Consider the following 56,987-nt stretch of genomic DNA (forward strand, 5'->3'; position numbering starts at 1 on the left):
AGGCCGGTCATGGCCTGGGGCAGGTGATCGAGTACCGGACCACCTACGAGCTGGGCCATCGTTGATGGCCCAGCGGCGACGTCAGTCGTCCAGGCGGACCCAGCGCGACACCAGCTTGCCATGCAGGGCGAGTCCGGTGGCCTCGGCCTCGAGGCGACGCAGGTCCAGCCTCTCCTGCTCCTCCACCAGGTAGTACCCCGGCCCCAGATAGCGGCTCACCGGCTGAATGGCGGCCAGGGCGTTTGCCGGCAGGGCCTCGAAGGGCTCGTCGGCGGCCGGCGTCACCAGATAGGCGGGAGCCTTCTGCCCCTCCAGCATCAGCGTCGGCGCGCCCTGGCCCTGCCAGGGCAGGGGCAGGTGGTGGGAAAGGCGCAGCGGCTGCTGTCCGCCTCCCGCCCCGTCATCCAGCAGGTGACTGAGCGGGCAACCCAGCGCCTCGGCGAGGGCCACCAGGCGCTCATGGCCGATCTGCTTGATGGCCCCCGATTCCCAATAGGAGATGGTGACATCGGAGACGCCGACCAGGCGAGCCAGGGCGGCCTTGTTGAGCTGGGCTTGAATACGGAGCTGCTTGATTCGGGGACCGAGCGATTCCATCGAAGTCTCTCGTCAGCGTGAAAGGGAATTGCCGCGGAATATCGGCCTCGTGGCATCGACCACGGAAGATCAACGATAGTTCGGCGGCGCTGATGTGACAACGACGGATCGGTTAAGTTGCGTTTGCTCTTGGTGTCCGCACGGAACGCGGCAAAAGAAAAGCGGGCCGGTTGTCGAAGAACATCCGGCCGCGCGCAAAGCAGATATGCACTGAAGGCGTCATCCAGGCCGGCCGTGACCGGCCCGATGGCGTAGACCCGTCGAGTGAGCGAAGGCTCGTCTCGGCAGGCAGGGCCAGTATAGTCAGTCGGCATTTGCGGAATAAGTGGGTACAATCGAAAACTAGTGTTTCCATAATGGAAACATTGTCCGAGGCATGGCCCGGCGCATGGCCTGCTCGAATTCCCCGGTAGAGGAGGTCCGCGGTGGCGACCCTGGATGCGCTCAAGGTGTTCGTGGAAGTCGTGCGCAGCGGCAGCTTTACCGCGGCGGCGCGGCGGCTGGGCATCTCCAAGTCGCTGGCCTCCAAGCGGGTGGCGGCCCTGGAGGAGGAGCTCGGGGTCAGCCTGCTCAACCGCTCGACCCGCTCCCTGCACCTCACCGAGGCGGGCCAGATCTACTACGAGCATGGCCTGCGCATTCGCGAGGAGCTGGCCTCGGCGGAGGCTCAGGTGCAGTCGGTCACCGCGCGCCCCCGGGGGCAGCTCAAGGTCAGCGCCCAGGTCAGCTTCGGCTTCATGTACCTGGCCGAGCCCACCACCGCCTTTATGCGTCGTTATCCGGACGTGGCGGTGGAGATCCTCCTCGAGGATCAGCGTTTCGAGCCCATCGACGATGCCGTGGACCTGGCCATCCGCATGGGGCCCCTGCCGCCCTCCAGCCTGGTCTCGCGGCCGCTGTGCAAGGTGGTCTATGGCCTCTACGCGGCGCCGGACTACCTGGCGCGGATCCATCAGCCGCTGCACCACCCCCAGGATATCGCCCAGCACGACACCATCTTCTATGGCAACTACGACCTGGGGGCCCACTGGCGCTTCTCGCTGAATGATCAGCCCCTGGACGTGGAGCCCCATTCACGGCTGGTGATCAATAACCTGCTGGGGGTGGTGGAGGCCGCCAAGGCGGGCTTCGGCCTGGCCTATCTGCCCACCTTCGCGGCCCGGGCGGCGGTGGAGGAGGGGCGCCTGGTGCCCCTGCTGCAGCCCTACTGGAACGAGCACGGCAGCATGCTGGTGCTGTTCCGCTCCCGTAAGTACCTGCCCGACAAGACCCGGGCCTACCTCGACTTCATCACCGACTGGTTCCACGAACACCTGGTGCTGTAGGAAGCCCCGGTCCTACCAGGGGATGGGGTCGCCGGCCCAGTCCCAGAAGCTGCCGCTCTCCTCGGCGCGGCGCTGGCCGATCACCTCGAGCAACCGCTCGGCGACGAAGGCGGGGGTAAACAGCTTGCCTTTCGGCACTCGGGCCTGGAAGGGGCGGGAGAGGGCGCTGTCGGTGGTGCCGGGATGCAGGCAGAGCACGCAACTCTGTGGGTTCAGTCGCCGGAGCTCCACGGCGGCGGTACGCATCAACATGTTATGGGCAGCCTTGCTGGCCCGGTAGCCGTACCAGCCGCCCAGGCGGTTGTCCTCGATCGAACCGACCCGCGCCGAGAGGCTGGCGATCAGGGCCGGATGCTGTCCCTTGAGGGCCAGCAGCAGCGCCTGGAGCAGCAAGGCCGGGGTGATGGCATTGACCCGATAGAGATGCTGCAAGGCGGCCTCATCGAGCTCCTCCAGGCGCTTTTCCGGAAAGGTCGCGCCCTCGTGCAGGATACCGATGGCATTGAACCAGAGGTGCAGCGGGGTGTCGGCCAGGGTCTCGGCGATGGCCCGGCGCCCCGCCTCGCGCTCCACATCGGCCTCGAGCCAGGTCAGCCGGGCGTCGGCGAGATCGCCGGGGCGCGGGCGGCGACTCACGGCGATGACCCGGGCGGGGCGGGAATCGGCCAGCAGGGCGCGAACCACCGCATCGCCGATGGCGCCGGAGGCGCCGGTCACCAGGGCGGTAAAGGCATCGGGCAGGTTGGGTAGCATGGGGCACTCCTTGCGTCGTTTCGCTATGCAGGTGACCGTCTGACGCATCTCGGGTTCCGGTGGCTGCTGGGGAGGGGGGGAGTGCGTATAATCGCCCACCAGGACATCACCTCTCTAGCCAATGGATTCCGAGATGACCGTACGTACCCGTATCGCGCCGTCCCCCACCGGCGACCCCCATGTGGGCACCGCCTACATCGCCCTGTTCAACCTCTGCTTCGCCCGCCAGCAGGGCGGTCAGTTCATCCTGCGCATCGAGGATACCGATCGCGAGCGCTCCACCCCGGAGTCGGAGCAGATGATCCTCGACTCCCTGCGCTGGCTGGGCCTGGAGTGGGACGAGGGGCCCGACGTGGGTGGCCCCCATGGCCCCTACCGCCAGAGCGAGCGGGGCGATATCTATGCCGAGTATGCCCGGCAGCTGCTGGACGCCGGCCACGCCTTCAAGTGCTACCGCACCAGCGAGGAGCTCGACGAGCTGCGCGAGTCGCGCAAGGCCGCCGGCCTGCAGATGGCCCTCAAGCCCGCTGACCTGGCCCTGCCCGAGGAGGAGGTGGCGCGCCGTGAGCGGGAGGGCTGGCCCTATGTGGTGCGCATGCGAGTCCCCACCGAGGGCACCTGCCGGGTCAAAGACCGCCTGCGTGGGGTGATCGAGGTGGACTGGGCCCAGGTGGATGCCCAGATCCTGCTCAAGTCCGACGGCATGCCCACCTACCACCTGGCCAACGTGGTGGACGACCACCTGATGGGCATCACCCATGTGCTGCGCGGCGAGGAGTGGATCAACTCGGCGCCCAAGCACCAGCTGCTCTACGAGTACTTCGGCTGGGAGATGCCGGAGCTGTGCCATATGCCGCTGCTGCGCAACCCGGACAAGTCGAAGCTCTCCAAGCGCAAGAACCCGACCTCCATCAACTACTACCGGCGCATGGGCTTCCTGCCCCAGGCGGTCACCAACTACCTGGGCCGCATGGGCTGGTCGATGCCCGACGAGCGGGAGAAGTTCTCCCTCGACGAGATGATGGCCCACTTCGACGTGGAGCGGGTCTCCCTGGGTGGCCCGGTCTTCGACCTGGAGAAGCTGACCTGGCTCAACGGCCTCTATATCCGCGAGGACCTGGACGATGCCGCCTTCCTCCAGGCGCTGCGCGACTGGGCCTTCAACGAGGCCTATGTGCGGGAGATCCTCCCCCAGGTGCGCCCGCGGGTGGAGACCCTCTCCGAGGTGATGCCGCTGGCGGGCCACTTCTTCTCCGGCCTGCCGGCCATCGACGAGTCCAGCTTCGCGAGCGTCAAGCTGGAGCGCGACGAGCTGGTGCGCCTGCTGCAGTTCCTGGTGTGGCGCCTGGAAGGCGTCTCGCGCTGGGACAAGGAGAGCCTGCTGGTAGAGGTCAAGGCCCTGGCCGAGGTCTTCGAGCTGAAGATGAAGGCCTTCCTGGCCCCGGTGTTTATCGCCGTGACCGGCTCCGCCACCTCCACCTCGGTGCTGGATGCCATGGCGATTCTCGGCTCGGACATGACCCGCGCCCGGTTGCGCCACGCCATCGCCGTGCTGGGCGGCGTCTCCAAGAAGCAGGCCAAGCGCCTCGAAAAAGAGTACAACGAGCTGTAAGCCACCGGTTTCGCACGGAGCTTGAAGCCTTCAGCTTGAAGCTGGAAGAACAACCGCCTCCGAGGTCTTGCCTCGGAGGCGGTGCCATTTAGGCTGCTATCCAGCTTCCAGCTTCCAGCTTCCAGCTTCCAGCTTCCAGCTTCCAGCTTCCAGCTTCCAGCTTCCAGCTTCCAGCTTTAAAAAGGTGTTGACGAAGATGAGGGGAATCAGTATTATACGCCTCGTCTTAACGAGATGCGGGGCCTTAGCTCAGCTGGGAGAGCGCAACACTGGCAGTGTTGAGGTCAGCGGTTCGATCCCGCTAGGCTCCACCAACATCTCGAGAGTCTGGAAGATGCGTCCCATTCGTCTAGTGGTCTAGGACACCGCCCTTTCACGGCGGTAACAGGGGTTCGAACCCCCTATGGGACGCCACTTTCCACACCACCCCAAGCAAGACCGGCGCCGAAAGGCGTTTTTTTTGTCTCTCGATTCCGGGTCGGCCCCGATCCACGCGGGAGCTTTCCGGCCAGCTTTCTCCTCGAATTCTCCCTTCTCGGGCTTGACAACCTTCTCGAGTTGTCCACCTCGGCTGTCATTCTTCTGTCATCCTGTGCACAACCCGGCGGCGACCCGCATGGTTGCGGCAATTCTTATTTTATTTGTTTAAAATCAATAGCTTATAAATGGCTAAAAATTGAGCAATCTAAGCGTAACCCCCTTGTCATGGCGTCTGCTGAGCCTTGTCTCAAGGTTGTGAACAGTGTTATCCACAGATTATGTGGACAAGCGCCGGGGTGGGGGTAAGTCGTGCCGGCGTGGAAGTTTCGTGGGAATCCAGGCGCCGGGCGGGCGGGGGTTGTGCGGGGGCTATGCGGGGGCTATGGCGAGGGGGAATCGGCGTGATCGGGAGGGGGGATCCCCTCCCTCGGGACGTCAGTCGCGTTGCAGTCGCTTGAGCAGCGACGAGGTATCCCAGCGGCCGCCCCCCATCGCCTGGACGTCGCCATAGAACTGATCCACCAGGGCGGTCACTGGCAGGCGAGCCCCCAGCTCCCGGGCCTGGTCGAGGCAGATGGCCAGGTCCTTGCGCATCCAGTCCACCGCGAAGCCGTGGTCATAGTCGCCCTCGATCATGGTGCGGTGGCGATTGTCCATCTGCCAGGAGCCGGCGGCGCCCTGGGAGATCACCTCGATCACCCGCTGCGGGTCCAGGCCCGCCTTGTCGGCCAGGTGCAGCCCTTCCGCCAGGCCCTGGACCACGCCGGCCACGCAGATCTGGTTGACCATCTTGGTGAGCTGGCCACTGCCGGCGGGGCCCATCAGGGTCACCGCCTTGGCGTAGTGGGTCAGGGTCGCCTCGACCCGGGCGAAGGCCGTGGCCTCGCCGCCGCACATGACGGTCAGGGCGCCGTTCTCGGCGCCCTGCTGGCCGCCGGAGACCGGGGCATCGAGGAAGTCGATGCCGGCCTCGCGACAGGCGGCGTCGAGCTCCTGGGCCAGGCTCGCCGAGGCGGTGGTGTGATCGACCAGCAGGCTGCCCGGGGCCAGGCCTTGCAGGGCGCCATCCTCGCCGGTGGTCACCTGGCGTACATCATCGTCATTGCCGACGCAGACCAGCACCAGGTCGGCGCCGCTGGCGGCTTCCCGGGGCGTGGGGTGGTGGCTGCCGCCATGCTCGGCGACGAAGGCCTCGGCCTTGTTGGCGCTGCGGTTGTAGACGCGGACCGAGAGGCCCGCCCTGGCCAGGTGGCCGGCCATGGGGTAGCCCATGACGCCCAGGCCGATAAAGGCGACGGTGGCGATGGTGGATGACATGGTAAGGCTCCTCTGTGTGACGGGGGAAACACAGAAGGCCGCCCGGGGGCGGCCTTCTGTGGTCTGCGTTACGCTAGCGCTTACTCGGTGGGGTAGTCGCGTTGCGGATGACCGATGTAGAGCTGACGCGGGCGGCCGATCTTGTAGTCGCCGCTGATCATCTCGTGCCAGTGGGAGATCCAGCCGATGGTGCGCGACATGGCGAAGATCACCGTGAACATGTTGGTGGGGATGCCGATCGCCTTGAGGATGATGCCGGAGTAGAAGTCGACGTTGGGGTAGAGCTTGCGCTTGACGAAATACTCGTCCTCGAGGGCGATCTCCTCCAGGCGCTTGGCGATGCGCAGCTGCGGGTCGTCGGCCAGGCCCAGCTGGCCCAGCACCTCGTCGCAGGTCTCCTTCATCACCTTGGCGCGGGGGTCGAAGTTGCGGTAGACCCGGTGGCCGAAGCCCATCAGGCGGAAGGGATCGTCCTTGTCCTTGGCCTTGTCGATAAAACGCTGGATGTTCTCCTCGGAGTCGTCGCCGATCTCGTCGAGCATGTTCAGCACCGCCTCATTGGCGCCGCCGTGGGCGGGGCCCCAGAGGGCGGCAATGCCGGCGCTGATACAGGCGAAGGGGTTGGCGCCGGTGGAGCCGGCCAGGCGCACCGTGGAGGTGGAGGCGTTCTGCTCGTGGTCCGCGTGGAGCATGAAGATACGATCCATGGCCTTGGCGAAGACCGGATTGATCTGGTACTCCTCGCAGGGGTTGCTGAACATCATGTAGAGGAAGTTCTCCGCGTAGCTCATGTCGTTACGCGGATAGTTGAAGGGCTGGCCGATGTTGTACTTGTAGCACATGGCCGCCAGCGTCGGCATCTTGGCGATCAGGCGGATGGCGCTGATCTGCCGGTCCTCCTCGCGGGTGATGTCCAGGTGGTCATGGTAGAAGGCCGCCAGGCCGCCCACCACGCCGCACAGGATCGACATGGGGTGGGCGTCGCGACGGAAGCCCTTGTAGAAGTTGGCCAGCTGCTCGTGGACCATGGTGTGGTTGCGGATGGTGCGCTCGAAGGTCTGGTACTCCTCCTTCGAGGGGCGCTCGCCATTGAGCAGCAGGTAGCAGAGCTCCACGTAGTTGGAGTGCTTGGCCAGCTGGTCGATGGGGTAGCCGCGGTGCAGCAACACGCCCTTGGCGCCATCGATGTAGGTGATGGCGGATTGGCAGGAGGATGTGGCCATGAAGCCGGGGTCGTAGGTGAAGACGCCCTCGGCGCCCAGGCCGCGAACGTCCACCACGTCGGGGCCGACGGTGCCGGAATAGACAGGCAGCTCGATTACCTTGTCCAGCCCTTCGATCGTCAACTGCGCTTTCCTGTCAGCCATGCCGGCCTCCTCTATCTCTTTCGTTTCGGACGATAAGTCGTTGTCTCGCTTGCCATGCTGGCGTAAAAAGTTCGCCCACTATAGAAGCGTGTCGGGGATTGTCAATTAGCCGAAAGGCCCCTTGATTATACCGCTGGGGATTCTTGTATGGTATCTGTATAGATGTTGCTGCCCTGCATCATTGTGCGCTTCTGGTGGTGGCGGTCAAGGCTAAACCATGGTCGTGTTCGATACGGTTAGGTTTGTCATGGTTAGCCCTTGTCCCTATAATCCACCCCGCGCGACTGGCAGGAATGGAGTCGTGCCGACTTGGCAAACGGCCGAGCCCTTCCTCAAAACCACCGCCCGCTTGGGCCTTGCCCCAACCAGGAAGCGGGCCAAGAGAGTGTGTATAGAGCCGTGAATAGCAAACGACCCGTAAACCTCGACCTGACGACGATCAAGATGCCGCTCCCGGCGCTGACGTCGATCACCCACCGCATCACCGGCATCATCCTCTTCATTGGGCTGATCTTTGCCTTCTGGGCGCTGGATAAGTCGCTCTCCTCCCCCGAAGGATTCGACGCCGTCAGTCATGCCCTCTCCAATAACTTCCTCGTCAAGCTCATCGCCTGGGGACTGCTGTCGGCCCTGGCCTACCACTTCGTGGCCGGCATCAAGCACCTGCTGATGGACATGAATATCGGCGTGACCCTCGAGGGTGGCTTGAAAAAGGCACAGGCCACCGTGGTCATCAGTGCCGTCCTGATCATTCTGGCGGGAGTCTGGGTATGGTAACCAACATCACAAGCTTCGGCCGCAGCGGCCTCTCCGACTGGCTGATCCAGCGCGTCTCCGCGCTGATCCTGGCCGTCTACACACTCTTCATGGTCGGCTATCTGCTGTTCAACCCGGGCCTCGACTATGCGGCCTGGAGCGGGCTCTTCTCCGCCACCTGGATGCGCATCTTCTCGCTGCTGGCCTTCGTCTCCCTGGCGGCCCACGCCTGGGTGGGCCTGTGGACCGTGACCACCGACTACCTCAAGGCCACCGCCCTGCGCCTCGTCGTGCAGGTCGTGATCATCCTGGCCATCTTCGTTTTTCTGGTGTGGGGCATTCAAGTCCTGTGGGGAGCCTGATCCATGTCTAACATGCGTAGCCTGACCTTCGACGCAATCATCATCGGTGGCGGTGGCTCCGGCCTGCGAGCCGCCCTGGAGCTGGCCAAGTCCGGCAAGAAGACCGCGGTGCTCTCCAAGGTCTTCCCGACTCGCTCCCACACCGTCTCCGCCCAGGGCGGCATCACCTGCGCCATCGCCTCCGCCGATCCCAACGACGACTGGCGCTGGCACATGTACGACACCGTCAAGGGCGGTGACTACATCACCGACCAGGACGCCGCCGAGTACATGTGTTCCGAGGGCCCCAAGGCGGTCTTCGAGCTGGAGCACATGGGCCTGCCGTTCTCGCGCTTCGACAACGGCCGCATCTACCAGCGTCCCTTCGGTGGCCAGTCCAAGGACTTCGGCAAGGGCGGCCAGGCGGCCCGCACCTGTGCCGCCGCCGACCGGACCGGTCATGCCCTGCTGCACACCCTTTACCAGAACAACCTGAAGAACAACACCACCTTCCTCAATGAGTGGTTCGCGGTGGATCTGGTCAAGAACGCCAACGGCGACGTGGTGGGTTGCATCGCCATGTGCATCGAGACCGGCGAAGTGGTGCACGTGAAGTCCAAGGCCACCGTGCTGGCCACCGGCGGTGCCGGTCGTATCTACGCCTCCACCACCAATGCCCTGATCAACACCGGTGACGGCATCGGCATGGCCCTGCGTGCCGGCTTCCCGATGCAGGACATGGAGATGTGGCAGTTCCACCCCACCGGTATCTACGGCGCCGGCACCCTGGTCACCGAGGGCTGCCGCGGCGAGGGTGGCTACCTGGTCAACAAGGATGGCGAGCGCTTCATGGAGCGTTATGCCCCCAACGCCAAGGACCTGGCCGGCCGCGACGTGGTGGCCCGCTCCATGGTCATGGAGATCCTCGAGGGACGCGGCTGCGGCGAGCACGGCGATCACGTCTTCCTCAAGCTCGATCACCTGGGCGAGGAAGTCCTCGGCAAGCGCCTGCCCGGCATCGTCGAGCTCTCCAAGACCTTCGCCCACGTGGACCCGGCCAAGGAGCCGATCCCGGTGGTGCCCACCTGTCACTACATGATGGGCGGTATCCCCACCAACGTTCACGGCCAGGCGATCATGCAGGACGCCGACGGCAACGACCAGATCGTCAACGGCCTGTTCGCCTGTGGCGAGGCGGCCTGTGTGTCGGTGCACGGCGCCAACCGCCTGGGTGGCAACTCCCTGCTCGACCTGGTGGTCTTCGGTCGCGCCGCGGGCATGTTCATCGAGAACGCCCTGAACGAAGGCATCGAGTACCTGGACGCCTCCGAGTCCGATATCGAGTCCGCCATGGCGCGCATGAACCGCTGGAACGAGTCCTCCGGCGGCGAGTCCGTGGCCGAGCTCAAGCGCGAGCTGCAGGGCATCATGCAGAATGCCTTCGGTGTCTTCCGTCAGGAGGACAACATGCAGGAAGGGGTGCGGCAGCTGGCCGAGCTGCGCGGGCGTATCGCCAACGCGCACCTGGAGGACAAGTCCAACGCCTTCAACACCGCCCGTGTCGAGGCCCTGGAGCTGGACAACCTGATGGAAGTGGCCGAGGCCACGGCGATCTCCGCCCTGGAGCGCAAGGAGAGTCGCGGTGCCCACTCCCGCTACGACTACCCGGACCGTGACGACGCCAACTGGCTGAAGCACTCGCTCTACTTCCCGGCCGAGAAGCGGCTTGCCAAGCGCGACGTCAACTTCGCGCCCAAGACCGTCGACACCTTCGAGCCGAAAGTCCGTACCTACTAAGGGGAGCCACGATCCATGCTTCAGGTATCCGTATACCGCTACAACCCGGAGACCGACTCCGCGCCCTATATGCAGGAGTTCCAGGTCGACACCCAGGGCCGCGACGTCATGGTGCTGGACGTCCTGCACATGATGAAGGAGCAGGACAACGGCCTGGCCTACCGCCGCAGCTGCCGCGAGGGGGTGTGTGGCTCCGACGGCATGAACATGAACGGCAAGAACGGCCTGGCCTGTATCACCCCGCTCTCCGAGGTGGTCAAGGACAACAAGCTGGTGCTGCGACCGCTGCCGGGCCTGCCGGTGGTGCGTGACCTGGTGGTCGACATGGGGCTGTTCTACAAGCAGTACGAGCGCATCCAGCCGTACCTGCAGAACGACACCCCGGCGCCGGCCATCGAGCGCCTGCAGTCGCCGGAGGACCGCGACAAGCTTGACGGCCTCTACGAGTGCATCCTGTGCGCCTGCTGCTCCACCTCCTGCCCGTCGTTCTGGTGGAATCCGGACAAGTTCGTCGGCCCGGCCGGCCTGCTGCAGGCCTACCGCTTCCTGGCCGACTCCCGCGACGAGGCGACCCGCGAGCGCCTCTCCGAACTGGAGGATCCGTTCTCCGTGTTCCGCTGCCGCGGCATCATGAACTGCGTCTCGGTGTGCCCCAAGGGCCTCAACCCGACCCGGGCCATCGGCAAGATTCGCGAGATGTTGCTGGCCAATGCCACTTAAATCCGCGCCTCTTGCTTGGTATCATGGGCGCCGCCCGGTAACTGCGACCCGGTGTCGCAGTTACCCCGGCCCCGTCGAGGTCAGCCGGTGCCCAGTGCGCCGGCTTTCTTCGAACGATCATCAGGCAGGTTGTGCCGGAAACGATAATAAGTGGCCTGTTTGCAAGCTTAAGTGCCGGAAGGATGAACCGCCCGCCGGCAGGGCACCAGGAACGCCGATGCGGCGACCCCCGTGTCAGGCGCCGACAACACCCCATCAGTGCAGGGTGACCGAGAGATGCAAGAAGGCATAATGGAGTTGATGTGGCGCACTTCCCACATGAGTGGTGGCAACGTCCACTATGTGGAAGCGCTCTACGAGCAGTACCTCGTCGATCCCAATGCTGTCCCCGATGAGTGGCGCAACTATTTCGACCAGTTGCCCCGCCCCGAAGGCAGCTCCTCCCAAGACGTCCCCCTTAGTCCGATCCGTGACCAGTTCTATCAGCTAGCCAAGACCCGACGCCCCGCCCAGGCCGCCGCCTCCGGCGACAGCGGCGACAGCAAGAAGCAGGTCAAGGTCCTCCAGCTGATCAACGCTTACCGCTTCCGTGGCCATCAGCGCGCCAAGATCGATCCCCTCGATCTGCGCAGCCCGACCCCGGTGCCCGACCTGGATCTGGCCTTCCACCAGCTGACTTCCGCGGACCTGGACACCGAGTTCCAGACCGGCTCGCTGTTTATCGGCAAGGACGAGGCGCCCCTCAAGGAGATCGTCGAGTCCCTGGAGCAGACTTACTGCCGTGCCATCGGCTGTGAGTTCATGCACATCGTCGATACCGAAGAGAAACGCTGGCTGCAGCAGCGCTTCGAATCGGTGCGCAGCGCGCCCAAGTTCAGCCCCGAGGTGCGCAAGCACGTGCTGGAGCGGCTCACCGCCGCCGAGGGCCTGGAGAACTACCTGGCCTCCAAGTACCCGGGCACCAAGCGCTTCGGCCTGGAGGGCGGCGAGTCCTTCATTCCGATGATGGACGAGCTGATCCAACGTGCCGGCGGCTACGGCACCAAGGAAGTGGTGATCGGGATGGCCCACCGTGGCCGCCTCAACCTGCTGGTCAATATCCTCGGCAAGAGCCCCTCCGAGCTGATCGAGGAGTTCGACGGCAAGAAGGTCATCGAGCACGGCTCCGGCGACGTCAAGTATCATCAGGGCTTCAGCTCCAATGTCATGACCCCGGGCGGCGAGGTGCACCTGGCGCTGGCCTTCAACCCCTCGCATCTCGAGATCGTCTCGCCGGTGGTGGAGGGCTCGGTACGCGCTCGCCAGGATCGCCGCAACGATGGCGACGGCACCAAGGTGCTGCCGATCAATGTGCACGGGGACGCGGCCTTCGCCGGTCAGGGCGTGGTCATGGAGACTTTCCAGATGTCCCAGACCCGCGCCTACAAGACCGGCGGGACGCTGCACCTGGTGATCAACAACCAGGTCGGCTTCACCACCTCCAATCCCCTGGACACTCGCTCCACCGAGTACTGCACCGACATCGCCAAGATGGTCCAGGCGCCGATCTTCCACGTCAACGGCGACGACCCGGACGCCGTGCTGCATGTCGCCCAGGTGGCGCTCGACTATCGCATGCAGTTCAAGAAGGACGTGGTCATCGACCTGGTGTGCTACCGCCGCCGCGGTCACAACGAGGCCGACGAGCCCTCCGGCACCCAGCCGATGATGTACGGCAAGATCAAGAACCACCCCAGCTCCCGGGCACTCTACGCCAAGCGCCTGGTGGAGCAGGGCGTGCTCTCCGAGGACGAGACCAAGCAACTGGTCGAGACCTATCGGGAAGACCTGCTGGCCGGCAATCACGTGGCCAACGCCCTGGTCAAGGAGCCCAACAAGTCGCTGTTCGTCGACTGGGCCCCCTACCTGGGCCACGAGTGGACCGGCGACGCCGATACCACCGTCGACATGAAGCGCCTGCAGCAGCTGGCCGCCAGGATGTGCGAGATTCCCGACGGCGTCAGCGTCCAGCGTCAGGTGGCCAAGATCTACGAGGATCGCCGCAAGATGCAGGCCGGCGGCATGGCCCTGAACTGGGGCTTCGCCGAGACCCTGGCCTACGCCACCCTGCTCGACCAGGGGCACCCGATCCGCATCACCGGCCAGGACGTGGGCCGCGGCACCTTCTCCCACCGCCATGCGGTGGTGCACAACCAGAAGGACGGCAGCACCTACGTGCCGCTGGAGCATATCGCCGACGGTCAGCCGCGCTTCACCATCCACGACTCCTTCCTCTCGGAAGAGGCGGTGCTGGCGTTCGAGTACGGCTACGCCACCACCATGCCCAGTGCGCTGATCATCTGGGAGGCGCAGTTCGGCGACTTCTTCAACGGCGCCCAGGTGGTAGTGGACCAGTTCATCTCCTCCGGTGAGACCAAGTGGGGCCGGCTGTGCGGCCTGACCATGCTGCTCCCCCACGGCTACGAAGGGCAGGGCCCCGAGCACTCCTCGGCGCGCCTGGAGCGCTTCCTGCAGCTGTGCGCCGAGCACAACATGCAGGTCTGCGTTCCGACCACCCCGGCGCAGATCTTCCATCTGCTGCGCCGCCAGGTGATCCGCCCGCTGCGCAAGCCGCTGGTGATCATGTCGCCCAAGAGCCTGCTGCGTCACAAGGAGGCCACCTCCAGCCTGGAGGAGCTGGCCTACGGCAAGTTCCAGATGGTGCTGCCCGACCAGGGCAAGCTCGAGGCGGAGAAGGTCAAGCGCGTGGTGCTCTGTGCCGGCAAGGTCTACTACGACCTGGCCAACTACCGGACCGAGCAGGAGCGCGACGATACCGCCATCGTGCGCCTGGAACAGCTCTACCCCTTCCCCAAGGAGGAGCTCTACCAGGCCCTCAAGTCCTACCCCAACCTGGAGCAGGTGGTGTGGTGTCAGGAAGAGCCCCTCAACCAGGGCGCCTGGTACTCCAGCCAGCACCATATGCGGGCCGTCGCCGACATGCTGGCCAGCAACCTGGGCGGTTCGCTCAAGTTCGCCGGTCGTCCCGCCTCGGCGGCCCCCGCCGCGGGCTATATGTCGGTACACGTTGAACAGCAGCGCCAACTGGTGGACGACGCCTTCAATCTGTAAGGCGCCCACCGGACGAGAGAACACACAAGGGAAACGACCAAGATGGCAACCGAGATCAAAGCGCCTACCTTTCCTGAGTCCGTTGCCGAAGGCAGCGTGGCGGCCTGGCACAAGCAGCCGGGCGACAGCGTCGAGCGCGACGAGCTGATCGTCGAGATCGAGACCGACAAGGTGGTGCTGGAAGTGCTGGCCCCCGAGGCCGGCACCCTGAGCGAGATCAAGGCCGAAGAGGGCGACACCGTGGCCTCCGAGCAGGTGCTGGGCACCCTCGGCGCCGCCGGCGCCAAGGCCGAGGCGAAGAGCGAGGCCAAGGAGGACGCCGCCCCCGCCGCCAAGGCCGAGGCGCCTGCCGCTTCCGGCCAGCAGCACGAGGTGAAGGCGCCGACCTTCCCCGAGTCGATCCAGGAAGGCACCGTGGCCAGCTGGAGCAAGCAGGTCGGCGAGGCGGTCAAGCGCGACGAGGTGCTGGCCGAGATCGAGACCGACAAGGTGGTGCTGGAAGTGGTCGCCCCGGCCGATGGTGCCCTGGTGGAGATCAAGGCCGAAGAGGGCAGTCAGGTGGCCTCCGAAGCGGTGCTGGCGATCTTCGCCGAGGGCGCCGGTGGCGCTGCCGCGCCTGCCCCCGCCGAGGCCAAGAGCGAGGCCGCGGACGAAGGCGCCGACGAGAAGGTCGGCGACAAGATCCTGGCCCCGGCGGCTCGCAAGCTGGTGGCCGAGCATGACCTGGACGTGGCCAAGATCGATGGCACCGGCAAGGGCGGCCGCATCCTCAAGGAGGACGTGCAGCGCGCCATCCAGGCCGGCAACGCCAAGAAGGCCAAGGCCGCCGCGGCGCCGGCCGCCCCGGCCGCGGCCCCGGTGGTCGAGGGCGAGCGCCCCGAGAAGCGTGTGCCGATGAGCCGCCTGCGTCAGACCATCGCCAAGCGCCTGGTCCAGGCCCAGCAGACCGCCGCCATGCTCACCACCTACAACGAGGTGGACATGAGCGCGGTCATGGGTCTGCGTGCCCAGTACAAGGACACCTTCCTCAAGGCCCACGACACCAAGCTCGGCTTCATGGGCTTCTTCGTCAAGGCCGCCACCGAGGCGCTCAAGCGCTTCCCGGACGTCAACGCCTCCATCGACGGCAGCGATATCGTCTACCACGGCTACCAGGACATCGGCGTGGCGGTCTCGACCCCGCGCGGCCTGGTGGTTCCCGTCCTGCGTGACACCGCCACCATGTCGCTGGCCGACGTGGAGAAGGGCATCGTCGACTTCGGCAAGCGCGCCCGCGACGGCAAGCTGGGCATCGACGAGATGCAGGGCGGTACCTTCACAATTACAAATGGGGGCATCTTCGGCTCACTGATGTCGACGCCGATTCTGAATCCGCCGCAAACCGCCATCCTGGGCATGCACAAGATCCAGGAACGACCCATGGCGGTGAACGGCAAGGTCGAAATTCGTCCGATGATGTACCTGGCGCTCTCCTACGACCACCGCATGATCGACGGCAAGGACGCGGTACAGTTCCTGGTCGCCGTCAAGGATCTGCTGGAGGATCCGGCACGCCTGCTGCTGGACGTCTAAGCGCCATCTACCGGACTCAAACGCGAACCGATCAACAGGAAAGATTCAATGGCCGATAAATTTGATGTGATCGTCATCGGTGCTGGCCCCGGCGGCTACGTAGCCGCCATTCGTGCCGCCCAGCTGGGGCTGAAGACCGCCTGTGTCGAGAAGTGGATCGGCAAGGAAGGCAATGTCGTTCACGGCGGCACCTGCCTGAACGTGGGCTGTATCCCGTCCAAGGCGCTGCTCGAGGCCTCCCACAAGTTCGTCGAGGCGCAGCACGACTTCGACGACATGGGTATCCAGGCCAGCGACGTCCAGATGGACGTCAAGAAGATGATGGCCCGCAAGGACAAGATCGTTAAGAACCTGACCGGCGGCATCGCCGGCCTGTTCAAGGCCAACGGCGTCACCGCCCTGGAAGGCGCCGGCAAGGTGCTCTCCGGCAAGCAGGTGGAGGTCAGCAAGGATGGCGAGAGCGCCGTCTACGAGGCCGACCACATCGTCATCGCCTCCGGCTCCGTGCCGGTGGAGATTCCGCCGACCCCGCTCACCGAGGGCCTGATCGTCGATTCCACCGGCGCCCTGGAGTTCCAGGAAACGCCCAAGCGCCTCGGCGTGATCGGCGCCGGCGTGATCGGCCTGGAGCTGGGCAGCGTGTGGAACCGCCTGGGCTCCGAGGTCACCGTGCTGGAGGCCATGGACTCCTTCCTGCCGATGGTCGATAGCGCCATCGCCAAGGAGACCCAGAAACTGCTCAAGAAGCAGGGCATGGACATCAAGCTGGGTGCCCGGGTCACCGGCTCCGAGGTCAAGGGCGACGAGGTGGTGGTCAAGTACACCGACGCCAAGGGCGAGCAGGAGCAGGTCTTCGACAAGCTGATCGTCTGCGTGGGCCGCCGTCCCTACACCCAGGGCCTGCTGGGCGACGACGCCGGCGTCAAGCTGGACGAGCGCGGCTTCATCTTCGTCGACGACCAGTGCCGCACCAGCGTGCCGGGCGTCTACGCCATCGGCGACGTGGTGCGTGGCCCGATGCTGGCCCACAAGGCTTCCGAAGAGGGCATCATGGTGGCGGACATCATCGCCGGCCATAAGGCCGAGATGAACTACGACGCCATCCCCAGCGTGATCTACACCTTCCCGGAAGTGGCCTGGGTCGGCATGACCGAGCAGGACGCCAAGGCCCAGGGCATCGAGGTCAAGACCGGTGCCTTCCCGTTCGCCGCCAGCGGCCGCGCCATGGCCAACAACGCCACCGAGGGCCAGGCCAAGATCATCGCCGATGCCGAGACCGACCGCATCCTGGGCATGCATATCGTCGGCCAGCATGCCGGCGAGATGATCGCCCAGGGCGTGATCGCCATGGAGTTCGGCTCCAGCGCCGAGGACCTGGCGCTGACCTGTTACGCGCACCCGACCATGTCGGAAGCGGTCCATGAAGCGGCACTCGCCGTCGAAGGCCACGCCATCCATATGGCCAACCGCAAGAAGCGCAAGTAAGACAACAAGCGCCGCCGACGAGCGGCGCGGCGCGCCCGGCGATGTATCGGGCGCGATCGGTGGTGATCCGATGCCTCGCCGTGAGGCGCGTCACCGGATCACCGTTCGAGTCACATGCAACCAATGGCATGACACGATGAACCTTCACGAGTATCAGGGCAAACAGCTGTTTGCCGACTATGGTCTGCCGGTGTCCAAGGGCTTCGCCGTGGACACTCCCGAAGAAGCCGCCGAGGCCTGCAAGAAGATCGGTGGCGACATGTGGGTCGTCAAGGCCCAGGTGCACGCCGGTGGCCGCGGTAAGGCCGGTGGCGTCAAGCTGATCAAGGATCCGGCCGAGGCCAAGGCCTTCGCCGAGCAGTGGCTGGGCAAGAACCTGGTGACCTACCAGACCGACGCCAACGGTCAGCCGGTGGCCAAGATCCTGGTCGAGAACTGCACCGATATCGCCTCCGAGCTCTACCTGGGCGCCGTGGTCGACCGTACCACCCGTCGCGTGGTCTTCATGGCCTCCACCGAAGGCGGCGTGGAGATCGAGAAGGTCGCCGAGGAGACCCCCGAGAAGATCCTCAAGGCCGAGATCGACCCGCTGGTCGGCGCTCAGCCCTACCAGGCCCGTGAGCTGGCCTTCGCCCTGGGCCTGTCCGGCAACCAGGTGAAGCAGTTCACCAAGATCTTCCTGGGTCTCTCCAAGCTGTTCCACGACAAGGATCTGGCGCTGCTCGAGATCAACCCGCTGGTGATCACCGAGGAAGGCAACCTGCACTGCCTCGACGCCAAGATCAACCTGGACAGCAACGCCCTCTATCGCCACCCGGACCTGCAGGCGATGCGCGATCCCTCCCAGGAGGACGCTCGCGAGGCCGAGGCGGCCGAGTGGGAACTGAACTACGTGGCCCTGGACGGCAACATCGGCTGCATGGTCAACGGCGCTGGCCTGGCCATGGGCACCATGGACATCGTCAACCTGAACGGCGGCAAGCCGGCCAACTTCCTGGACGTGGGCGGCGGCGCCACCAAGGAGCGGGTCGCCGAGGCGTTCAAGCTGATCCTCTCCGACGACAACGTCAAGGCGGTGCTGGTCAACATCTTCGGCGGCATCGTGCGCTGTGACATGATCGCCGAGGGCATCATCGGTGCCGTCGAGCAGGTCGGTGTCAACGTGCCGGTCGTGGTGCGCCTGGAAGGCACCAACGCCGAGCTGGGTGCCGAGAAGCTGGCCTCCAGCGGTCTGAACATCATCGCTGCGACCAGCCTGAGCGACGCCGCTCAGCAGGTGGTCAAGGCAGCGGAGGGCAAGTAATGAGCATCCTGATCGACAAGAGCACCAAGGTCATCTGCCAGGGCTTCACCGGCGGCCAGGGGACCTTCCACTCCGAACAGGCGATCGCCTACGGCACCCAGATGGTCGGCGGCGTGACTCCGGGCAAGGGTGGCCAGACCCACCTGGGCCTGCCGGTGTTCAACACCGTCAAGGAAGCCGTGGAAGCCACCGGCGCCGAGGCCAGCGTGATCTACGTGCCGGCCCCGTTCTGCAAGGACTCCATCCTGGAAGCCGCCAACGGCGGCATCAAGCTGATCGTCTGCATCACCGAGGGCATCCCCACCCTCGACATGCTCGACGCCAAGGTGAAGTGCGACGAGCTGGGCGTGCGCCTGATCGGCCCGAACTGCCCCGGCGTGATCACCCCGGGCGAGTGCAAGATCGGCATCATGCCGGGTCATATCCACCAGCCGGGCAAGGTGGGTATCGTCTCCCGCTCCGGCACCCTGACCTATGAAGCCGTCAAGCAGACCACCGACCACGGCTTCGGTCAGTCCACCTGCGTGGGCATCGGCGGCGACCCCATCCCGGGCTCCAACTTCATCGATATCCTCGAGATGTTCGAGAAGGACCCGCAGACCGAAGCCATCGTGATGATCGGTGAGATCGGCGGCACCGCCGAGGAAGAGGCGGCCGCCTACATCAAGGCCAACGTCTCCAAGCCGGTGGTCTCCTACATCGCCGGCGTGACCGCCCCTCCGGGCAAGCGCATGGGCCATGCGGGCGCCATCATCTCCGGCGGCAAGGGCACCGCGGACGAGAAGTTCGCCGCCCTGGAAGACGCCGGCGTCAAGACCGTGCGCTCCCTGGCGCACATCGGCGATGCCCTGAAGGAAGTGACCGGCTGGTAAGCCTGTCCCGCCTGCGGCGTAACGCAAAGGGCACCCCTCGGGGTGCCCTTTTTCGTAGGCGCCGGCATGTGCCGCGGGGAGCGGTTAGCCCGAGGCCAGCTGGCTGCGGTCGCGGCCGTCGCGCTTGGCTTCCAGCAGGGCCCTGGAGAGCGGCGCGCTAGCCCGAGGCCAGCTGGCTGCGGTCGCGGCCCTCGCGCTTGGCTTCGAGGAGCGCCTGGTCGGCCCGCTGTAGCGTCGCCAGGTAGGGTTCGCCATCCCGGTGCTCGCTGAGTCCGGCGCTCAGGGTGACCGAGAGCCACTGGTCGCCGCTGGGTACCCGCACCTGGGCCAGCCGGGCACGCAAGCGGTCGACGATGCGTGAGGCTTCTTCCAGGCCGGTATTGCCCAGCAGCAGCAGGAACTCCTCGCCGCCCCAGCGACCGCAGAGGTCATAGTCGCGCAGGCCCTGGCGCATGGTGCGGGTGATCGCGACCAGCAGTTCGTCGCCGACGTCGTGACCGTGGGCGTCATTGACCTGCTTGAAGTGGTCGATATCCAGCAGCGCCAGGGTATAGCGGCGCCCCTCCCGGTCGAGGCGCGCCAGGCGCTCGTCGATCAGGCGTCGATTGGGCAGCTCGGTGAGCGGGTCGTGATGCGCCTCCTGATGCAGGGCCTGGTTGCGCTCGCGCATCAGTGCCTGGTAGCGGTCGGAGATCCGCGACAGCTTCTTCTGCCGCTTCACGGCCCGCTCGTAGCGCTTCTCGGTGACCTGCTGGGCCTCCCGGGCCAGGGCCTGGTAGCGATCGGAGATGGCCATCAGCCGGTCCAGTTGCTCCTGCTGGTCGCGGTGCTGCAGGTAGAGGGCCTCCAGGGCCTCGCGCAGGGGGTGTTCGGCATGCCGGGGCTCGGCGAGTAGCGCGGCGACTCGCTCCAGCAGCCCCTCCTCGCCCCGGGCCTTCATGCGCTCACCGGGGTCGGGGTGATGGCGAAGGGGTAGCTGCAGTCCTCCTTGAACTCTTCGGCGAGCTCGGCGATGCGCTCGTTGCGGGCATCATAGTGCCAGGTCACGGCGACCTGGCGGCCCTGCTCGTGGGCCTCTTCCAGCAGGTCGAAGATATCCATCATCGCCTTCACCGAGGAGGTGTTGAGGTAGACCAGGGTCAGCTCCAGGGTCAGGGGGCGCTGTGCTTCGTTCAAGAAGCCCTGCACCCAGGCGATCACCTGGTCGAAGAGGTCATAGGAGTTCTCCGGGTAGGAGTCGCCCTGCATGGTCAGCCGGCCGGCGGCCCAGTCGCTGTGGATGGTCGGGGTGGACTGACTGCCGGGAATGTCGAGGTCGGGAATCATGGTCATGGTGGGTATCAGATGGTGGCTGTCAGGCTAAAGAAGCTTTGCTGCGCGGACAAGGGCTGCAGCGAAGCGCGCATCGGCTGGCTCGACTTGCGGGCGATATCCAGCAGGCCCAGGCCGGCGCCGCTGGGCGAGGCCTCGTCCCGGGGCTGACGCAGTTGACGCTTGTAGGCGGCCTTGAGCTCGGCCTTGTCGAGCCCTCGCAGCCCTTCGATGGTGTCGACCAGGCGCTCGCCGTCGGGGGTCTCCACCAGGTTGCCCGCGGAGACCTGATAGCGTCCCTGGTCATCCTGGGAGACCACCACGGTGGCCGAGGCCTGCTCCTCGCCATAGCCCTGGCGGCGCGCATAGTGGCGGATGTTCTGGGTCATCTCGATATAGGCGGCGAAGACATCCATGGCCGCGGCGGGGGCGGTCTGCTGGGTGTCCAGGTAGTTGCGCAGCGCCTTGCCGATCTCCTCGATCAGGCTGCGCGAGATGGGGCCATTGAAGCACAGCATGACCCGATCACGCTGATAGCTTTCCCGCATGCTCAATAGATCCATGGAGGCTCCTAATCTGGTTGGGCGTCTGTCGGCGAGTGGGACGCCGGGCCCGCGGCGGGCTCGGCACGAAAGGCCAGCAGGGTGATGTCGTCGCGCTGGGGCAGCTCGCCTTGGTAGGCCGAGAGGGCCGCCTCGAAGGCGCGCATCTGTTCGGCCAGGGGGCGCTTGGCCTGATCCTTGAGCAGGGCCTCGAAGCGTGGGTTGCCGAAGCCGAAGCCGTGGCTGCCGCCGGCCTGGTCGAGGAAGCCGTCACTGCACAGGTAGTAGCTGTGGTCTGCGTCGATGGCCAGGGTCTGGTTCACATAGTGGCCCGGCCGGCGGTGGCCGATGGCGCGCTTGTTGGCCGGCAGGCGGGTCAGGGACTCCCCGTCGCTGGCGTAGAGGTCGATCTTGGCGCCGGCATAGGTGAGCCGCTCGCGCCGGGGATCGACCCACACCAGGCCCAGGTCCATATTGGTGGCGATGGAGGAGGGCAGGCGTTCGGCGGGCAGCAGCTCGCGGCCGCGATGGTCGATCTCGGTGAGCAGGGCGGCGGGGTCATCGGCGCTATGCCGGGCGATGGCCTGGTCGATCAGGGCCCGGGCGAGCATGGTCATCATGGCCCCGGGCACGCCGTGGCCGGCGCAGTCCACCACCCCCAGCAGGTAACCGTGGCCCGTGGCGCGAAACACGTAGAAGTCGCCGCCCACGGTGTCCCGGGGCTTCCACAGCACCCCGTAGTGGTGGGCCAGGTGCCGCTCCAGCTGGTTGTCCGGCAGGATGGCGCGCTGGATGATGCTGGCGTACTGGATGGAGTCGCCGAGCTGCTGGTGGGCGGCGGCCATCTCCGCGTGGGCCGCCTCCAGGTCCCGGGTGCGCTCGCGCACCTGGCCTTCCAGGTCACGGGTATAGCGTTCCACCTGGTTGGCCATGCGCGAGAAGGCCTGGGAGAGGGTGCCGATCTCGTCGTCGCGGCCGGTGGGTAGCCGCGGGCTGTAGTCGCCGCCGGCGATGGCCTGGGCCGAGAGGGTCAGGCGCCGCAGGGGGCGCAGGATCAGACGGTGGGTGGCATAGGCGAAGGCCCCCATCAGGGTGGCCAGGATCAATCCCAGGGCCGCCACCATGGGCCAGAACCAGCGGCTATCGAGGAGCGGGTAGGCACTGAGATCCAGGGCCGTGACCAGCAGCCAGCGCAGCTCGGGAATGTAGCCCAGGGTCAGCAGGCGGGGCTCGCCCTCCAGGCTGGTCTCCAGGGTGGCAATCTCGCCGGGCCGCCGGGTGGTCTGCTGGATGGCGGCACGCAGGGCCTCGCGCTGGGCCGGCGTTTCCAGCATGGCGTAGAGGCCGTGGTCGCCATCCAGGGTCTGGGAGAGGTTGACGGAGCTCAGGGCGATCCGCTCGGGGTCGGCGTGGGCCTGGAGCGCACCACGGCTATCGATGATCATCGGCGTGATGCCCGCCGGGGCCGAGCGGATAAAGCGGTCGAGGAAGTCGCTGAGATCGATGCTGCCGCCGGCCAGGCCCAGTGGCTCGCCGGCGTCCATGACCTTGATATTGAGCCAGATCATGGTGCGATCCAGGGCTCGGTCGACGTTGACGTTGATATTGTGGGTGGCGCGGCTCGCCATGGTGGCGAAGTACCAGGCATCCTCCTCGCGCTGCGGCGAGAGGCGGTAGGCGGGGCGCCTCTCCCGGGGCCCTTGCCCATTGCTGGCGTCGCCATCGCCAACGGCGCCGTCGCTGAAATAGTAGTCGCCGCTGGCGTGCTCGACGATAAAGAAGGCGCCGCTGGTGAACTGCTGGCGATAGCCCTCCGCCTCGCGGAAGAAACGCTCGCGGCGCTCGGGGTCGTCCGGGGCGCGCAGCCATTCGCGGGTGACGATGGAGTCGGCGAAGCGCCGGGAGAGTGCCAGCTCACGGCTCAGGGGGGCCATGATGCGCTGCATCTGCAGCAGGGTGTACTGCTCGGCATAGGCGCTGGCGAAGTGTCGCCGTACCTCGTCCACGGCCTTCCAGCCGATCAGTGCCGCCGGCAGCAGGGCCAGCAGACAGGCGAAGAGAAGCGTAACCACGGACTTGCCGCGCAGGCCGAGAAGCGCCGCCATAGAGTGAGATCCCTGCTCGTTGGACGCCCCCTCGCTGGGACGGCCCCGGTTATCATCGTTATGCGGCTTACTCTGCCATAAAGTGATGTTACGAGCGAGTCACGGGAAGTGACACCGCTCAACAAAAAGGCCCCGGAGTCAAACTCCAGGGCCTAGGGTTATCGCAGTTTGTGATGTCCCCATCGAGTCTTGGGGCGCCTGAGGGCAGGCTGTCGCGGGGCGCTGTGAACCCATCCCTGGGCGCTACTTTTGCCCTGCTTCGCTCTCGCATCCTGCTCCGCTAGCAGGGCCGGTGCTGGCCATCCCTGGCCAGCCCGTTCGGAGCCGTGCTCCTCACCCCTGGCAAAAAACCCCCGCTCCATCCTGCCCCCAGCACCTTCAGTCACTAACTGGTTACTCGCTGGGGCGGGCCACCAGGGAGCGGGTCTCCTCCCGGGCCTCGGTCAGGGCGACCCGAACCGGATCGCCGAGCTTGTAGCGTTCTTCCCCTTCGATCTGAATGCGCCCTTCCTTGTCGTCGATGGCCACCTTGTCCCGATCGCTGTGGATCAGCGGCGCCGGCACGAAGGCGGTGGCGCCGTTGGCGGTGAGGCGCACCCGCATGCCGCCGCGGTTGATGGCGATCACCTCGGCGTCGAAGGCCTCCTGGGCCTTGGCGGCGGGGGTCAGGTAACGCACATAGAGCCAGTCCTTGACGTCCCGCTCGGCCATGCGGTTGAGGCGACGCCGCTCGGTGAGCTGCTCGGTGAGCTCGAGGCTCGCCTCGGCGGGGGCCTGTTCGCCCTTGAGCACCCGCTTGATCAGCCGGTGGTTGACCATATCGCCATACTTGCGGATCGGCGAGGTCCAGGTGGCGTAGGCGGGCAGCCCCAGGCCGAAGTGGGGGCCAGGCTTGGCGGACATGCTGGTGAAACCCTGGAAGCGGCGCAGGCGGGCGTCCAGCCAGGCATCGTCGCGGCCTTCCAGCTCGCGCTTGAGCTCCGTGTAGCGGGAGAGCTCGGTGAGGGCTTCCCGCTCCACCTGGATTTCCTGGCTGGCCAGGAACTCCTGGGCGGCCTCGGCCTTGTCGTCCTCGAAGGCGCGGTGCACGTTGAAGATGCCGTGGCCCACGTGCTGAGCCAGCAGGTCGGCGCAGCAGGCGTTGGCAACGATCATCGACTCTTCGATCATGCGGTTGGCGATGCGCCGTTCCTCGGTGCGGATATCCAGCACATTGCCTGCCTCGTCGAGATCGAAGACATAGTCGGGACGATCCTTGAACACCAGGGCATGCTTGGCGCGCCAGGCGCTGCGTGCCTCGGTCAGGTCGCGCAGCGCCTGGAGCTGCTCGGCGATGGCGTCCTCCGGGGCCCAGTCGCCCTGGCCCTCCAGCCAGTCGGAGACCCGGTCGTAGACCAGCTTGGCCCGGGAGGTGGCGGTGGCGGCGAAGAAGCGGTAATCGCCGAGGCTGCCGTCGGCCTGGACGGTCAGGGTGCAGGCCAGCACCGGGCGCTCCTGGCCCTCCCACAGGGAGCAGAGGTCATCGGCCAGTTGCTCGGGGAGCATGGTGACGTTCTGGCCCGGCAGGTAGACGGTGAAGGCGCGGGTGCGCGCCTCGAGATCCGCCGCATGGCCCTCTTCCACATAGGCGGTGGGGTCGGCGATGGCCACCGTCAGGTCCCAGCCACCGTCCTCCCGGACCCGGATGCGCAGGGCGTCGTCCATGTCCCGGGTCTTCTCGCCGTCGATGGTGAAGAAGGGCTCGGCGGTGAGGTCCTCGCGCTCGAGGCCCTCGTCGCGCAGCGGCCAGTCGCTGCCGGCGTCCGGGCACTCCTGCTCCAGGGCGTGGCGGGCCAGGGTCACCCGCCAGGGCACCGCCGGGTTATCGGCCTTGGCCACCAGCTCGTCGATCTGGGTGAAGAAGCCACGATCGCTCTCCTTGAGCGGGTGGCGCACCAGGCGCGCCACGACCCAGTCGCCGTCGCCGATGCTCTCCTCGTCGAGGCTGCGCTTGATGCGCGCCTTGAGAACATTCTTGATGGAGGGATGATCCGGCACCACCGCCAGGCGCCCCTCGCGCTTCTGCACCCGGGCGATAAAGCGCTCCAGGCCCTGCTCGATCAGGGTGTCGGGTTCGACGCTCTTCTTCTCACCCTCCTCGTGGAGGACGGCCTCCACCCGGTCGCCATGCAGCACCTGCTTCATGGCGGGGGGCGGCACGAAGTAGGAGTCGCCGTCGTCGGTCTCCAGGAAGCCGAAGCCCTTGTCGGTGGCTTTGATCACGCCCTCCACGCGGGGCGTCGTGGAGCGGATCTGTTGCTTGAGCTGAGCAAGCAGGGCGTTGTTCTGCAGCATCGGACACTTTCTGGTGGCGGGGTGAGAGGCTGCCACTATACGGATTCCCGCCCGTGGCGCCAATCGCGCGCCTCCTGAAGTTCGCTTTGGCCCTGGTTTCTCAAGAGCCTGCGCTTCCTCGACCGGGCGCCTACGCCAGAGAGACGGCGCCGAGGCGCTTCCGGCAAGGGGGCCCTATGCCACCAAGGTCGTAGAGAAGTGGTATTTGATTGGTATCAATGTGGGTCTATAGTGGTATTAGATTGGTATGGCTACTGCCCCCAGACAGGGAGAGACCCATGGACCCACGCTTCACCCAGCTGCGCCTCGACCCCCAGGGCGCGACGCCCCTCTACCAGCAGCTGGCCCGCCAGCTGGAGCAGGCCATCGAGACCGGCGCCTGGCAGGCCGGCGAGGCGCTGCCCTCGGAGCGCAACCTGGCCGAGAGCCTGGAGGTGTCGCGGATCACCGCCCGCAAGGCCCTGGATCGCCTGGCCGAGCTGGGGCTGATCCGCCGCAGCCGCGGCTCCGGCACCTTTATTACCCCGCGCCTCAACCAGTCCCTGTCGCGGCTCTCCAGCTTCACCGAGCTGCTCACCCAGCGCGGCTTCACCCCCAGCTCCCACTGGCTGGCGCGCGGCCTGGCCAACCCCAGCGTGGAGGAGGGCATGCGCCTGGGCCTGGGCGCCGATGCCCGGGTGGCGCGCCTCAAGCGCCTGCGCCTGGCCGACGACGTGGTGATGGCGGTGGAGGAGAGCTGCCTGCCGGCATCGGTGCTGCCCGATCCCCGGGCGGTGGAGACCTCCCTCTACGCGGTGCTGGAGGCCAGCGGCAAGCGGGTGGCCCGGGCCCTGCAACACGTCACCGCCATCAATGCCGACGCCGAGCTGGCGGCCCTGGCCGAGGTGCCCGAAGGCCAGGCGCTGCTCAAGGTGACGCGCCTGGGCTATCTGGCCGATGGCACCCCGGCGGAACTCACCGTCACCTACTGCCGCACCGACTACTACGACTTTATGGTCGAGCTGACCCGCTAGGAGGCCCCATGCTGTACGGCAATATCCTCACCCCCGAGGGCTGGCGCCTGGGGGAACTCCACTGGGACGGCGGGCGCATCACCCGCATCAGTGGCGAGCCGGTGGACCCCGACACCAACGACCATCCGCGGCTGCTGCCCGGCTTCGTCGACCTGCATGTGCATGGCGGCGGCGGCGCCGACACCATGGAGGGGGGCGCGGCCCTGGCCACCCTGGCGCGTACCCATGTGCGCTTCGGCACCACCCGGCTGCTGGCCACCACCATGACCGCCCCGGACGCCGAGATTCGCCGGGTGCTGGGCGAGATCGCCGCCTATATGGCCGACCCGGACCCCCGGGCCGCGGGGGTGCTGGGGGTGCACCTGGAGGGGCCCTACATCAACCCCGGCAAGCTCGGCGCCCAGCCGGCCCATGCCCGCAGCGGCCTGATCGAGGAAGTGGACGAGCTCTGCGCCCTGGCGCCGATCCGCCTGGTCACCCTGGCCCCGGAGCTGGCCGGCCACCACGCCCTGATTCGCCACCTCAGCGAGCGCGGCGTACGGGTCCAGCTGGGTCACACCCTGGGCAGCTACGAGGAGGGGGTCGAGGCCCTGGCCCATGGCGCCTGCGGCTTCACCCACCTGTTCAATGCCATGACCGGCCTGCACCATCGCAAGCCGGGCATGGTCGGCGCGGCCCTGGCCCATGCCCAGTACGCCGAGCTGATTCCCGACCTGCTGCATGTGCACCCCGGGGCCATCCGCACCGCCCTGCGCTGCATCCCCAACCTCTATGCGGTCACCGACTCCACCGCCGCCGCCGGCATGCCCGACGGCGATTACCGGCTGGGCGAGCAGACCGTCACCAAGTGCCTGGGCGGGGTGCGCCTGGCCGACGGCACCCTGGCCGGCAGCACCCTGACCATGGACCAGGCGCTGCGCAATTTCGTCGGCCTGGGGCTCTCCCTGGCCGAGGCCTCGGACCGCCTGTCGCGCTTCCCCGCCGACTTCCTCGGTCTCGACGAGATCGGTCGCCTGGCGGAGGGCGCCCTGGCCGACCTGGTGGTCCTCGACCCCCAACTCCAACTCCAAGCGGTCTTCGTCGAGGGCCGCCCCGTCTGTGGAAACCTCCAAGGAGCCCCGTCATGTCCCTGATGCTCGAAGAAGCCCGCAACGCCCCGGAGCGCATCCGCGGCCAGCTGCAACGCAACCAGGCCCTGCTCGCCGAGCTGGGCGAGCGCCTGCGCACCGCGGAGCCCGCCGCGGCGGTCACCGTCGCCCGGGGCAGTTCCGATCACGCCGCCAGCTACTTCGCCTACCAGTGCATGAAGCGTCGCGGCATCCCGGTGGCCTCCCTGCCGCCCTCGCTGACCACCCTGGCCAAGGCGCCCTGGCGCCTCACCGGCCAACTGGCCCTGGCGGTCTCCCAGTCGGGACAGAGCCCCGACCTGGTGGCCACCCAGCAGGCCCTGGCCGCCGCCGGTGCCCGCACCCTGGCCCTGGTCAACACCCCCCAGTCGCCCCTGGGCGCGGCCAGCGACACCGAGATTCCCCTCTATGCCGGGGAGGAGAAGAGCGTAGCCGCCACCAAGAGCTACCTGGCCACCCTCTCCGCCATGGCCCAGCTGATCGGCCACTGGCAGGAGGATCGCGGCCTGCTCACCGCCCTGGATGACCTGCCCGAGCGCCTGACCCGGGCCCTGGCGATGGACTGGTCACCGGCCATCGAGGCCCTGACGGGTGCCGACAAGCTGATGGTGATCGGTCGCGGCGCCGGCCTCGCCGTGGCCCAGGAGGCGGCGCTGAAGTTCAAGGAGACCTGTGCCATCCAGGCCGAGCCCTTCAGCGGCGCCGAGGTGCGTCACGGCCCCATGGCGCTGATCGGCCCCGGCTACCCGGTGCTGGTGTTCGCCCCGCCGGGACCGGAACAGGCCGGGCTGCTGGAACTGGCCGAGTGGCTCGAGGGCGTCGGCGCCCGGGTGCTGCTGGCCGCCGACGAGGGCGTGGCGCAGCGCCAATTGACCCTGGTGGATGCCGGCCACGAGGCCCTGCAGCCGCTCTCGGTGATCCAGAGCTTCTACGTCATGGTGGCCGGCCTGGCGGCGGCCCGGGGCAGCGACCCGGATCGTCCCCGGCACCTCAACAAGGTCACCTGCACCCTGTAACGCCTAACAATAATATCGGGAGTCCTCCCATGTCCGAATCCAGCCAAACCCTGACCCTGCTGGCCCCCGTGGCGGGGCTGGTGGTGCCCCTGGCCGCGGTGCCCGACCCGGTCTTCGCCGGCCAGGCCCTGGGCGAGGGCATCGCCCTCGATCCCCTCGGCGAGTGCCTGCACGCCCCCTGCGATGGCGAGGTGGTGCAGTGTGCCCGCACCCATCATGCCCTGACCCTGAGAACCGAGGCCGGGGTGGAGCTGTTGCTCCACCTGGGCCTGGATACCGTGGAACTCCAGGGGCAAGGCATCGAGCCCCTGGTGGCCGTGGGCGACCGGGTCCGCGCCGGCGACCCCCTGTGTCGCTTCGATGCCGACGCCCTGGCTCGGGGCGCCAGTGCCCTGATCACCCCCCTGGTGATCACCGAGGCCGGCGGCTGGCGGCTGCGTGAGCCGAGTCTCGCGGCCGGCGCCCGGGTCACCCTGGGCGAGCCGCTGCTGGTGCTGGAGGCGGCGGTGGCGGAAAGCCGCGAGACGCTGGCCGGTGGGCCCGAGGCCGACCGGCGCCTGACCCTGGCCCTGGCGGCGGGCCTGCACGCCCGCCCCGCGGCGCGGCTGCGGGCCATCGCCCGGGAGCATGGCGTTGCCCTGAGTGTGCATCTCGATCACGGGGCAGGGGAGAGCGATGGGGGCAGCGGCGAAAGCCCCGGCGCCAGCGCCGATAGCCTAAGCGCCCTGATGAACCTGGGCCTCACCGAGGGAGCGGCCCTGCGGTTGACCGCCCGGGGCGAGCGCGCCGAGGCGGCCCTGGACGCCGCCGAGGCCCTGCTCACCACCCCCGAGGCCGAGGCGCATCCCGCTCCCCAGCCTCAAGCGACACCGAACGAGGCACTGGGGGAGGGAGTCGAGGAGGGCGAGCTGGCCGGCCTGGTGGCCAGCCCCGGCCTGGCCCTGGGACCGCTGGTCGCCTATCGGCCGCCGCTGCCCGCCGTGCCCCATGACGGCGAGGGCGAGGCCGTGGAAGCACCACGACTGACCCAGGCGCTGACCCGGGTCGGCGAGGCCCTGGCCCGGGACGAGGCCGAGGCGACTCGCGCCGGTCAGACCGCCGAGGCGGAGATCTTCGCCGCCCATGGCGCCTGGCTGGCGGACCCGGACCTGGCGGCGGCGGCGGAGGAGCGCATCCGCGATGGACGCGGCGCCGGCCAGGCCTGGCGAGAGGCCCTGGACGCCGAAGCCGAGCGCCTCACCGCCACCGGCAACGCCCTGCTGGCCGCCCGGGTCGCCGACCTGCGCGACCTGCAGCGGCGGGTGATGACGGAACTGAGCGACGCAGCGGTGCCCGGCCTGCCCGAGCTTCCCGAGAATGCCCTGCTGGTGGCCGAGGAGCTGACCCCCTCGGAGCTGGTGGCGGTGGCCGCCCGGCGCCCCGCCGGGCTCTGCCTGGCCGGCGGCGGCACCACCTCCCATGTGGCCATCCTGGCCCGGGCCCGGGGCATCCCCTGCCTGGTGGCCATGGGGCCGGGCCTGCTGGCGGCCCTCGATAACACCCCGAGCGAGGCGGCCATCCTGGATGCCGAGCGCGGTCGCCTGGTGCCGGCGCCGAGCGAGGCCCAGGTGGTCGAGGTGACCGCGCGGCTCGAGGCCCGCCGCCGCGAGGCCGAGGCGGCCCGGGCGGCGGCCTTCGAGCCCGCCATCACCCAGGATGGCCGCGAGGTCGAGGTATGCGCCAATATCGGCGGCGCCGAGGAGGCGCGCCTGGCCGCGGAGGCCGGCGCCGATGGGGTGGGGCTGCTGCGCAGCGAATTCCTCTTCCTGGAGCGCGACAGCGCCCCCGACGAGGCCACCCAGCGCGACGAATACCAGGCCGCCCTGGCGGCCCTGAACGGCAAGCCGGTGATCATCCGCACCCTGGATATCGGCGCCGACAAGCAGCTCCCCTACCTGCGCCTGCCGGCGGTGCCCAACCCGGCGCTGGGCGTGCGCGGGGCCCGCCTCTGGGCCAGTCACCCCGAGCTGCTGGAGACCCAGCTGCGGGCCCTGCTCGGCGTCACGCCCCTCGATGCCCTGCATATCATGCTGCCTATGGTCAGCGAGGCCGGCGAGCTGCGCCAGGTGCGCCAGCGCCTGGAGGCCATCGCCTCCGAGCTTGGCCTCGCCGCGCGGCCGCGGCTGGGCGCCATGATCGAGGTGCCCAGCGCCGCCCTCTGTGCCGCAAGCCTCGCCGCCGAGGCGGACTTCCTCTCCATCGGCACCAACGACCTGACCCAGTACACCCTGGCCATGGATCGCGAGGACCCGGCCCTGACCGCCCGGGCCGACGTGCTGCACCCGGCGGTGCTGCGGCTGATCCAGGCCACGGTGGCCGGCGCCAAGGGACGCTGCCCGGTGGGGGTGTGCGGCGCCGCCGCCGGCGACGACCTGGCCGCGCCCCTGCTGGTGGCGCTGGGCGTCGACGAACTCTCCGTGGAGCCGGCCCGGGTGCCGGCGGTGAAGGCCGCCCTGCGGCGCCTGGACGCCGCCGCCCTGGCCGCCGAGCTGCCCGAGCTGCTGGCCCTTCCTGATGCGGCCGCGGTGCGCGAGCGCCTCGCGGCCTGGCTGGCCCGGACCGACGCGACCCCCGACACAACAACGACAACGACCCTCGAGAGGTGCTGAGAATGACTACCCTGACCCTGGGATCCCGCCTGATGGGCGGGCTACAGCGGCTCGGCCGCTCCCTGATGCTGCCCATCGCGGTGCTGCCCATCGCCGGCCTGCTGCTGCGCCTGGGCCAGCCCGACCTGCTGGATATCGCCTTTATCGCCAGTGCCGGCGAGGCGATCTTCGCCAACCTGGCGCTGATCTTCGCCATCGGCCTGGCGGTGGGCTTCGCCGATGACAACAACGGCGCCGCCGGCCTGGCCGGGGTGATCGGCTACCTGGTGCTGGATGCGGTGCTCACCGCCCTCAACCCGGAGATCAACATGGGGGTGCTGGCCGGCATCATCATCGGCTGCGTGGCGGGGCTGCTCTACAACCGCTACAAGGCGATCGCGCTGCCGGAGTACCTGGCCTTCTTCGGCGGACGGCGCTTCGTGCCCATCGCCACCGGCCTGGCCGCGGTGGCCCTGGGGGTCGCATTCGGGGTGATCTGGCCGCCGATCCAGCACGGCATCGACGCCCTCGGCCAGTGGCTGATCGACGCCGGCGAGCTGGGGCTCTTCGTCTACGGGGTGCTCAACCGCCTGCTGATCGTCACCGGCCTGCACCATGTGCTCAATAGCCTGGTGTGGTTCGTCTTCGGCAGCTTCGAGGCGGCCTCCGGGGTGGTGGCCAGCGGCGACCTCAACCGCTTCTTCGCCGGCGACCCTGCCGCAGGGCGTTTCATGGCGGGCTTCTTCCCGGTGATGATGTTCGGCCTGCCGGCGGCGGCCCTGGCCATGTACCACGCCGCGCCCAAGGGACGCCGCGCCCAGGTGGGTGGCCTCTTGCTGTCCCTGGCGCTGACCGCCTTCCTGACCGGGGTCACCGAGCCCATCGAGTTCACCTTCATGTTCCTGGCGCCGCTGCTCTATGGCCTGCACGCGGTGCTGACCGGCGTCTCCATGGCGCTGTTGCACTGGCTCGACGTCAAGCTCGGCTTCACCTTCTCCGCCGGCGCCTTCGACTTCGCCCTCTCCTATGGGCTCTCCACCAATGGCTGGCTGATGCTGCCGGTGGGCCTGGCCTACTTCGCCCTCTACTACACGGTGTTCCGCTGGGCCATCCTGCGCTTCGACCTGCCCACCCCGGGCCGTGAGCCGGAAACCGCGGCGCCTGCGGCCACCCAGGCCAGCGGCGAGCGGGGCCCGGCCTTCGTTGCCGCCCTGGGCGGGGCGGGCAACCTCACCAGCGTCGGCGCCTGCACCACCCGGCTGCGCCTGGTACTGGAGCACCCCGAGGCGATCGACGAGGCGGCCCTCAAGGCCCTGGGTTCCCGGGGCCTCCTGCGCCTGCAGGGCGGCGGCCTCCAGGTGATCCTCGGTCCCATCGCGGATGGGGTGGCGGACGAGATCCGTGCCGCCATGGCCGCCCAGGGCACCGCGCCCGTGGCCGCCTCCGCACCGACGCCCGAGGCCACAGCCACTGAGGCCACCACTGAGGCCACGGTGCCCGAGGCGACGACCCAGGCCCTCGATCCCCAGGCGCGCCAGGCCTGGCATCGGGCCCTGGGCGGCGAGGGCAATCTGCGCAGCGTCACGGCGGTGGCCGCCACCCGGCTGCGCCTGGAGCTGGCGGATACCCAGGCCCTGGACGAGGCGGCCCTGGCCGGCCTCGGCGCCCAGGCGGTCCAGCGCCTGGAGCAGGGCGTGATCCATGTGCTGCTGGGCGAACGGGCCGCCGCCGTGGCCCGAGGCCTGGGCGACGCCTAAGCCAGCTTACCCCCGACGACCGGCCCCGATCACTCGGGGCCGGTCGTTTTGTTTTGGTCTTTCCACCAGGGTAGCCCCGTGCCTCCAGCAGCAGTTGGGACTAGCTGCGATAACTTACCCAGCCCCGTTGCGACTAGGAGCCGCCGGGGTGAATCGGTTAAGCTGAGGCGCCCTGATTCCGGGAGCCCCCCATGACCCCACGCCTGATCGTCTCCGACCTGGATGGCACCCTGCTGGGCGCCGACCATGACCTGGCCCCGCGTACCGTCGAGGTGCTGCGGGCCCTGGCCGAGCGGGGCCACCACCTGGCCTTCGCCTCCGGGCGCCATTACCAGGACATGCTGGCCTACCGGGATCGGCTCGGGGTGCCGGTGCACCTGATCAGCACCAACGGCGCCTATCTCCACGATCCGGCGGGACGCCTGCTGGCGGCCCGCCACCTGGACGCGGCCCGGGCCCGGGCGCTGATTGCCCTGGAGCGCCCCGCCGAGGTGCGCCTCAACCTCTACCGGGACGACGACTGGCTGATCGACGCCGAGGCGCCGCGCCTGCTGGCGCTGCATGCCGCCACCGGCTTCGGCTATCGGGTGGTGGCGCCCGATGCCCTGGACGGCGAACGGGTGGGCAAGGTGCTCTATATCGGCGACCCGGACCACCTGGCGCGCCTCGAGGCCCAGGCGCGGGCGCACCATGGCGAGGCCCTGCATATCACCTATTCCACCGCCAATGCCCTGGAGATCATGGCCGGCGGGGTCAACAAGGGCACCGCCCTGACGGCCCTGCTCGAGCGCCTGGGACTGACCCCCGGGGCCTGCCTGGCCTTCGGCGACAACCTCAACGACACCGAGATGCTCGGCCTCGCCGGCGAGGCCCAGGTGATGGCCAATGCCCATCCGGCGCTGGCCGGCCGGGTGCCCGAGGCGCGGCGCATCGGGCATCACGGCGAGGCGGCGGTGGCCGAATGGCTCAGTGAGCGCTTCGCTCTCTGAGGCTGCGACCATGGTCGCACGCGCCTTGTCGCCACCCTGGCCCTCGCCCATGATCGAGACTCCCTCACCCCTGATCGCGGGATGCCCGCCATGACGACGACGCCTGTCACCCTGATCGTGGTCGATGACGACCCCGAGATCCGTGAACTGCTGGCCGACTACCTGGGTCGCCACGGCTACCGGGCCCTGACCGCCGAGGACGGCGAGGCCCTGCGTGCCCTGCTGGCCCGGGAGACCCCGGACCTGCTGATCGTCGACCTGATGCTGCCCGGCGACGATGGCTTCACGATCTGTCGCGAGCTGCGCCGCGACAGCGAGGTGCCGATCATCATGCTCACCGCCAGCGCCGACGAGACCGATCGCATCCTCGGCCTGGAGCTGGGCGCCGACGACTACCTGGGCAAGCCCTTCAACCCCCGGGAGCTGCTGGCGCGCATCAAGGCGGTGCTGCGTCGCACCCGGGCGACGGTGGCGCCTCCGGTCACCGCGGCTCAGGCGCGGCTGGTGGCCTTCGGCGACTGGCGCCTGGACCGGGTGAGCCGGGAGCTGATCGACGCCGGGGAGGCGCGTATCGCCCTCTCCGGGGCCGACTTCCAGCTGCTGCAGGTGTTCCTCGATCACCCCGAGGAGGTGCTCTCCCGGGAGGCGCTCTTCGAGCTGACCCGGGGGCGCCCCGCGCCGCCCCTGGATCGCTCCATCGATGTCCATGTCTGCCGGCTGCGCCAGCGCCTGGGGGAGGACGCCCAGCACTCCCAGCTGATTCGCACCGTGCGCGGCGCCGGCTATGTGCTGGCCACCCGGGTCGAGGTGCTCGCCTAGGATGGGGGAGGCGCTCGGTCCCTGGTATCGCCCCTGGCGTCGCCTGCGCCGCACCCTGGCCCGGGGGCTGCCGCGCTCGCTGCGCGGTCGCTTCGTGCTGATCATGATCACCGGGGTGCTCAGCGCCCAGTTGGCCAGCTACGCCATCTGGACCGCCCAGGCCCGGGCCAGCCAGCTCGAGCAGCTCGACGAGCTCTCCCGCAACGTGGCCTACAGCGTCGCCTCCACGGTGCGCTTCTTCCGCTCCCTGCCCCGCGACTACCGGCATATCGTCCTGGACCAGCTGCGCGACATGGGCGGGACCCGCTTCTTCGTCAGCATCAACGACCATCGCATCCCGGTGGAGGAGATCGGCCGCGGCCCCGAGCAGGCCCTGGTGGTGGACAACTTCCGGCGGGTGCTGGAGGAGGAGCTGGGCATTCGCGAGGCCCGGGTGGAGTTCTCCCGCCCCGAGACCCTGCGCTTGCTCAACAACCAGGTACTGCTCCACGACCTGCCGCCCCGCTGGGGCCAGCACAGCCTGCTGATGGAGCCCTTGTCGCCGCCGATCCTGGTGGTGCAGATGGCCCTGGGGCCGGAGGAGTGGCTCTATGTGGCGACCCTGCTGCCGGTGCCGGAGCTCTTCGCCGGGCGCCACTGGCTGGCTGAGGATCGCCTCTTCGCGGTGCTGATCGTGCTGCTCACCGTGGTGGGGCTCTCCTGGCTGGGCATCCGCAGCGTGACCCGGCCCCTGGCGCGGCTGGCCCGGGCCGCCCGCCAGCTGGGCGATGACCTGGATGCCCCGCCCCTGCCGGAGCGGGGCCCCCGGGAGACCCGCGAGACCACCCAGGCCTTCAACCGCATGCAGGAGCGGATCCGTGGCCAGCTGGAGGAGCGCGAGCGGCTCTTCTCGGCGATCTCCCACGACCTCAAGACCCCGATTACCCGGATGCGGTTGCGCGCCGAGATGCTCGACGATCCCCACCAGCGGGAACGCTTCTGTGCCTCCCTGGACGAGCTGGACCTGCTGGTCAAGGGGGCGCTGGCCTCGGTGAAGGGGCTCGACCTCCACGAGGAGGTGGTGGCGGTGGACGTGGTGGCGCTGCTGGAAGGGCTCGCCGCCGAACTGCACCTGCAGGGCGGCGAGGTGAGCCTGGCAGGCACGGCGGCGCCGCTGGCGGCCAAGCCCCTGGCCCTGAAGCGCGGCCTGGGAAACCTGCTGGAGAACGCCATCTTCTATGGTGGTCGGGTCGAGGTGTGCCTGGTGGACGGTCCCGAGGCGCTGGAGATCACCCTCCGCGACCACGGCCCGGGGATCCCCGAGGCGCAGCTCGAGCGGGTCTTCGAACCCTTCGTGCGCCTGGAGCCCTCGCGCAGCCGTAACACCGGTGGCAGCGGCCTGGGGCTTGGGATCGCCCGGCATATCGTCCACGCCCTGGGGGGTAGCCTGAGGCTCGCCAACCATCCCGACGGCGGCCTGGTGGTCAGGCTGCGCTTGCCCCGGGCGTGACCCTGAAGGCCGGTGGCTCGGGCGATGTATTACAAGCGTGAAATAATACCGCAAGACTTTGCAGCATTAGGTAACCCCACCCGGGGGCGGGCCTGGAGTAGCGTGTCGATAACCGCTCCCAGAGGCGGTGCGATACGATAACAACAAGGAGACACGCTATGCCCGCATCCGTTCGATTCCGTTCCGTTATGCCGCGTCCCACCCTGCTCGGCCTCGCCGTGGCCGGGGCCCTGGGCGCCTCCGCCGCGACCCAGGCCGGCGAGGTGGAGGTGCTGCACTGGTGGACCTCCGGCGGCGAGGCCCAGGCGGCCTCGGTGCTCAAGGAGCTGGTGGAGGCCGAGGGCCACGCCTGGCAGGACTTCGCCGTGGCCGGCGGCGGCGGCGAGACCGCCATGACCGTGCTCAAGTCCCGGGCCATGTCCGGCAACCCGCCCTCGGCGGCCCAGATCAAGGGGCCCGAGATCCAGGAGTGGGGGGAGCTGGGGCTGCTCGGCGAGCTGGACGAGGTGGCCGAGGCGGCGGCCTGGGACAGCCTGCTGCCGCCTCGGGTGGCGGAGATCATGCGCCACGATGGCCACTATGTGGCGGTGCCGGTGAACGTCCACCGGGTCAACTGGCTATGGGGCAACCCCGAGGTGCTGGCCGCCGCCGGCGTCGAGATGCCGACCAGTTTCGACGAGCTGTTCGACGCCGCCGAGGCGATCCGTGCCGCGGGCCATGTGCCCCTGGCCCACGGCGGCCAGCCCTGGCAGGACGCCACTCTCTTCGAGACGGTGGTGCTGGCGGAGGGGGGCGAGGACTTCTACCGGCGCGCCCTGGTGGAGCTCGACCCCGAGGCCCTGGGCAGCGACACCATGATCCAGGCCCTGACCACCTTCAAGCGCCTGCGCGAGCTGATGGACGAGGGCATGCCGGGGCGCGACTGGAACGTGGCCACCGCCATGGTGATCAACGGCGTGGCCGCCATGCAGCTGATGGGCGACTGGGCCAAGGGCGAGTTCACCGCCGCCGGCCTCGCCGCCGGCGAGGAGTACCTCTGCGCCCCGGCGCCGGGCACCGAGTCGGCCTTCACCTTCAATATCGACAGCCTGGCCATGTTCCGGGTCACCGAGGCCGCCGACCTGGCCGCCCAGCACGACCTGGCACGGCTGGTGCTGGAGCCCACCTTCCAGGAGACCTTCAACCTGGCCAAGGGCTCGATTCCCGCCCGCACCGACCTGGACATGAGTGCCTTCGACGCCTGCGCCCAGGCCTCCATGGCCGACTTCCAGGCGGCCGCCGACAACGGTGGCCTGGTGCCCAGCATGGCCCATGGCATGGCGGTACGCGCCGATGTCCAGGGGGCCCTCTTCGATATCGTCACCAACTACTTCAACAGCAGCGGCATGAGCGCCGAGCAGGCGGCGGAGCGGCTGGTTCGCGCCGCCCAGGCCACCTACTAGGCCTGAGTCAGTCTGCTCGACTCCCGGAGGCGGCGCCTGCCGCCTCTCCCTGCCCGCGGCGGGTTCGCCCGCCGCCGACGTCAACGGTGACTCCCATGCCCCTATCGCTTTCGACCTCCCGGGAGGTCGGGCGGCCCGCGGCCGCCCGACCGACCCCGGCGGCGCGCCTCCAGGCCTGGCTGCCGCGCCTGGTGCTGGCCCCCTCGGCGGCCGTCTCCCTGTGTTTCGTCTACGGCTTCATGCTGTGGACCTTCGTGCTCTCCCTGACCAACTCGCGGATGCTGCCCAGCTACGACTTCGTCGGCTTCGCCCAGTATGCGCGGCTGATGGCCAACGACCGCTGGTGGGTGGCCTCCACCAACCTGGTGCTCTTCGGCGGCCTCTTTATCGCCATCTGCCTGGTGCTGGGGGCCCTGCTGGCGATCCTGCTCGACCAGCGCATCCGCCAGGAGGGGGCCCTGCGCACCCTCTACCTCTATCCCATGGCGCTCTCCTTTATCGTCACCGGGGTGGCCTGGAAGTGGCTGCTCAACCCCAGCCTGGGGCTGGAGGCCATGGTGCGTGGCTGGGGCTTCGAGGGCTTTCGCTTCGACTGGCTGGTGAACCCGGACATGGCGGTCTACACCCTGGTGATCGCCGCGGTCTGGCAGGCCTCCGGCTTCGTCATGGCGCTCTTCCTGGCCGGGCTGCGCGGCATCGACGACAGCATCATCAAGGCCGCCCAGCTCGATGGCGCCAGCCTGCCGCGGATCTACTGGCGGGTGGTCCTGCCCTGCCTGCGCCCGGTGGTGTTCAGCGCGGTGATGATCCTCGCCCATATCGCCATCAAGAGCTTCGACCTGGTGGTGGCGCTGACCGGCGGCGGCCCCGGCTACGCCTCGGACCTGCCCGCCACCTTCATGTACGCCCACGCCTTCAACCGCGCCCAGATCGGCCTGGGCTCCGCCAGCGCCATGCTGATGCTGGGCGGCGTGCTGGCGATCCTGGTGCCCTACCTCTATTCGGAACTGAGGAGTCGCAAGCATGGCTAACGTGATCCGTCGCCAGACGCCCCTGGCCCGGCTGGGCCGAATGGCCCTCTATGCCACCCTGATCCTGGCCGCGCTCTTCTACCTGCTGCCCCTGGTGGTGATGCTGCTCACCTCCATCAAGCCCCTGGAGGAGATCCGTGCCGGCAGCCTGCTGGCGCTGCCCCTGGCGCCGACCCTGGAGCCCTGGGCCAAGGCCTGGGGGGAGGCCTGCACCGGGATGCGCTGCGAGGGCATCGGTGGCTACTTCTGGAACTCCTTCGCCATCGTGATCCCGGCGGTGCTGATCTCCACCCTGATAGGGGCGCTCAACGGCTATGCCCTGACCCAGTGGCGCTTCAAGGGCTCGGAGCTGCTCTTCGCGCTGATGCTCTTCGGCTGCTTCATCCCCTTCCAGGTGGTGCTGCTGCCCATGGCCCAGACCCTGGGCTGGCTGGGCCTGGCCAGCTCCCGGGCGGGGCTGATCCTGGTGCATGTGGTGTTCGGCATCGCCTTCACCACCCTGTTCTTCCGCAACTTCTACGTGGCGGTGCCGCGGGAGCTGGTGGCCGCGGCCAAGCTGGACGGGGCGGGCTTCTTTCGCATCTTCTGGCGCATCCTGCTGCCGGTGTCGGCGCCGATCCTGGTGGTCTCGGTGATCTGGCAGTTCACCCAGATCTGGAACGACTTCCTGTTCGGGGTGGCCTTCTCGGGGCACGACACCCAGCCGGTGACGGTGGCCCTCAACAACCTGGTCAACACCTCCACCGGGGTCAAGGAGTACAACGTGGACATGGCCGCCGCCATGATCGCCGCCCTGCCGACCCTGGTGGTCTATGTGCTGGCCGGCAAGTATTTCGTGCGCGGGCTGACCGCCGGCTCCGTCAAGGGCTAGGTCCAAGAACCCAAGACAACAATTAATAACGAGGTAATCGCCATGTCGGCACTGGAAATCAACGAGGTTCGCAAGACCTTCGGCAACACCGAGGTGCTCAAGGAGGTCAGCCTGGCCATCGAATCGGGGGAGTTCCTGATCCTGGTGGGCCCCTCCGGCTGCGGCAAGTCGACGCTGATGAACGCCATCGCCGGCCTCGAGCCGGTCACTTCCGGGGAGATCCGCATCGCCGGGCGCGACGTCACCTGGTGTACCCCGGCGGAGCGGGACATCGCCATGGTGTTCCAGTCCTACGCCCTCTACCCCAGCATGACGGTGCGCCAGAACATCGCCTTCGGCCTGGAGATGCGCAAGATGCCCCGGGGCGAGCGGGAGGCGGCGGTGGAGCGGGTCGCCGATCTGCTGCAGATCTCCCACCTGCTCGAGCGCAAGCCGTCGCAGCTCTCCGGCGGCCAGCGCCAGCGGGTGGCCATGGGCCGCGCCCTGGCCCGGGAGCCCCAGGTCTATCTCTTCGACGAGCCGCTCTCCAACCTGGATGCCAAGCTGCGGGTGGACATGCGCACCGAGATCAAGAAGCTCCATCAGCGCCTCGGCACCACCATCGTCTATGTCACCCACGACCAGATCGAGGCGATGACCCTGGCCGACCGCATCGCCGTGATGCGCGACGGCGAGATCCTCCAGCTGGGTACCCCGGAGGCGATCTACAACGACCCGGTCAATCGCTTCGTGGCGGAGTTCATGGGCTCGCCGTCGATGAACCTGATCGAGGCCACCCTGGAGGGCGACGCGGGGCAGGGCTACCGGTTGCGGATCGCCACCCCCGGGGAGGACGATCTCTGCCTGCCCTGGCCGAGGCCCACCGAGGCCCTGGCCTCGCGAGTAGGCCAGCGGGTGCTGCTGGGCCTGCGCCCCGAGCATTTCGCCGAGCATGACGCGCGCCTCGACGAGGCGGCTCAGGGGGCGCCCTTCAGCGCGCGGGTCTCGGTGGCCGAGCCCACCGGGGCGGATATCCTGTTGCGACTGCCCCTGGGGACGGGGGAGGTCACCGCCCGGGTGGGGCCCCGCTGTCCGGCGGTGCCCGGCGAGCGCCTGGCGCTGCGCATCGACCTGGAGCGGGCGGTGCTCTTCGATGGCGAGAGCGAGCAACGCCTGGCGTGATCAGAATGGGGGATCTGACGAAGAGGGATAGCGCCGCCCTTGGCGGCGCCCTATCGGCTTACCTGGAGGGGGCTTAGCGGATGGTGATTACGCCACACTTGGCGCTGTGCATCACCTTGTGGGAGACGCTGCCCATCACCAGGCCGGCCAGATCGCCCAGGCCGCGACTGCCCAGCACGATGGTGTCGACCCCCAGGGTCTTGGCCTTGCTGAGGATGGTGCGGGCCGGTTCGCCCTGACCCAGATGGGTCTCGACCTTGGCCACGCCCAGCTCCTTGGCCTGGGCCTCGGCCCGTTCGATCACCTGCTTGCCGGCGGCCTCCAGGTCCTGGCGGCTGGCCTCGATGGCGATGGCACCGATGCCCCACACCAGGGTGGTCTCGTGGGCCAGGGACTCGGGGATATGCAGGATATGCAGGGTGGTCTCCCCCTGGGCCAGCTGACAGGCCAGCTCCAGGGCCTTCTTGCCGTTCTCGGAACCATCCACGGCAACCAGCAGTGACTTGTACATGGAACCTCTCCTTTCTCGTCGGGGACTTCGCCGTCTCGCGGCGCTTGGTATCCATCCTAGGCCATCTTCGCCGGCGTGGCTTGACCAGGATCAACTCCCGGGCGTCTTGTCGCCGGCGTCCTGGGTTTCCAGGCGGCGCAGGCGCTGCCAGACATCCCGGCGCAGGTCCTTGAGGCGCGGCGCCTCGCTCTCGGCGAAGGCCAGGGGACGGGCCAGGCGCTGGGTACGCAGGCCGAGGCGGGCACTGAGCAGCCCGATTCCCAGCCCCTGGGCGCCGCGCAGCGAGATGCGCCCCGCCAGGTTCATCGACACCAGTTCCATGCCCGCCTCGCTGGCCAGCTCGCTGGCGCCGGCGAAGGCCATGTTGTAGAGCACCGCCCGCAGCAGGCGCAGGCGGCTGGCGTAGCCCAGCTCCAGGCCGTAGAGGCGGGCCAGGCGATCCACCAGGGCCAGGTTGCGCCAGGCGACCAGGGCCATGTCCACCAGGGTCAAGGGGCTCAGCGCCACCATCACCGCGGTGTCACCGGACATTCGCGAGATCAGCCGTCGCGCCTCCCGGTCGCGGGGGGCCAGCAGGTGGTGGGCCAGCAGCACCGCGGTCTCGGCGCCGTCATGGTGAGGCGCCCGGGCGGCCAGGTAGCCCCGCCAGTGGGGATGGTCGTCGTCGAGGCCGAGCTGGTGACGCAGCCGCTCCGCCAGAGCCTGGGCCTCCGTCGGGCCGGCCTGGGGGAGGGCCTCCAGGGCCTCGCGCAGCCGGTCATGGCGGCGCAGTCGCCTGAGTCGCCACAGCTCCCGGCCCAGGGCCGTGCCCCCCAGCCCCAGGGCCAGCAGCAGCAAGAGGCTCCAGCCGCCGGCCAGCCAGTCGCCGCCGAGGCTGGCCCGATAGAGGGTCTGGGCGCCCTCCAGGGCCCCCAGGCCCAGGGCACCGCCGAGCAGGGTCAGCAGGCCCCAGCGGCGCTTGCGCGGCCGGGCCAGGCCGGCATCGAGCACCGCCTCGGCACGGCCCACCTCGTCACGGCCCGGCTCGGCCGACTCGTCCAGGGGGCGGCCGGCGTCGAGATCCTCGAAACGCTGCCCGGGGCGGGGATCGCCCCGGGCCGGAGGCGTCTCGTCGAGGGAAAAGCGCTTTCCGGGGCGCGGGTCACTCATGGGCCAGTCTCTTGCTCGCAGTCATGGCCGGGCACTGTCGCCGCTTGGCGGCGGGCGGCTCGTCGAGGGAAAAGCGTTGTCCCGGGCGCGGGTCACTCATGGGCCAGTCTCTTGTTCGCAGTCATTGCAGCTTGTCGCCCAGGAGCCAGTCCAGGGCGGCATCGAGGCGCAGATGGGGCAGGGCGCCGCCATCGATCACCGGGGGGCGAAAGGCCGGGAAGTCGAAGCCCTGGCGCGTCCAGAAATCGTGCTCCGGCAGGCGTGCCGGGACCTCGCCGGGAAACAGCAGGGCCTCCTCGCCGTTCAGCAGGGTACCGCGCAGGGCGGGGCTGGTGGTGCCCTGGCGGGTCACCTCCCGGGGCTCGGTGGCGCGGATGGCGGCCAGGGAGAGCCCCTTGACCGGCACGTCGGCGAAGCGCAGCTCCTTGAGGGGCTCCGCCAGCAGCGCCTCCAGCAGGGCGACCAGGCGCGGGTGCTGCTCCGGGGTGACATGGTCGGCCTTGGTGGCGGCGATGGCCAGGCGGTCGATGCGCGGCGCGAAGAGCCGGTTCATCAGACTGCGCTTGCCGTAGTCGAAGCTCTGCATCAGGGTGCCCAGCGCCCGGGCCAGGTCGTCGAAGCGCTCCGGGCCGGCGGCCAGGGCGCCGAGCAGGTCGACCAGCACGATCTGCCGGTCGAAGCGGCGGAAATGCTCCCGGTAGAAGGGCTTGACGATCTTCTGCTGGTAGTGGCGAAAGCGCCGGGCCAGGGTGGCCAGGTTGCTCTCGGGGGCCGGCTTGGCGGGGGTGTCGTCGAGGCCGGGCAGCGGGAAGAACTGCAGCACCGGGGCGCCTTCGAGGTCGCCGGGAAGCAGGAAGCGCCCCGGTTGCAGGTCGGCGAAGCCCGCTTCCCGGGCCGAGCGCAGCCCCTCGGCATAGCGCCCGGCGAGCTCGGCCAACTGGGCCTCCTCGGCGGGGGCCGCCGGGTCGAGTTCGGCCACCGCCGCCAGCCAGGCGGCGAAGTGCTCGCGTCGTGCCGGCCCCAGGCCCTGCCACTGGGCCCGGCTCCAGCTGGCGTAGTCGTGGCCCAGCAGCGGCAGGTCGAGCAGCCATTCGCCCGGGTAGTCGAACAGGTCCAGGGTCAGCTGGCGGGTCTCGCCGCCCAGCAGGCCGCGCCGGGCGGGGCGGTAGCGGATCAGCAGGCGCAGCTCGCTGATGCCCCGGGTCGGCTCCGGCCAGCGCGGCGGCGTCTCGGTGAGGGCCGCCATGGCCGGGTCATAGGGGAAGCGGGGCACCGAGAGGTCACCTTGATCGACCCGTCGGGCCCCCAGCAGGCGCCCCTCCCGAGCGGCGGGTAGCAGGTCGAGGCGCGCCTCCAGGCCGGCATGACGCAGCTGGTTGACCAGGGAGGTGAGGAAGGCGGTCTTGCCGGCCCGGGAGAGGCCGGTGACCGCCAGTCGCAGCTGGCGGTCACGGCCCCGGTCGAGCAGGTCCTGAAGGTTGCGGGCCGAGGGCGGTCGCATGAGCGTTCTCGTGGCTGGGCGTGGCTGGGTCAGTCACTAATGTGGGGATCCGGGGCCGGCTTGGCAAGGCGTTGCCAGGCCAGGGCCGCCGCCGGCAGCAGGCACAGGGGCAGCAGCCAGGCGTTCAGTGCGGCCCAGCCCAGGCCGGCGACCAGGGGGCCGGCGAGCAGGGCGGTGAGGGTCACGGTGGAGAAGACCAGGAATTCGTTGGCGGCCTGGGTGCGGGCCTTCTCGGCGGGGCGGTAGGTCTCGGTGAGCAGGCCGGTGGCGGGCAGGAAGGTGAAGTTCCAGCCCAGCCCGAGCAGGATCAGCCCCAGGTGGAAGCCCATCACCCCGGCCTCCACCTGGGCCACCAGGGCGCTGGCGGCGAGCAGCAGGCAGCCGGCGAGGATCATGCGCGGGGCGCCGAAGCGGCCGGTCAGGCGGCCGGTGACGAAGGAGGGCAGGAACATGGCCACCACGTGCCACTGAATGGTCGCGGCGACATGATCGAAGTGGTGGCCGGCGCCGGCCATGGCCAGGGGCGTGGCGGTCATGGCCAGGTTCATCACCCCGTAGCCGATCAGCGCCGCGGTGACGGCGACGACGAAGCCCGGCTGGCGCAGGATGGTGCCCAGGGGACGGGCGGGCCCCTCGCCATGGGTGGCCGCCGGTGGCGGCAGGCGCAGCAGGACGATCAGCGCCAGGGCCAGCAGGTAGAGGGCGCCGAGGCCCAGGAAGCTGCCCAGGAAGGGGGTATCGGCCAGCTCGCGGCTGGTGCGGGCCAGCCAGGGACCGAAGAAGGCCGCCAGCACCCCGCCGCCCATCACCAGGCCGATGGCCCGGTCGCGCAGCGCCGCCGGGGCCGCCTCCACGGCGGCGAAGCGGTAGAGCTGGCCGAAGCCGATACCGATGCCGATCAGCCAGGTTCCCAGCATAAAGAGCAGGAAGTGCTCGGCCACCAGGGCCTGGGCCGCCACCGCCACGCCACTCAGCCCCAGCAGGTTGCCGAGCACGAAGCCGCGCTTGCGGCCCAGCTTCGCCATCAGCAGGGAGGCGGGGATGGTGGCGCACATCAGCCCCAGCCACTGGGTGGCCACCGGCGCCGTGGCCCAGGCGGGGCCGGGCGCCAGGCTGGCGCCGATCAGCGGCGAGACGGCGATCAGGAGGATATTGCCGCTGACCAGCAGGGCCTGGCACAGCGACAGCAGGGTGACGGTAAGGGGCATGACGACATTCCTTTGCGTGCTAAGGCTTCCAGTCTGGCCTCCCGGGCACGGCGCGGCAAGGGCCGAGAACGACCTGGCCCCGCGCGGAGCGGGGCCAGGTCGTAGCAGCGCTCAATGCCAGGTGGGAGCCTAGCCGGCGAAGGCGCCGTAGAGCAGGATCACCAGGACCACCAGCACCACCGCCGAGGGCACGGCACCCTTCCAGGGGGTCAGGTCCACCTCGCCGCTGTCCTCGTGGACCCAGGGGGTGGGGCGGGGGCGCAGCTTGCCGATCAGCAGCATCACCGCCACCAGCAGCACGAAGACCGCCGCCACGAAGTGGAACTCGTGCATGATCCCCGGCAGCTTGTCGAAGGGCGGCACGAAGTAGCCCGCGGCGATCAGCAGGCAGCCCCCCACCAGGGCGACCTTGGCGGCCATGGCCGGCACCCGCTTGGTCAGCAGGCCCACCAGCACCACCGCCAGCAGCGGGATGAAGTAGATGGCGTTCATCTTCTGCAGGTAGCCGAAGAGGCTCTCCTGGCCCGCCAGCAGCGGGGCGATGGTCATGGTGGTCAGGGCCATGATCCAGCCGAACACCTTGCCCGACTTGACCACCTGCTCCTCGCTGGCGTCCTTCTTCAGCACGCCCTTGTAGATGCCCAGGCTGAAGATGGTGGTGGTGCTGTTGAGCGCCGAGTTGAAGGAGGAGAGGATGGCGCCGACCATCACCGCGGCGAAGAAGCCGGTGAGGTAGGGAGGCAGGACGTTGAACACCAGGTGGCCATAGGCCTCGTCGGCGCGCACGCCCTGGTCCGCATAGAGGTGGTAGGCGATGATCCCCGGCAGCACCAGGTAGAGGGGGCCGAGCAGCTTGAAGGCACCGGTGAGCAGCACGCCCTTCTGGCCCTCGGCGAGGTTCTTGGCGGCGAAGGTGCGCTGGATGATCTGCTGGTTGGTGGTCCAGTAGAAGAGGTGCAGCAGCAGCACGCCGGTGAAGACGGTGGAGAAGGGCACCTGCTGTTCCGGGCCACCGATGGAGTTGAGCTTCTGGGGGTCGCTGGCCTTGAGGATCTCCCAGCCCGCCAGCACGCCCTCACCGCCGCTGACCGCCTGCAGGCCCACATAGACGATCAGGAAGCCGCCGATCAGCAGCCCCACGCCGTTGAGGGTGTCGGAGACCGCCACGGTGCGCAGGCCGCCGAACAGGGCATAGAGGGCGCCGATGATGCCGACGACCCAGACCGTCAGCCACAGCAGGGTGGTGGTGGACTGAATGCCGGTAAGGCCGGGCAGGTCGAGCATGCCCTGCAGGCCCATGGCGCCGGAGTAGAGGATGATCGGCAGCAGGATCACCGCGTAGGCGATCAGGAAGATGATATTGGCGATCAGCTGGGTGCCGTTATCGAAACGGATTGCCAGCAGCTGGGGCAGGGTGGCGATGCCGCTTCTCAAAAAGCGCGGCAGGAAGAACAGCGCCAGGGCCACCAGGGCGAGTACCGCGATCACCTCCCAGGCCATGACGCTGAGGCCGTCGCTGAAGGCGGCGCCATTGAGGCCCACCATCTGCTCGGTGGAGAGGTTGGTCATCAGCAGCGAGCCGGCGATCAGCGGGAAGGTGAGGCTGCGCCCGGCCAGGAAGTAGCCGCGGGTGCTGTCGTGATCGTCGCGGCGGGTCAGCCACCAGGTGATCAGGGCCACCAGGCCCGTGAAGAAGAGGAAGGAGACTAGGGTCAGGGCGTGCATGGAAGAATCCTTGCCGTTGAACGGCTCCCTTGGGGGAGTGTTTGTGTAATTTTACTAGGTGGCAGGGATTCTACGGCGCGAAGGTCCGCGCCTCATTAGACGAAAGTCGAGATTTTATTGGTAGTTTGTTGGTTTTGTTACAACAAAGAAATGTGTCTCTGCCGGATCAGGTCAGTGGGAAGAGTTGTGCCAGCATGGGGGCGGCGGCGATCACGAAGCCCGTCACGGCGATGCCATAGCCCAGCAGGCGCCGGCGTCGGGCCAGGGTCAGGCCCAGCAGGCAGATCACCAGCCCCAGCAGATTGAAGAGAAAGGTGGCCATTTCCAGGGTATCTTGGGGGGACATCAGGGCTCCTCGGCGTATTGTCCATCGCGCTGCTAGGCTGGATTGTCTCGGGCCTAAGGAGTCTACCGATTACCACGGCCCTGCCAAGGGCCCCGGTCAAGGAGAGACGCATGAGCATCGAATCATCCCGGGCGGTACTGAGCTTCTGGTTCGAGACCCTGACGCCGAGCCAGTGGTTCGCCAAGGACGCGGCCCTGGATCGCCGTATCGCCGAGGCCTTCGGCGAGACCCTGGTCGCGGCGAGTCGTGGCGAGCTCTGGGAGTGGCGCGAGACCGCCGAGGGACGCCTGGCGGAGATCCTGGTGCTCGATCAGTTCTCGCGCAATATTCACCGCGACTCGCCCGGGGCCTTCGCCCAGGACCCCCAGGCCCTGGTGCTGGCCCAGGAGGCGGTGGCTCGGGGCGCGGACCAGTCCCTGGCGGTGCCCTGGCGGGCCTTCCTCTATATGCCCTATATGCACAGCGAGTCCCTGGCGATCCATGATCAGGCGGTGCGGCTGTTCGACCAGCCGGGGCTGGAGGAGAACCTGCGCTTCGAGCATCGTCACCGGGAGATCATCGTGCGTTTCGGGCGCTATCCGCATCGCAATGCCATCCTGGGGCGGCAATCCACCCCGGAGGAATTGACCTTCCTGAAGGAACCCGGCTCGGCGTTCTGACGTCGAAGTCGACTTCATCGCTGAAAATCCTCGGATCATACAAGGAGTTTGCTTATGGGCTTGATCGCCTGGTTGATTATCGGTGGGCTGGCCGGCTGGATCGCCGGCCATGTGATGCGCGGCGGCGGCTTCGGGCTGTTCGGCAATATCGGCGTGGGCATCCTGGGGGCGGTGATCGGCGGCTTCCTGTTCGGCCTGCTGGGCCTGCAGTCAGGGGGCTTTATCGGCTCCCTGGTGACCGCCATCGTCGGGGCCGTGGTGCTGCTGTGGGGCATCAATATGCTCAGGAAGGCGTGACCGACGTCGCTCGAGCACCACAAAAAACCGCCCGGCCAACTGGCCGGGCGGTTTTTTTACCACCTGCGATCGGGCAAGCCCTTAGGCGGTGGCGGAGGCCTTGCTGCCGACCACTTCCTCGAGGGCGGCCTCGACGATGTCCAGGCCCTCTTCGAGGATGGCGTCCTCGATGGTGACCGGCATCAGGAAGCGGATGGAGTTGCCCCAGAAACCGCAGGAGAGCAGGATCAGCCCCTTCTCCTTGGCCTTCTGGCACAGCTTGGCGGCCAGTTCCGGGGCCGGGGTGCGCGAGGCCTTGTCGGTGACCAGCTCGAAGGCGGCCATGGAGCCGAGGTTGCGGCAGTTGTCCACCGCCTCGAAGTCACCCTGCCACTTGGCGAAGCGTTGGGCCAGCTTGTTGCCCAGGGCGGCGCTCTTCTCGAGGATGTTCTCGGACTCGATGGCCTCGATCACCGCCAGGGCGGCGGCGCAGGCCAGGGGGTTGCCGCTGTAGGTGCCGCCCAGGGAGTTGGGGCCGGAGGCGTCCATCACCTCGGCGGTGCCCACCACCGCGGAGAGCGGCATGCCATCGGCCATGGACTTGGCCATGGTCATGATGTCGGCCTCGATGCCGCTGTGCTCCAGGGCGAACAGCTTGCCGGTACGACCGAAGCCGGACTGCACCTCGTCGGCGATCAGCAGGATGCCGTGCTCGTCACACAGCTTGCGCAGGGCCTGGAGGAAGGCCGGGGAGGCGGCGTAGAAGCCCCCTTCGCCCTGCACCGGCTCGATGACGATGGCGGCGGTGCGATGCGGCGCGATATCGGTCTTGAAGAGGGTCTTCAGGGCCTTGAGGGAGTCCTCCTCGCTGATGCCGTGGTAGGGCACCGGGAAGGGGGCGCGGAAGACATCGCCCGGCATGGGGCCGAAGTCGTTCTTGTAGGGCAGCACCTTGCCGGTCATGGCCAGGGTCATGAAGGTACGGCCGTGGAAGCTGCCGTCGAAGCAGATGATGCCGCTGCGGCCGGTGGCGGCGCGGGCGATCTTGACGGCGTTCTCCAGGGCCTCGGCGCCGGTGTTGACCATCATGCTCTTGGCCTCGCCCTTGACCGGAGTCAGTTGGCAGAGCTTCTCGGCCAGCTGCACATAGGGGGCGTAGGAGATCACGGTCTGACAGGTGTGCATCAGCTTGTCGAGCTGGGCCTTGACCGCCTCGACCACCTTGGGATGGCGGTGACCCAGGTTGAGTACGCCGATGCCGCCGGCGAAGTCGATGTAGCGCTTGCCCTCGACATCCCACAGCTCGGCGTTTTCGGCACGCTCGACGAACTGGGGAGAGGGGCTGGCGGCACCCTTGGCCACGTAGCGCTGCTTGAGCTCGTTGAGTTGAGCGTTATTCATGAGAAAGCCTCCTTTGGGTCGATGGGGCGTGCGCTTACAGGCCGCCGATACACACATACTTTAGTTCAGTAAAGTCCTCGAGACCGTGCCGCGAGCCTTCGCGACCCAGGCCCGACTCCTTGACGCCACCGAAGGGGGCCAACTCCGTGGAGAGGATGCCCTCGTTGACCGCCACCATGCCGTACTCCAGTCCCTCCATCACGTTCCAGATGCGGCGATAGTCGCGGGCGTAGAAATAGGCGGCCAGGCCGAACTCGGTGGCGTTGGCCATGGCGATGGCTTCCTCGTCGGTGTCGAAGCGGAACACCGGCGCCAGGGGGCCGAAGGTCTCCTCGGTGGCCACCTTCATCTCGGTGGTCACGTCGGCGACCACGGTGGGCTGGAAGAAGGTGCCGCCCAGTGCATGGGGTTCGCCGCCACAGATCAGGCGACCGCCCTTGTCGAGGGCATCGCGCACATGGCTCTGCACCTTCTCGACGGCGGCCATGTTGATCAGCGGGCCCTGGGAGACGCCCTCTTCCAGGCCGTTGCCGACCTTGAGCTGGGCGACCCGGGCCGCCAGCTTCTCGAGGAAGGCCTCGTAGACGCCGGCCTGCACCAGCACCCGGTTGGTGCACACGCAGGTCTGGCCGGAGTTGCGGTACTTGGAGGCCACGGCGCCTTCCACGGCGGCGTCCAGGTCGGCGTCGTCGAAGACGATGAAGGGCGCGTTGCCGCCCAGCTCCATGGCCGCCTTCTTGACGGTGCCGGCACACTGGGCCAGCAGTTTCTTGCCCACCGGGGTGGAGCCGGTGAAGGAGACCTTGCGCACCCGCGGGTCGGTGGTCAGTACCTCGCCGATGGCGGCCGGCTTCTCGGCGGTCACCACGTTGAGCACGCCGGCGGGCAGGCCGACCTGCTCGCCCAGGCGCACCAGGGCCAGGGCGGTCAGCGGGGTGGCCTCGGCGGGCTTGATCACCACCGGGCAGCCGGCGGCCAGGGCCGGGGCGCACTTGCGGGTGATCATCGCCAGCGGGAAGTTCCAGGGGGTGATGGCGGCCACCACGCCGATCGGCTCGCGCAGCACCAGGATGCGCTTGTCGACGCCATGGCTGGGCAGGGTCTCGCCGGCCATGCGCTTGGCTTCCTCGGCGTAGTACTCCACGAAGGAGGCGCCGTAGGCCACCTCGCCCCGGGACTCGGCCAGCGGCTTGCCCTGTTCCTGGGTCATCAGCTGGGCCAGCGCCTCCTGGTTGGCCATGATGGCCTCGTACCAGGCGCGCAGCAGGGCGGCGCGCTCCTTGACCGGACGCTTGCGCCAGTCGGCCCAGCTCGCCTCGGCGGCGGCCACCGCCTCGCGGGCCTCGTCGGCGCCCAGGTCCGGCACGTCGGCGATCAGCTCACCGGTGGCGGGGTTGGTCACGGCGAAACGACGCTCGGCGTCGCGCCACTGGCCACCGATATAGGCCTTGGGAATCAGGAAGTCGGGCAGCACGGGCATGGCTCCTCCAGGGGGTGTTGTCATCATATTTAACGCAGTGTGCATTATTTAAAACGTCTCGCCAAGCCCTCCCCTGTTAATTATTTTGGTCGTCTGAGTGGCCCCGTGGCGACCCGGTACAGGAGGCTGCCGATGCCGTTCAGGCGCCCTCGCGCGGGGCCAGCTGCGCCATCAGGTGGGCCTGCATGGCTTCGGCGGCGGGGGAGAGGCTCTGCCTGGAGCGTCGCAGCAGGCCGATGCGGCGTTCCAGGCGTGGCTCCGCCAGGGGAACGAAGCGCAACCGCTCATGCTCTTCCTGGAAGGCCAGGCGCGGCAGGGTGGTGATACCGATGCCCGCCTCGAGCATGGCGGTCAGGGAGATCATGTTGGAAATATATAACGTGCTTCGGCCAAGCAGCTCGGCGGCGGGAGAGCCCTCCAGCAGTCGCGAGGTGCCATTGCGGATCAGCGGGTGCCCCGCCAGCGCCTGCCAATGCAACGACTCGTGCCGGGCCAGGGGGTGATCGTCGCGGCACACCACTCCCACCTCATCGCCCAGCAGGGGAGTGAAGTGCAGCGCCTCGTCGGGCAGCCACAGGCTGGTGATGCCGAGTTCCACCTCGCCCTTGAGTACCATCTGGTTGACCCCCTCGGAGTGGTTGTCCTGGAGGCTGATCTCGATGCCGGGATGGTCGCGGACGAAGCTGGCCAGGAGGCTGGGCATCAGGCGGCTGGCCACCGAGGGCACGGCGGCGATATCCACCCGTCCCCGCTGTTGGCTGGCCAGGGCCAGGGCGGCCTGACAGAGGCGGTCGTGATGGGCCACCAGCTCACGGAAGCGCGGTTCGCACCACTGCCCGAAGGGCGTCAGCAACGCCTTGCCGTTGCCCTTCTCGAACAGCGCCTGGCCTAGCCTGGCCTCCAGGTCGCGCACCGCCATGGAGAGGGCCGGTTGGCTGCGGTGCAGCTGCTTGGCGGCGGCATGGAAGCCGCCCTGGTCGACGATGGCCAGCACATAACGCAGGGGCTGGAGCTTGAGTTCCGGCAACATGGTAAGAGTCTCTGATCAAATTATCTGAATTATTGATTATCCTTATCTTGGTGGCTCTCCTAGGATGACGTCAACGTCATTCAGGAGGTCACCATGTCTGCCAAGCACTCCCTTTATATTGCCGGTCAGTGGGTCGAGGGCGAGAGCACCATCGCCAATCACAGCCCCTCGGATCGCCAGGACCTGATCGGTCACTTCGCCCAGGCCAGCATGGCCCAGGTAAACGAGGCCATCGCCGCGGCGAGGCGAGGCCAGCGCGAATGGGCCAAGAGCGGCCTGGAGCAGCGCTATGGGCTGCTGATGGCCATCGGCGACGAACTGATGGCCCGCAAGGAGGAGTTGGGACGCCTGCTCTCCCGGGAGGAGGGCAAGCCGCTGGCCGAGGGGATCGGCGAGGTGGGACGCTCGGCGCAGTTCTTCCACTATTATGCCGCCGAGGTGCTGCGCCAGATCGACGAGCGGGTCGACTCGGTGCGTCCCGGGGTCGAGGTGGAGACCCGCCGCGAGCCGGTCGGCGTGGTGGGGGTGATCAGCCCCTGGAACTTCCCCATGGCCACGGCAGTATGGAAGATCGCCCCGGCGCTGGCCTTCGGTAACGCGGTAGTCTTCAAGCCGGCCAACCTGGTGCCCGCCAGCGCCTGGGCGCTGACCGAGATCATCAGCCGCCAGGCCCTGCCCGCCGGTACCTTCAACCTGGTGATGGGCGCCGGCGGCAGCGTCGGCGAGGCGCTGATCTCGAGCCCCGAGATCGATGCCCTGACCTTCACCGGTTCCCTCGAGGTGGGGCGCCGGGTGGCGGCGGCCACCGCCGGCAACCTGGTCAAGTGCCAGCTGGAGATGGGCTCCAAGAACGCCCTGATCGTCGCCGCGGACGCCGACCTCGACCTGGCCGTGGAGGCCGCCTTCAATGGCGCCTACTCCGGTACCGGGCAGAAGTGCACCGCCTCGTCACGCCTGATCGTTCATGAGGCCGTGCATGACGCCTTCGTCGAGAAGCTGGTGGCCCGCCTGGCCAGCGCCAAGGTGGGGCCGGCCCTGGAGGAGGGCGTGCAGATCGGGCCGGTGGCCGAGGCCCGCCAGCTCGAATCCAACCTGGCCTGGGTCGAGCGCGCCAAGGCAGACGGCGCCACCCTGGCCTTCGGCGGCCAGCGCCTCGAAGGCGTCGGTGACGGCTACTTCATGGCGCCGACCCTGTTCACCGGGACCACCAACGCCATGGCCATCAACCGGGAGGAGGTCTTCGGCCCCATCGCCTGCGTGATCAAGGTCGCCGACATGGACGAGGCCATCGCCACCCTCAACGACACGAACTTCGGCCTGACCGCGGGGATCATCACCGACTCCCTGGCCCTGGCCAGCGAGTTCAAGGCCCGTGCCGAGACCGGCTGCGTGATGGTCAACCTGCCCACCGCCGGCACCGACTATCACGTGCCTTTCGGCGGTCGCAAGGACTCGAGCTTCGGCCCCCGCGAGCAGGGGCGCTACGCCCGGGAGTTCTACACCCTGGTCAAGACCTGCTACGTCAAGGCGTAAGGAGCGGAGCATGTCGCAACAGCTACTGACCGTGGATGGCCTGCAGTACTCGAACTGGTCCCGGGAGATCTTCCAGCAGATGCGCGAGGGCGGCGTCGATGCCGTCCATGCCACCCTGGTCTACCACGAGACCACCCGGGAGACCCTCTCCCGGCTGGGGGAGTGGAATCGCCGCTTCGAACAGCACGCCGACCTGATCATGCCGGTGCTGGAACCCGCCGATATCCTGCGTGCCCAGGCAGCCGGCAAGGTGGGGATCTTCCTGGGGGCCCAGAACTGCTCGCCCATCGAGGACGATATCGACATGGTGGCGGTGATGCGCCGCCTGGGCCTGCTGATCATGCAGCTCACCTACAACAACCAGAGCCTGCTGGCCTGCGGCTGCTACGAGAGCGAGGACAGCGGCATCACCCGCTTCGGCCGCCAGGTGATCCGCGAGATGAACCGGGTCGGCATGGTGATCGACATGTCCCATAGCGCCGAGCGCTCGACCCTGGAGGCGATCGAGTATTCCGAGCGCCCGGTGATCATCTCCCATGCCAACCCGAGCTTCTTCCATCCGGCCAAGCGCAACAAGTCCAACCGGGTGCTGGCGGCGATCGCCGAGAGCGGCGGCCTGCTGGGCTTTTCGGCCTACCCCTTCCACCTCAAGGACGGGCCGGACTGCACCCTGGAGGCCTACTGCGAGATGATCGCCCGCACCGTGGACCTGATGGGCATCGAGCACGTGGGCCTGGGCACCGATCTCTGCCAGGACCAGCCGGTCACGGTACTGGAGTGGATGCGCAACGGTCGCTGGTCCAAGGAGATGGACTATGGCGAGGGCAGTGCCGGCAACGCCGGCTGGCCGAGGCCGCTGCCCTGGCTGCGCGACAGCCGCGACTTTCCCCTGCTGATCGAGGGCCTGCGTCGCCACGGTTTCGCCGAGGCGGAGGTCGAACGAATCATGGGGCGCAACTGGGTGGCGCTGCTGGAGCGAGCCGCCACGCCCGCCGGCTAGGCGCTAAGCCCCCGTCATATCACGCCAGCCTTTTCCGATAACAACAGACAACGAGGCAACCCTTTATGAGCAGTCAACTCGACTCATCGGCCAGCCCGGCTGCCGCCACTCGATCGGCCCAGGGCCTGGGCGATCCCGTCGTCCTCGGCCTGAGCGGCGGCTTTATCGTGCTCTTCGTGGTGCTCTCCCTCTATGACATGGAGGGGGTGGCCAACGCCATCGGCGCCGGTTTCGCCTGGACCGCCGCGGTGCTCGGCTCCTACTTCCAGCTGCTGCTGTTGTTGACCTTCTTTATCGCCATGGGGCTGGCGGTCTCGCCGGCGGCCAGTGCCAAGGTGGGCGGTCGGGACACCCCGGAGCTGAGCACCTTCAAGTGGCTCTCGATCATCATGTGTACCCTGCTGGCCGGGGGCGGGGTCTTCTTCGCCGCCGGCGAGCCGGTCTACCACTTCGTGGTCACGCCGCCGGCCTTCGAAGCCGAGGCGGGGACCGTGGAGGCGGTAGCCGGTGCCCTGGCTCAATCCTTCATGCACTGGGGCTTCCTGGCCTGGGCGGTGCTGGGCTCCCTGACCGCCGTGGTGCTGGCCTACTGGCACTATGACCGGGGCCTGCCGCTGCAGCCGCGGACCCTGCTCTACCCGGTACTGGGCGAGCGGTTGATGCGTGGCTGGGTCGGCGGCGTGGTGGATGCCTGCTGCGTGATCGCCGTGGTGGCGGGCACCGTGGGCCCCATCGGCTTCCTGGCGACCCAGGTCAGCTTCGGCCTGCACGAGCTGTTCGGGGTGGGGGCGGGTTATGCCACCCAACTGGCCATCCTCGGGGTGCTGGGGGCGGTCTATGTCACCTCGGCGGCCACCGGCATTCATCGCGGTATCCAGCTGCTGAGTCGCTTCAATGTCTTCCTGGCCCTGGCCATCGCCGCGGTCATCTTCCTGTTCGGTCCCACCCTCTTCCTGACCAACGCCTACCTGCAGGGCTTCGGCGAGTACCTGAGTTCCTTCCTGGCCATGGCCACCATGACCTCGGAGACCGCCCCGGCCTGGTGGATGCAGTGGTGGACGGTGTTCTTCTTCGCCTGGTTCATCGGCTACGGCCCCTTGATGGCGATCTTCGTGGCGCGCATCTCCCGGGGGCGCACCATTCGCCAGATGATCCTGGCGGTGGCGGTCATGGCGCCCATCGCCACCACGGTCTGGTTCACCCTGCTGGGGGGCTCGGGGATCCACTACCAGCTCAGTGGCGTGATCGACCTCGGCGAGGCCCTCAACAACTTCCAGTTCGATGTGGCGACCCTCACCGTGGCCCAGGCGCTGCCCGGCGGCACCCTGATGGCCCTGGCGATCCTGCTGCTGACCACCATCTTCGTGGCCACCACCGGTGACTCCATGAGCTATGCCATCGCCGTGGTCTGCACCGGCCACGATCGGCCGCATACCGGGGTGCGAGTCTTCTGGGGCGTCGCCATGGCACTGATGGCGGCCATCCTGCTCTATATGGGGGCCGGGCAGATCGGCGTGCTCCAGCAGTTCATCGTGATCACCGCGATCCCCGTTTCCCTGGTACTGCTGCCCTCACTGTGGCTGGGGCCCCAGGCGGCCTATGCCATGGCCCGGCAGCAGGGCCTGACCACTCGTCCCAAGGTGATCGACAATGACTAATCGGGATCTTGCCTTGGCTCCCCTGAGCCTGAGGCCCGCCGATGAGGTGATGCGCCTGGAGCGCCTGGGCAGCCTGCACGCCTGTCGACTGAGTTTCGTGCGCACCCTGATGCGTCAGATGGGCCGTCAGCGCTGGCAGATCAGCCGGGTACGCTTCGACCTCGACAACGATGGGCATGGCACCGCCATCTACCGGTTACAGACGCCCCATGGTCGCTATCACGGGGTGATGTTCGCCCAGCCGCTGGAGGACGAGCGGCGCTCCGATCGGGTGATCGCCGAAGCCTGGGACGTCACCTTCGGCCTGGTGGAGGGCGACGTGGATGACGGCCTGCTGGCGCAGATGGCCGCCAATGTGCCGCTGCAGGAGGCGGGGCGCCAGCATCCGCGGGTGCTGGTGCTGTCCCGGGCCAACAAGAGCCTGCGCAACTTCGCCCACTTCGTCGATGCCCTGGCCCGGGGCGAGCA

General features: G+C 68.1%; 48 protein-coding genes and 2 tRNA genes (2 of these 50 running past the window's edge). 32 read left to right on the forward strand and 18 right to left on the reverse strand.

The features are described 5' to 3' along the window. Positions 1–65, forward strand: the 3' portion of a protein-coding gene (locus IHD13_RS07200) for a hypothetical protein (RefSeq protein WP_195860362.1). Its footprint begins 490 nt before the window's first position; 65 of the gene's 555 nt are visible here — the last part of the coding sequence; the start codon falls outside the window, past its left edge; its stop codon occupies positions 63–65. A gap of 16 nt (positions 66–81) precedes the next feature. On the opposite strand, the gene IHD13_RS07205 is transcribed toward IHD13_RS07200, so the two are convergent. Next, on the reverse strand, positions 82–597 hold the full coding sequence (locus IHD13_RS07205) for a helix-turn-helix domain-containing protein (protein ID WP_195860363.1): 516 nt from the start codon (positions 595–597) through the stop codon (positions 82–84). 425 nt (positions 598–1,022) lie between these two features. On the opposite strand from IHD13_RS07205, the gene IHD13_RS07210 reads away from it, so the two are divergent. Then, the gene (locus IHD13_RS07210; RefSeq protein WP_195860364.1) at positions 1,023–1,922 is read left to right on the forward strand and encodes a LysR family transcriptional regulator; all 900 of its coding nucleotides are present in this window, start codon (positions 1,023–1,025) and stop codon (positions 1,920–1,922) included. A 12-nt stretch (positions 1,923–1,934) separates the two neighbouring features. On the opposite strand, the gene IHD13_RS07215 is transcribed toward IHD13_RS07210, so the two are convergent. After that, positions 1,935–2,675 carry an SDR family NAD(P)-dependent oxidoreductase gene (locus tag IHD13_RS07215; protein ID WP_195860365.1) on the reverse strand — a complete coding sequence of 247 codons (741 nt, stop codon included), beginning with the start codon at positions 2,673–2,675 and terminating at the stop codon, positions 1,935–1,937. Positions 2,676–2,808: 133 nt separating this feature from the next. Here IHD13_RS07215 and gltX point away from each other — a divergent pair, with 133 nt between their 5' ends. The 3 genes from gltX (at position 2,809) to IHD13_RS07230 (ending at position 4,701) form a co-directional block, all read left to right on the forward strand. Beyond that, positions 2,809–4,287, forward strand: coding sequence for a glutamate--tRNA ligase (gltX, locus tag IHD13_RS07220; protein ID WP_195860366.1), 1,479 nt, complete (start codon positions 2,809–2,811; stop codon positions 4,285–4,287). Between the two features lie 238 nt (positions 4,288–4,525). Further along, positions 4,526–4,601: transfer RNA gene (locus tag IHD13_RS07225), tRNA-Ala, on the forward strand. Between the two features lie 24 nt (positions 4,602–4,625). Next, positions 4,626–4,701 (forward strand) — tRNA-Glu (locus tag IHD13_RS07230). A gap of 501 nt (positions 4,702–5,202) precedes the next feature. On the opposite strand, the gene IHD13_RS07235 is transcribed toward IHD13_RS07230, so the two are convergent. After that, positions 5,203–6,084, reverse strand: coding sequence for an NAD(P)-dependent oxidoreductase (locus IHD13_RS07235; RefSeq protein WP_195860367.1), 882 nt, complete (start codon positions 6,082–6,084; stop codon positions 5,203–5,205). Positions 6,085–6,164: 80 nt separating this feature from the next. Further along, the gene (gene gltA, locus IHD13_RS07240) at positions 6,165–7,451 is read right to left on the reverse strand and encodes a citrate synthase (protein ID WP_146801628.1); all 1,287 of its coding nucleotides are present in this window, start codon (positions 7,449–7,451) and stop codon (positions 6,165–6,167) included. Positions 7,452–7,850: 399 nt separating this feature from the next. On the opposite strand from gltA, the gene sdhC reads away from it, so the two are divergent. The 9 genes from sdhC to sucD all read left to right on the forward strand — a co-directional run bounded on the left by sdhC (position 7,851) and on the right by sucD (position 19,408). After that, positions 7,851–8,228: a succinate dehydrogenase, cytochrome b556 subunit gene (gene sdhC / locus IHD13_RS07245; RefSeq protein ID WP_326838323.1), complete on the forward strand. Its 378-nt coding sequence runs from the start codon at positions 7,851–7,853 to the stop codon at positions 8,226–8,228. Then, on the forward strand, positions 8,222–8,569 hold the full coding sequence (sdhD, locus tag IHD13_RS07250) for a succinate dehydrogenase, hydrophobic membrane anchor protein (RefSeq protein WP_195860369.1): 348 nt from the start codon (positions 8,222–8,224) through the stop codon (positions 8,567–8,569). Before sdhC ends, sdhD begins: the two co-directional genes overlap by 7 nt. Before the next feature lie 3 nt (positions 8,570–8,572). Continuing rightward, positions 8,573–10,345, forward strand: a complete 1,773-nt coding sequence (gene sdhA / locus IHD13_RS07255; protein ID WP_195860370.1) for a succinate dehydrogenase flavoprotein subunit — start codon at positions 8,573–8,575, stop codon at positions 10,343–10,345. A gap of 15 nt (positions 10,346–10,360) precedes the next feature. Then, a complete protein-coding gene (locus IHD13_RS07260) occupies positions 10,361–11,065 on the forward strand; it encodes a succinate dehydrogenase iron-sulfur subunit (protein ID WP_195860371.1) in 705 nt (234 codons plus the stop codon). A gap of 276 nt (positions 11,066–11,341) precedes the next feature. Then, positions 11,342–14,176: a 2-oxoglutarate dehydrogenase E1 component gene (locus tag IHD13_RS07265; RefSeq protein WP_195860372.1), complete on the forward strand. Its 2,835-nt coding sequence runs from the start codon at positions 11,342–11,344 to the stop codon at positions 14,174–14,176. Positions 14,177–14,218: 42 nt separating this feature from the next. Further along, a complete protein-coding gene (odhB, locus tag IHD13_RS07270; RefSeq protein ID WP_195860373.1) occupies positions 14,219–15,748 on the forward strand; it encodes a 2-oxoglutarate dehydrogenase complex dihydrolipoyllysine-residue succinyltransferase in 1,530 nt (509 codons plus the stop codon). A 48-nt stretch (positions 15,749–15,796) separates the two neighbouring features. Then, entirely contained in the window at positions 15,797–17,233 is a 1,437-nt protein-coding gene (gene lpdA / locus IHD13_RS07275) for a dihydrolipoyl dehydrogenase (RefSeq protein WP_195860374.1), read from the forward strand. Positions 17,234–17,369: 136 nt separating this feature from the next. Further along, the gene (sucC, locus tag IHD13_RS07280) at positions 17,370–18,536 is read left to right on the forward strand and encodes an ADP-forming succinate--CoA ligase subunit beta (RefSeq protein WP_195860375.1); all 1,167 of its coding nucleotides are present in this window, start codon (positions 17,370–17,372) and stop codon (positions 18,534–18,536) included. Continuing rightward, complete coding sequence (sucD, locus tag IHD13_RS07285) at positions 18,536–19,408, forward strand: succinate--CoA ligase subunit alpha (protein ID WP_195860376.1); 873 nt, start codon at positions 18,536–18,538, stop codon at positions 19,406–19,408. Before sucC ends, sucD begins: the two co-directional genes overlap by 1 nt. A 157-nt stretch (positions 19,409–19,565) precedes the next feature. Here the strand turns inward: sucD and siaD are convergent, their stop codons facing one another. The 5 genes from siaD to IHD13_RS07310 all read right to left on the reverse strand — a co-directional run bounded on the left by siaD (position 19,566) and on the right by IHD13_RS07310 (position 25,700). Continuing rightward, positions 19,566–20,348 (reverse strand): biofilm regulation diguanylate cyclase SiaD, encoded by a 783-nt coding sequence (gene siaD / locus IHD13_RS07290; protein ID WP_195860377.1) that lies wholly within the window; start codon positions 20,346–20,348, stop codon positions 19,566–19,568. After that, positions 20,345–20,740 (reverse strand): biofilm regulation phosphoprotein SiaC, encoded by a 396-nt coding sequence (siaC, locus tag IHD13_RS07295; protein ID WP_442786564.1) that lies wholly within the window; start codon positions 20,738–20,740, stop codon positions 20,345–20,347. The genes siaD and siaC overlap by 4 nt, the downstream gene beginning before the upstream one ends. Positions 20,741–20,748: 8 nt before the next feature. Next, positions 20,749–21,282, reverse strand: coding sequence for a biofilm regulation protein kinase SiaB (siaB, locus tag IHD13_RS07300; RefSeq protein WP_195860378.1), 534 nt, complete (start codon positions 21,280–21,282; stop codon positions 20,749–20,751). Between the two features lie 8 nt (positions 21,283–21,290). Next, a complete protein-coding gene (siaA, locus tag IHD13_RS07305; protein WP_195860379.1) occupies positions 21,291–23,366 on the reverse strand; it encodes a biofilm regulation protein phosphatase SiaA in 2,076 nt (691 codons plus the stop codon). Between the two features lie 393 nt (positions 23,367–23,759). Beyond that, positions 23,760–25,700, reverse strand: a complete 1,941-nt coding sequence (locus IHD13_RS07310) for an exoribonuclease II (protein WP_195860380.1) — start codon at positions 25,698–25,700, stop codon at positions 23,760–23,762. A 278-nt stretch (positions 25,701–25,978) separates the two neighbouring features. Here IHD13_RS07310 and IHD13_RS07315 point away from each other — a divergent pair, with 278 nt between their 5' ends. The 12 genes from IHD13_RS07315 to IHD13_RS07370 all read left to right on the forward strand — a co-directional run bounded on the left by IHD13_RS07315 (position 25,979) and on the right by IHD13_RS07370 (position 41,042). After that, positions 25,979–26,713, forward strand: a complete 735-nt coding sequence (locus tag IHD13_RS07315; protein ID WP_195860381.1) for a GntR family transcriptional regulator — start codon at positions 25,979–25,981, stop codon at positions 26,711–26,713. 8 nt (positions 26,714–26,721) lie between these two features. Then, on the forward strand, positions 26,722–27,846 hold the full coding sequence (nagA, locus tag IHD13_RS07320) for an N-acetylglucosamine-6-phosphate deacetylase (RefSeq protein ID WP_195860382.1): 1,125 nt from the start codon (positions 26,722–26,724) through the stop codon (positions 27,844–27,846). Then, positions 27,837–28,856, forward strand: a complete 1,020-nt coding sequence (locus IHD13_RS07325) for an SIS domain-containing protein (RefSeq protein WP_195860383.1) — start codon at positions 27,837–27,839, stop codon at positions 28,854–28,856. The genes nagA and IHD13_RS07325 overlap by 10 nt, the downstream gene beginning before the upstream one ends. Positions 28,857–28,885: 29 nt before the next feature. After that, a complete protein-coding gene (gene ptsP, locus IHD13_RS07330) occupies positions 28,886–31,504 on the forward strand; it encodes a phosphoenolpyruvate--protein phosphotransferase (protein ID WP_195860384.1) in 2,619 nt (872 codons plus the stop codon). A gap of 2 nt (positions 31,505–31,506) precedes the next feature. Further along, positions 31,507–33,240, forward strand: coding sequence for an N-acetylglucosamine-specific PTS transporter subunit IIBC (gene nagE / locus IHD13_RS07335; protein ID WP_195860385.1), 1,734 nt, complete (start codon positions 31,507–31,509; stop codon positions 33,238–33,240). A gap of 191 nt (positions 33,241–33,431) precedes the next feature. Continuing rightward, positions 33,432–34,229 carry a Cof-type HAD-IIB family hydrolase gene (locus IHD13_RS07340; protein WP_195860386.1) on the forward strand — a complete coding sequence of 266 codons (798 nt, stop codon included), beginning with the start codon at positions 33,432–33,434 and terminating at the stop codon, positions 34,227–34,229. Between the two features lie 90 nt (positions 34,230–34,319). After that, positions 34,320–35,048: a response regulator gene (locus tag IHD13_RS07345; RefSeq protein ID WP_195860387.1), complete on the forward strand. Its 729-nt coding sequence runs from the start codon at positions 34,320–34,322 to the stop codon at positions 35,046–35,048. 1 nt (position 35,049) lies between these two features. After that, positions 35,050–36,537: an ATP-binding protein gene (locus IHD13_RS07350; RefSeq protein ID WP_195860388.1), complete on the forward strand. Its 1,488-nt coding sequence runs from the start codon at positions 35,050–35,052 to the stop codon at positions 36,535–36,537. Between the two features lie 158 nt (positions 36,538–36,695). Continuing rightward, positions 36,696–37,979, forward strand: coding sequence for an ABC transporter substrate-binding protein (locus IHD13_RS07355; RefSeq protein WP_195860389.1), 1,284 nt, complete (start codon positions 36,696–36,698; stop codon positions 37,977–37,979). A gap of 95 nt (positions 37,980–38,074) precedes the next feature. Next, a complete protein-coding gene (locus IHD13_RS07360; RefSeq protein WP_195860390.1) occupies positions 38,075–39,010 on the forward strand; it encodes a carbohydrate ABC transporter permease in 936 nt (311 codons plus the stop codon). Next, positions 39,003–39,881: a carbohydrate ABC transporter permease gene (locus IHD13_RS07365; protein WP_195860391.1), complete on the forward strand. Its 879-nt coding sequence runs from the start codon at positions 39,003–39,005 to the stop codon at positions 39,879–39,881. Before IHD13_RS07360 ends, IHD13_RS07365 begins: the two co-directional genes overlap by 8 nt. A gap of 42 nt (positions 39,882–39,923) precedes the next feature. After that, complete coding sequence (locus IHD13_RS07370) at positions 39,924–41,042, forward strand: ABC transporter ATP-binding protein (RefSeq protein ID WP_195860392.1); 1,119 nt, start codon at positions 39,924–39,926, stop codon at positions 41,040–41,042. Positions 41,043–41,115: 73 nt separating this feature from the next. Here the strand turns inward: IHD13_RS07370 and IHD13_RS07375 are convergent, their stop codons facing one another. From IHD13_RS07375 to IHD13_RS07400, 6 genes are all read right to left on the reverse strand, one after another. Further along, positions 41,116–41,553 (reverse strand): universal stress protein, encoded by a 438-nt coding sequence (locus IHD13_RS07375; protein ID WP_195860393.1) that lies wholly within the window; start codon positions 41,551–41,553, stop codon positions 41,116–41,118. Positions 41,554–41,643: 90 nt separating this feature from the next. Next, positions 41,644–42,702, reverse strand: a complete 1,059-nt coding sequence (locus tag IHD13_RS07380) for a TIGR01620 family protein (RefSeq protein ID WP_195860394.1) — start codon at positions 42,700–42,702, stop codon at positions 41,644–41,646. 121 nt (positions 42,703–42,823) lie between these two features. After that, positions 42,824–44,203, reverse strand: a complete 1,380-nt coding sequence (locus IHD13_RS07385) for a YcjX family protein (RefSeq protein WP_195860395.1) — start codon at positions 44,201–44,203, stop codon at positions 42,824–42,826. 29 nt (positions 44,204–44,232) lie between these two features. Next, positions 44,233–45,411: an MFS transporter gene (locus IHD13_RS07390; RefSeq protein WP_195860396.1), complete on the reverse strand. Its 1,179-nt coding sequence runs from the start codon at positions 45,409–45,411 to the stop codon at positions 44,233–44,235. Between the two features lie 129 nt (positions 45,412–45,540). Further along, positions 45,541–47,136 (reverse strand): solute:sodium symporter family transporter, encoded by a 1,596-nt coding sequence (locus IHD13_RS07395; protein WP_195860397.1) that lies wholly within the window; start codon positions 47,134–47,136, stop codon positions 45,541–45,543. A 166-nt stretch (positions 47,137–47,302) separates the two neighbouring features. Beyond that, complete coding sequence (locus tag IHD13_RS07400) at positions 47,303–47,482, reverse strand: hypothetical protein (protein ID WP_195860398.1); 180 nt, start codon at positions 47,480–47,482, stop codon at positions 47,303–47,305. Positions 47,483–47,592: 110 nt separating this feature from the next. Here IHD13_RS07400 and IHD13_RS07405 point away from each other — a divergent pair, with 110 nt between their 5' ends. Together IHD13_RS07405 and IHD13_RS07410 are read left to right on the forward strand one after the other, a co-directional pair. Beyond that, positions 47,593–48,141: a DUF924 family protein gene (locus IHD13_RS07405; protein WP_195860399.1), complete on the forward strand. Its 549-nt coding sequence runs from the start codon at positions 47,593–47,595 to the stop codon at positions 48,139–48,141. Between the two features lie 54 nt (positions 48,142–48,195). After that, the gene (locus IHD13_RS07410) at positions 48,196–48,438 is read left to right on the forward strand and encodes a GlsB/YeaQ/YmgE family stress response membrane protein (protein ID WP_195860400.1); all 243 of its coding nucleotides are present in this window, start codon (positions 48,196–48,198) and stop codon (positions 48,436–48,438) included. A gap of 81 nt (positions 48,439–48,519) precedes the next feature. Here IHD13_RS07410 and gabT read toward each other — a convergent pair whose 3' ends face one another. The 3 genes from gabT to IHD13_RS07425 form a co-directional block, all read right to left on the reverse strand. Beyond that, the gene (gene gabT / locus IHD13_RS07415) at positions 48,520–49,818 is read right to left on the reverse strand and encodes a 4-aminobutyrate--2-oxoglutarate transaminase (RefSeq protein ID WP_195860401.1); all 1,299 of its coding nucleotides are present in this window, start codon (positions 49,816–49,818) and stop codon (positions 48,520–48,522) included. A gap of 34 nt (positions 49,819–49,852) precedes the next feature. Next, positions 49,853–51,298 (reverse strand): NAD-dependent succinate-semialdehyde dehydrogenase, encoded by a 1,446-nt coding sequence (locus IHD13_RS07420; RefSeq protein WP_195860402.1) that lies wholly within the window; start codon positions 51,296–51,298, stop codon positions 49,853–49,855. Between the two features lie 139 nt (positions 51,299–51,437). Further along, positions 51,438–52,328: a LysR family transcriptional regulator gene (locus IHD13_RS07425; RefSeq protein ID WP_195860403.1), complete on the reverse strand. Its 891-nt coding sequence runs from the start codon at positions 52,326–52,328 to the stop codon at positions 51,438–51,440. Between the two features lie 93 nt (positions 52,329–52,421). On the opposite strand from IHD13_RS07425, the gene IHD13_RS07430 reads away from it, so the two are divergent. The 4 genes from IHD13_RS07430 to IHD13_RS07445 form a co-directional block, all read left to right on the forward strand. Next, complete coding sequence (locus IHD13_RS07430) at positions 52,422–53,861, forward strand: aldehyde dehydrogenase family protein (RefSeq protein ID WP_195860404.1); 1,440 nt, start codon at positions 52,422–52,424, stop codon at positions 53,859–53,861. A gap of 10 nt (positions 53,862–53,871) precedes the next feature. After that, positions 53,872–54,861, forward strand: coding sequence for a dipeptidase (locus tag IHD13_RS07435; RefSeq protein WP_195860405.1), 990 nt, complete (start codon positions 53,872–53,874; stop codon positions 54,859–54,861). 65 nt (positions 54,862–54,926) lie between these two features. Next, on the forward strand, positions 54,927–56,519 hold the full coding sequence (locus IHD13_RS07440; protein ID WP_195860406.1) for a BCCT family transporter: 1,593 nt from the start codon (positions 54,927–54,929) through the stop codon (positions 56,517–56,519). Then, positions 56,512–56,987, forward strand: the 5' end (the start) of a protein-coding gene (locus tag IHD13_RS07445; protein WP_195860407.1) for a hypothetical protein. Its footprint extends 1,282 nt past the window's final position; the window shows 476 of its 1,758 coding nt (coding positions 1–476); the start codon lies at positions 56,512–56,514; its stop codon lies beyond the right edge, outside the window. The genes IHD13_RS07440 and IHD13_RS07445 overlap by 8 nt, the downstream gene beginning before the upstream one ends.

The sequence above is a fragment of the Halomonas sp. 328 genome (assembly GCF_015645095.1).
In the GTDB taxonomy this organism is placed as follows: domain Bacteria; phylum Pseudomonadota; class Gammaproteobacteria; order Pseudomonadales; family Halomonadaceae; genus Bisbaumannia.

Coding starts and splice junctions, on each gene's coding strand:
- IHD13_RS07205 (WP_195860363.1), bottom strand. CDS start 597: ATGGAATCGCTCGGTCCCCGAATCAAGCAGCTCCGTATTCAAGCCCAG.
- IHD13_RS07215 (WP_195860365.1), bottom strand. CDS start 2,675: ATGCTACCCAACCTGCCCGATGCCTTTACCGCCCTGGTGACCGGCGCC.
- gltX (WP_195860366.1), top strand. CDS start 2,809: ATGACCGTACGTACCCGTATCGCGCCGTCCCCCACCGGCGACCCCCAT.
- IHD13_RS07235 (WP_195860367.1), bottom strand. CDS start 6,084: ATGTCATCCACCATCGCCACCGTCGCCTTTATCGGCCTGGGCGTCATG.
- gltA (WP_146801628.1), bottom strand. CDS start 7,451: ATGGCTGACAGGAAAGCGCAGTTGACGATCGAAGGGCTGGACAAGGTA.
- sdhD (WP_195860369.1), top strand. CDS start 8,222: ATGGTAACCAACATCACAAGCTTCGGCCGCAGCGGCCTCTCCGACTGG.
- sdhA (WP_195860370.1), top strand. CDS start 8,573: ATGTCTAACATGCGTAGCCTGACCTTCGACGCAATCATCATCGGTGGC.
- IHD13_RS07260 (WP_195860371.1), top strand. CDS start 10,361: ATGCTTCAGGTATCCGTATACCGCTACAACCCGGAGACCGACTCCGCG.
- IHD13_RS07265 (WP_195860372.1), top strand. CDS start 11,342: ATGCAAGAAGGCATAATGGAGTTGATGTGGCGCACTTCCCACATGAGT.
- odhB (WP_195860373.1), top strand. CDS start 14,219: ATGGCAACCGAGATCAAAGCGCCTACCTTTCCTGAGTCCGTTGCCGAA.
- lpdA (WP_195860374.1), top strand. CDS start 15,797: ATGGCCGATAAATTTGATGTGATCGTCATCGGTGCTGGCCCCGGCGGC.
- sucC (WP_195860375.1), top strand. CDS start 17,370: ATGAACCTTCACGAGTATCAGGGCAAACAGCTGTTTGCCGACTATGGT.
- sucD (WP_195860376.1), top strand. CDS start 18,536: ATGAGCATCCTGATCGACAAGAGCACCAAGGTCATCTGCCAGGGCTTC.
- siaD (WP_195860377.1), bottom strand. CDS start 20,348: ATGAAGGCCCGGGGCGAGGAGGGGCTGCTGGAGCGAGTCGCCGCGCTA.
- siaC (WP_442786564.1), bottom strand. CDS start 20,740: ATGACCATGATTCCCGACCTCGACATTCCCGGCAGTCAGTCCACCCCG.
- siaB (WP_195860378.1), bottom strand. CDS start 21,282: ATGGATCTATTGAGCATGCGGGAAAGCTATCAGCGTGATCGGGTCATG.
- siaA (WP_195860379.1), bottom strand. CDS start 23,366: ATGGCGGCGCTTCTCGGCCTGCGCGGCAAGTCCGTGGTTACGCTTCTC.
- IHD13_RS07310 (WP_195860380.1), bottom strand. CDS start 25,700: ATGCTGCAGAACAACGCCCTGCTTGCTCAGCTCAAGCAACAGATCCGC.
- IHD13_RS07315 (WP_195860381.1), top strand. CDS start 25,979: ATGGACCCACGCTTCACCCAGCTGCGCCTCGACCCCCAGGGCGCGACG.
- nagA (WP_195860382.1), top strand. CDS start 26,722: ATGCTGTACGGCAATATCCTCACCCCCGAGGGCTGGCGCCTGGGGGAA.
- IHD13_RS07325 (WP_195860383.1), top strand. CDS start 27,837: ATGTCCCTGATGCTCGAAGAAGCCCGCAACGCCCCGGAGCGCATCCGC.
- ptsP (WP_195860384.1), top strand. CDS start 28,886: ATGTCCGAATCCAGCCAAACCCTGACCCTGCTGGCCCCCGTGGCGGGG.
- nagE (WP_195860385.1), top strand. CDS start 31,507: ATGACTACCCTGACCCTGGGATCCCGCCTGATGGGCGGGCTACAGCGG.
- IHD13_RS07340 (WP_195860386.1), top strand. CDS start 33,432: ATGACCCCACGCCTGATCGTCTCCGACCTGGATGGCACCCTGCTGGGC.
- IHD13_RS07345 (WP_195860387.1), top strand. CDS start 34,320: ATGACGACGACGCCTGTCACCCTGATCGTGGTCGATGACGACCCCGAG.
- IHD13_RS07350 (WP_195860388.1), top strand. CDS start 35,050: ATGGGGGAGGCGCTCGGTCCCTGGTATCGCCCCTGGCGTCGCCTGCGC.
- IHD13_RS07355 (WP_195860389.1), top strand. CDS start 36,696: ATGCCCGCATCCGTTCGATTCCGTTCCGTTATGCCGCGTCCCACCCTG.
- IHD13_RS07360 (WP_195860390.1), top strand. CDS start 38,075: ATGCCCCTATCGCTTTCGACCTCCCGGGAGGTCGGGCGGCCCGCGGCC.
- IHD13_RS07365 (WP_195860391.1), top strand. CDS start 39,003: ATGGCTAACGTGATCCGTCGCCAGACGCCCCTGGCCCGGCTGGGCCGA.
- IHD13_RS07370 (WP_195860392.1), top strand. CDS start 39,924: ATGTCGGCACTGGAAATCAACGAGGTTCGCAAGACCTTCGGCAACACC.
- IHD13_RS07375 (WP_195860393.1), bottom strand. CDS start 41,553: ATGTACAAGTCACTGCTGGTTGCCGTGGATGGTTCCGAGAACGGCAAG.
- IHD13_RS07380 (WP_195860394.1), bottom strand. CDS start 42,702: ATGAGTGACCCGCGCCCCGGAAAGCGCTTTTCCCTCGACGAGACGCCT.
- IHD13_RS07385 (WP_195860395.1), bottom strand. CDS start 44,203: ATGCGACCGCCCTCGGCCCGCAACCTTCAGGACCTGCTCGACCGGGGC.
- IHD13_RS07390 (WP_195860396.1), bottom strand. CDS start 45,411: ATGCCCCTTACCGTCACCCTGCTGTCGCTGTGCCAGGCCCTGCTGGTC.
- IHD13_RS07395 (WP_195860397.1), bottom strand. CDS start 47,136: ATGCACGCCCTGACCCTAGTCTCCTTCCTCTTCTTCACGGGCCTGGTG.
- IHD13_RS07400 (WP_195860398.1), bottom strand. CDS start 47,482: ATGTCCCCCCAAGATACCCTGGAAATGGCCACCTTTCTCTTCAATCTG.
- IHD13_RS07405 (WP_195860399.1), top strand. CDS start 47,593: ATGAGCATCGAATCATCCCGGGCGGTACTGAGCTTCTGGTTCGAGACC.
- IHD13_RS07410 (WP_195860400.1), top strand. CDS start 48,196: ATGGGCTTGATCGCCTGGTTGATTATCGGTGGGCTGGCCGGCTGGATC.
- gabT (WP_195860401.1), bottom strand. CDS start 49,818: ATGAATAACGCTCAACTCAACGAGCTCAAGCAGCGCTACGTGGCCAAG.
- IHD13_RS07420 (WP_195860402.1), bottom strand. CDS start 51,298: ATGCCCGTGCTGCCCGACTTCCTGATTCCCAAGGCCTATATCGGTGGC.
- IHD13_RS07425 (WP_195860403.1), bottom strand. CDS start 52,328: ATGTTGCCGGAACTCAAGCTCCAGCCCCTGCGTTATGTGCTGGCCATC.
- IHD13_RS07430 (WP_195860404.1), top strand. CDS start 52,422: ATGTCTGCCAAGCACTCCCTTTATATTGCCGGTCAGTGGGTCGAGGGC.
- IHD13_RS07435 (WP_195860405.1), top strand. CDS start 53,872: ATGTCGCAACAGCTACTGACCGTGGATGGCCTGCAGTACTCGAACTGG.
- IHD13_RS07440 (WP_195860406.1), top strand. CDS start 54,927: ATGAGCAGTCAACTCGACTCATCGGCCAGCCCGGCTGCCGCCACTCGA.